General features: G+C 58.0%; 56 protein-coding genes and 1 tRNA gene (1 of these 57 cut by a window edge). 34 read left to right on the plus strand and 23 right to left on the minus strand.

What is annotated here, in order from left to right; all coding sequences use genetic code 11:
- Positions 1–426: 426 nt before the first annotated feature.
- A tRNA-Thr gene (locus TRL7639_RS19810) sits at positions 427–502 on the plus strand.
- Between the two features lie 401 nt (positions 503–903).
- Here the strand turns inward: TRL7639_RS19810 and TRL7639_RS19815 are convergent.
- From TRL7639_RS19815 to TRL7639_RS19825, 3 genes are read right to left on the minus strand one after another with little or no spacing between them, the layout of a single operon-like run.
- Entirely contained in the window at positions 904–2,397 is a 1,494-nt protein-coding gene (locus tag TRL7639_RS19815; protein ID WP_085797636.1) for a heme biosynthesis protein HemY, read from the minus strand.
- Between the two features lie 10 nt (positions 2,398–2,407).
- Positions 2,408–3,817, minus strand: coding sequence for a COG4223 family protein (locus TRL7639_RS19820; protein ID WP_085797637.1), 1,410 nt, complete (start codon positions 3,815–3,817; stop codon positions 2,408–2,410).
- Between the two features lie 46 nt (positions 3,818–3,863).
- A complete protein-coding gene (locus tag TRL7639_RS19825) occupies positions 3,864–4,589 on the minus strand; it encodes a uroporphyrinogen-III synthase (RefSeq protein WP_235820466.1) in 726 nt (241 codons plus the stop codon).
- 87 nt (positions 4,590–4,676) lie between these two features.
- On the opposite strand from TRL7639_RS19825, the gene tsaD reads away from it, so the two are divergent.
- The 5 genes from tsaD to TRL7639_RS19850 are packed head-to-tail and all read left to right on the plus strand — an operon-like array spanning position 4,677 to position 7,858.
- Positions 4,677–5,774 carry a tRNA (adenosine(37)-N6)-threonylcarbamoyltransferase complex transferase subunit TsaD gene (gene tsaD / locus TRL7639_RS19830; RefSeq protein ID WP_085797825.1) on the plus strand — a complete coding sequence of 366 codons (1,098 nt, stop codon included), beginning with the start codon at positions 4,677–4,679 and terminating at the stop codon, positions 5,772–5,774.
- Positions 5,771–6,733, plus strand: a complete 963-nt coding sequence (locus tag TRL7639_RS19835) for an NAD(P)H-dependent glycerol-3-phosphate dehydrogenase (protein WP_085797638.1) — start codon at positions 5,771–5,773, stop codon at positions 6,731–6,733. Before tsaD ends, TRL7639_RS19835 begins: the two co-directional genes overlap by 4 nt.
- A gap of 1 nt (position 6,734) precedes the next feature.
- Positions 6,735–7,001 carry a YciI family protein gene (locus TRL7639_RS19840; RefSeq protein ID WP_085797639.1) on the plus strand — a complete coding sequence of 89 codons (267 nt, stop codon included), beginning with the start codon at positions 6,735–6,737 and terminating at the stop codon, positions 6,999–7,001.
- Positions 7,001–7,423 (plus strand): EVE domain-containing protein, encoded by a 423-nt coding sequence (locus TRL7639_RS19845; RefSeq protein WP_085797640.1) that lies wholly within the window; start codon positions 7,001–7,003, stop codon positions 7,421–7,423. Before TRL7639_RS19840 ends, TRL7639_RS19845 begins: the two co-directional genes overlap by 1 nt.
- Positions 7,424–7,462: 39 nt before the next feature.
- Entirely contained in the window at positions 7,463–7,858 is a 396-nt protein-coding gene (locus tag TRL7639_RS19850) for a DUF1761 domain-containing protein (RefSeq protein ID WP_085797641.1), read from the plus strand.
- A gap of 218 nt (positions 7,859–8,076) precedes the next feature.
- Here TRL7639_RS19850 and TRL7639_RS19855 read toward each other — a convergent pair whose 3' ends face one another.
- A complete protein-coding gene (locus TRL7639_RS19855; protein ID WP_085797642.1) occupies positions 8,077–8,418 on the minus strand; it encodes a DUF2853 family protein in 342 nt (113 codons plus the stop codon).
- Positions 8,419–8,606: 188 nt separating this feature from the next.
- On the opposite strand from TRL7639_RS19855, the gene TRL7639_RS19860 reads away from it, so the two are divergent.
- The gene (locus TRL7639_RS19860) at positions 8,607–9,257 is read left to right on the plus strand and encodes a DUF899 family protein (protein WP_085797643.1); all 651 of its coding nucleotides are present in this window, start codon (positions 8,607–8,609) and stop codon (positions 9,255–9,257) included.
- A gap of 160 nt (positions 9,258–9,417) precedes the next feature.
- On the opposite strand, the gene ahcY is transcribed toward TRL7639_RS19860, so the two are convergent.
- A complete protein-coding gene (gene ahcY / locus TRL7639_RS19865; protein WP_085797827.1) occupies positions 9,418–10,806 on the minus strand; it encodes an adenosylhomocysteinase in 1,389 nt (462 codons plus the stop codon).
- A gap of 145 nt (positions 10,807–10,951) precedes the next feature.
- A complete protein-coding gene (locus TRL7639_RS19870) occupies positions 10,952–11,266 on the minus strand; it encodes a hypothetical protein (RefSeq protein ID WP_085797644.1) in 315 nt (104 codons plus the stop codon).
- Between the two features lie 207 nt (positions 11,267–11,473).
- Here TRL7639_RS19870 and TRL7639_RS19875 point away from each other — a divergent pair, with 207 nt between their 5' ends.
- Positions 11,474–12,070, plus strand: a complete 597-nt coding sequence (locus tag TRL7639_RS19875) for an HD domain-containing protein (RefSeq protein ID WP_085797828.1) — start codon at positions 11,474–11,476, stop codon at positions 12,068–12,070.
- On the opposite strand, the gene TRL7639_RS19880 is transcribed toward TRL7639_RS19875, so the two are convergent.
- The 3 genes from TRL7639_RS19880 to TRL7639_RS19890 all read right to left on the minus strand — a co-directional run bounded on the left by TRL7639_RS19880 (position 12,058) and on the right by TRL7639_RS19890 (position 14,532).
- Entirely contained in the window at positions 12,058–13,260 is a 1,203-nt protein-coding gene (locus TRL7639_RS19880; protein WP_085797645.1) for a glycosyltransferase family 61 protein, read from the minus strand. The genes TRL7639_RS19875 and TRL7639_RS19880 overlap by 13 nt on opposite strands.
- A gap of 10 nt (positions 13,261–13,270) precedes the next feature.
- The gene (locus tag TRL7639_RS19885; protein WP_085797646.1) at positions 13,271–13,825 is read right to left on the minus strand and encodes an ActR/PrrA/RegA family redox response regulator transcription factor; all 555 of its coding nucleotides are present in this window, start codon (positions 13,823–13,825) and stop codon (positions 13,271–13,273) included.
- An 86-nt stretch (positions 13,826–13,911) separates the two neighbouring features.
- Entirely contained in the window at positions 13,912–14,532 is a 621-nt protein-coding gene (locus TRL7639_RS19890; protein ID WP_085797829.1) for an SCO family protein, read from the minus strand.
- Between the two features lie 92 nt (positions 14,533–14,624).
- On the opposite strand from TRL7639_RS19890, the gene regB reads away from it, so the two are divergent.
- The 10 genes from regB (at position 14,625) to TRL7639_RS19940 (ending at position 27,417) form a co-directional block, all read left to right on the plus strand.
- Entirely contained in the window at positions 14,625–16,022 is a 1,398-nt protein-coding gene (gene regB / locus TRL7639_RS19895) for a sensor histidine kinase RegB (protein ID WP_085797647.1), read from the plus strand.
- A gap of 83 nt (positions 16,023–16,105) precedes the next feature.
- Positions 16,106–17,611, plus strand: coding sequence for a PAS-domain containing protein (locus TRL7639_RS19900; protein WP_235820468.1), 1,506 nt, complete (start codon positions 16,106–16,108; stop codon positions 17,609–17,611).
- A 41-nt stretch (positions 17,612–17,652) separates the two neighbouring features.
- Positions 17,653–18,126 carry a tRNA (adenosine(37)-N6)-threonylcarbamoyltransferase complex ATPase subunit type 1 TsaE gene (gene tsaE, locus TRL7639_RS19905; protein ID WP_085797648.1) on the plus strand — a complete coding sequence of 158 codons (474 nt, stop codon included), beginning with the start codon at positions 17,653–17,655 and terminating at the stop codon, positions 18,124–18,126.
- Positions 18,123–19,127 (plus strand): aminoglycoside phosphotransferase family protein, encoded by a 1,005-nt coding sequence (locus TRL7639_RS19910; protein ID WP_085797649.1) that lies wholly within the window; start codon positions 18,123–18,125, stop codon positions 19,125–19,127. Before tsaE ends, TRL7639_RS19910 begins: the two co-directional genes overlap by 4 nt.
- Positions 19,124–19,810, plus strand: a complete 687-nt coding sequence (locus TRL7639_RS19915) for a nucleotidyltransferase family protein (protein WP_085797650.1) — start codon at positions 19,124–19,126, stop codon at positions 19,808–19,810. The genes TRL7639_RS19910 and TRL7639_RS19915 overlap by 4 nt, the downstream gene beginning before the upstream one ends.
- Positions 19,803–22,742, plus strand: coding sequence for a double-strand break repair protein AddB (gene addB, locus TRL7639_RS19920; protein ID WP_085797651.1), 2,940 nt, complete (start codon positions 19,803–19,805; stop codon positions 22,740–22,742). The genes TRL7639_RS19915 and addB overlap by 8 nt, the downstream gene beginning before the upstream one ends.
- Entirely contained in the window at positions 22,739–26,098 is a 3,360-nt protein-coding gene (gene addA, locus TRL7639_RS19925; protein WP_085797652.1) for a double-strand break repair helicase AddA, read from the plus strand. Before addB ends, addA begins: the two co-directional genes overlap by 4 nt.
- A 60-nt stretch (positions 26,099–26,158) precedes the next feature.
- The gene (gene trxA / locus TRL7639_RS19930; RefSeq protein WP_085797653.1) at positions 26,159–26,479 is read left to right on the plus strand and encodes a thioredoxin; all 321 of its coding nucleotides are present in this window, start codon (positions 26,159–26,161) and stop codon (positions 26,477–26,479) included.
- A gap of 222 nt (positions 26,480–26,701) precedes the next feature.
- Positions 26,702–27,052 (plus strand): Lin0512 family protein, encoded by a 351-nt coding sequence (locus TRL7639_RS19935; protein ID WP_085797654.1) that lies wholly within the window; start codon positions 26,702–26,704, stop codon positions 27,050–27,052.
- On the plus strand, positions 27,049–27,417 hold the full coding sequence (locus TRL7639_RS19940; RefSeq protein ID WP_085797655.1) for a Lin0512 family protein: 369 nt from the start codon (positions 27,049–27,051) through the stop codon (positions 27,415–27,417). Before TRL7639_RS19935 ends, TRL7639_RS19940 begins: the two co-directional genes overlap by 4 nt.
- Before the next feature lie 60 nt (positions 27,418–27,477).
- Here the strand turns inward: TRL7639_RS19940 and TRL7639_RS19945 are convergent, their stop codons facing one another.
- Positions 27,478–27,672: a DUF1127 domain-containing protein gene (locus TRL7639_RS19945; RefSeq protein ID WP_085797656.1), complete on the minus strand. Its 195-nt coding sequence runs from the start codon at positions 27,670–27,672 to the stop codon at positions 27,478–27,480.
- A gap of 249 nt (positions 27,673–27,921) precedes the next feature.
- Between TRL7639_RS19945 and hslV the strand changes: the two genes are divergently transcribed.
- A complete protein-coding gene (hslV, locus tag TRL7639_RS19950) occupies positions 27,922–28,479 on the plus strand; it encodes an ATP-dependent protease subunit HslV (RefSeq protein WP_085797657.1) in 558 nt (185 codons plus the stop codon).
- A 57-nt stretch (positions 28,480–28,536) separates the two neighbouring features.
- On the opposite strand, the gene TRL7639_RS19955 is transcribed toward hslV, so the two are convergent.
- Entirely contained in the window at positions 28,537–28,929 is a 393-nt protein-coding gene (locus TRL7639_RS19955) for a DM13 domain-containing protein (protein WP_235820469.1), read from the minus strand.
- A gap of 203 nt (positions 28,930–29,132) precedes the next feature.
- Between TRL7639_RS19955 and hslU the strand changes: the two genes are divergently transcribed.
- From hslU to TRL7639_RS19970, 3 genes are read left to right on the plus strand one after another with little or no spacing between them, the layout of a single operon-like run.
- The gene (gene hslU, locus TRL7639_RS19960) at positions 29,133–30,440 is read left to right on the plus strand and encodes an ATP-dependent protease ATPase subunit HslU (RefSeq protein ID WP_085797659.1); all 1,308 of its coding nucleotides are present in this window, start codon (positions 29,133–29,135) and stop codon (positions 30,438–30,440) included.
- Positions 30,441–30,493: 53 nt separating this feature from the next.
- Positions 30,494–31,615 (plus strand): alpha/beta hydrolase, encoded by a 1,122-nt coding sequence (locus TRL7639_RS19965; RefSeq protein ID WP_085797660.1) that lies wholly within the window; start codon positions 30,494–30,496, stop codon positions 31,613–31,615.
- The gene (locus TRL7639_RS19970; protein ID WP_085797661.1) at positions 31,612–32,832 is read left to right on the plus strand and encodes an MFS transporter; all 1,221 of its coding nucleotides are present in this window, start codon (positions 31,612–31,614) and stop codon (positions 32,830–32,832) included. Before TRL7639_RS19965 ends, TRL7639_RS19970 begins: the two co-directional genes overlap by 4 nt.
- On the opposite strand, the gene TRL7639_RS19975 is transcribed toward TRL7639_RS19970, so the two are convergent.
- From TRL7639_RS19975 to TRL7639_RS19985, 3 genes are read right to left on the minus strand one after another with little or no spacing between them, the layout of a single operon-like run.
- Positions 32,829–33,416 carry a Smr/MutS family protein gene (locus tag TRL7639_RS19975; protein WP_085797662.1) on the minus strand — a complete coding sequence of 196 codons (588 nt, stop codon included), beginning with the start codon at positions 33,414–33,416 and terminating at the stop codon, positions 32,829–32,831. The genes TRL7639_RS19970 and TRL7639_RS19975 overlap by 4 nt on opposite strands.
- Complete coding sequence (gene mltA, locus TRL7639_RS19980; RefSeq protein ID WP_085797663.1) at positions 33,416–34,468, minus strand: murein transglycosylase A; 1,053 nt, start codon at positions 34,466–34,468, stop codon at positions 33,416–33,418. Before mltA ends, TRL7639_RS19975 begins: the two co-directional genes overlap by 1 nt.
- Positions 34,465–35,121 (minus strand): Tim44/TimA family putative adaptor protein, encoded by a 657-nt coding sequence (locus TRL7639_RS19985; RefSeq protein WP_085797664.1) that lies wholly within the window; start codon positions 35,119–35,121, stop codon positions 34,465–34,467. The genes mltA and TRL7639_RS19985 overlap by 4 nt, the downstream gene beginning before the upstream one ends.
- Before the next feature lie 108 nt (positions 35,122–35,229).
- Between TRL7639_RS19985 and TRL7639_RS19990 the strand changes: the two genes are divergently transcribed.
- Positions 35,230–35,763 (plus strand): FxsA family protein, encoded by a 534-nt coding sequence (locus TRL7639_RS19990; protein ID WP_085797665.1) that lies wholly within the window; start codon positions 35,230–35,232, stop codon positions 35,761–35,763.
- Between the two features lie 56 nt (positions 35,764–35,819).
- Positions 35,820–36,323, plus strand: a complete 504-nt coding sequence (gene secB / locus TRL7639_RS19995; protein ID WP_085797666.1) for a protein-export chaperone SecB — start codon at positions 35,820–35,822, stop codon at positions 36,321–36,323.
- A 28-nt stretch (positions 36,324–36,351) separates the two neighbouring features.
- Here secB and dnaQ read toward each other — a convergent pair whose 3' ends face one another.
- The 4 genes from dnaQ to TRL7639_RS20015 are packed head-to-tail and all read right to left on the minus strand — an operon-like array spanning position 36,352 to position 39,089.
- Positions 36,352–37,077, minus strand: coding sequence for a DNA polymerase III subunit epsilon (gene dnaQ / locus TRL7639_RS20000; protein ID WP_085797667.1), 726 nt, complete (start codon positions 37,075–37,077; stop codon positions 36,352–36,354).
- Positions 37,070–37,663, minus strand: coding sequence for a dephospho-CoA kinase (coaE, locus tag TRL7639_RS20005; protein ID WP_085797668.1), 594 nt, complete (start codon positions 37,661–37,663; stop codon positions 37,070–37,072). The genes dnaQ and coaE overlap by 8 nt, the downstream gene beginning before the upstream one ends.
- Positions 37,660–38,493 (minus strand): shikimate dehydrogenase, encoded by an 834-nt coding sequence (locus tag TRL7639_RS20010; RefSeq protein ID WP_085797669.1) that lies wholly within the window; start codon positions 38,491–38,493, stop codon positions 37,660–37,662. Before TRL7639_RS20010 ends, coaE begins: the two co-directional genes overlap by 4 nt.
- Positions 38,490–39,089 carry a Maf family protein gene (locus TRL7639_RS20015; protein ID WP_085797670.1) on the minus strand — a complete coding sequence of 200 codons (600 nt, stop codon included), beginning with the start codon at positions 39,087–39,089 and terminating at the stop codon, positions 38,490–38,492. Before TRL7639_RS20015 ends, TRL7639_RS20010 begins: the two co-directional genes overlap by 4 nt.
- A 407-nt stretch (positions 39,090–39,496) precedes the next feature.
- Here TRL7639_RS20015 and TRL7639_RS20020 point away from each other — a divergent pair, with 407 nt between their 5' ends.
- The 7 genes from TRL7639_RS20020 (at position 39,497) to TRL7639_RS20050 (ending at position 46,869) form a co-directional block, all read left to right on the plus strand.
- Positions 39,497–39,946 (plus strand): CopD family protein, encoded by a 450-nt coding sequence (locus tag TRL7639_RS20020; protein ID WP_370809095.1) that lies wholly within the window; start codon positions 39,497–39,499, stop codon positions 39,944–39,946.
- A 121-nt stretch (positions 39,947–40,067) separates the two neighbouring features.
- Positions 40,068–41,339, plus strand: coding sequence for a transcription termination factor Rho (rho, locus tag TRL7639_RS20025; RefSeq protein WP_085797672.1), 1,272 nt, complete (start codon positions 40,068–40,070; stop codon positions 41,337–41,339).
- Between the two features lie 28 nt (positions 41,340–41,367).
- Entirely contained in the window at positions 41,368–42,657 is a 1,290-nt protein-coding gene (mnmE, locus tag TRL7639_RS20030; RefSeq protein WP_085797673.1) for a tRNA uridine-5-carboxymethylaminomethyl(34) synthesis GTPase MnmE, read from the plus strand.
- A gap of 12 nt (positions 42,658–42,669) precedes the next feature.
- Positions 42,670–44,538, plus strand: coding sequence for a tRNA uridine-5-carboxymethylaminomethyl(34) synthesis enzyme MnmG (gene mnmG, locus TRL7639_RS20035; RefSeq protein ID WP_085797831.1), 1,869 nt, complete (start codon positions 42,670–42,672; stop codon positions 44,536–44,538).
- The gene (gene rsmG / locus TRL7639_RS20040) at positions 44,535–45,173 is read left to right on the plus strand and encodes a 16S rRNA (guanine(527)-N(7))-methyltransferase RsmG (protein WP_085797674.1); all 639 of its coding nucleotides are present in this window, start codon (positions 44,535–44,537) and stop codon (positions 45,171–45,173) included. The genes mnmG and rsmG overlap by 4 nt, the downstream gene beginning before the upstream one ends.
- The gene (locus TRL7639_RS20045; protein WP_085797675.1) at positions 45,151–45,960 is read left to right on the plus strand and encodes a ParA family protein; all 810 of its coding nucleotides are present in this window, start codon (positions 45,151–45,153) and stop codon (positions 45,958–45,960) included. Before rsmG ends, TRL7639_RS20045 begins: the two co-directional genes overlap by 23 nt.
- A 15-nt stretch (positions 45,961–45,975) precedes the next feature.
- Entirely contained in the window at positions 45,976–46,869 is an 894-nt protein-coding gene (locus TRL7639_RS20050) for a ParB/RepB/Spo0J family partition protein (RefSeq protein ID WP_085797676.1), read from the plus strand.
- Here the strand turns inward: TRL7639_RS20050 and TRL7639_RS20055 are convergent.
- From TRL7639_RS20055 to rph, 4 genes are read right to left on the minus strand one after another with little or no spacing between them, the layout of a single operon-like run.
- Entirely contained in the window at positions 46,859–47,212 is a 354-nt protein-coding gene (locus tag TRL7639_RS20055; RefSeq protein ID WP_085797677.1) for a YbaN family protein, read from the minus strand. The genes TRL7639_RS20050 and TRL7639_RS20055 overlap by 11 nt on opposite strands.
- 4 nt (positions 47,213–47,216) lie before the next feature.
- Positions 47,217–48,374: a radical SAM family heme chaperone HemW gene (hemW, locus tag TRL7639_RS20060; RefSeq protein ID WP_085797678.1), complete on the minus strand. Its 1,158-nt coding sequence runs from the start codon at positions 48,372–48,374 to the stop codon at positions 47,217–47,219.
- On the minus strand, positions 48,364–48,978 hold the full coding sequence (rdgB, locus tag TRL7639_RS20065; protein ID WP_085797679.1) for an RdgB/HAM1 family non-canonical purine NTP pyrophosphatase: 615 nt from the start codon (positions 48,976–48,978) through the stop codon (positions 48,364–48,366). The genes hemW and rdgB overlap by 11 nt, the downstream gene beginning before the upstream one ends.
- Positions 48,975–49,688, minus strand: a complete 714-nt coding sequence (gene rph, locus TRL7639_RS20070; RefSeq protein ID WP_085797680.1) for a ribonuclease PH — start codon at positions 49,686–49,688, stop codon at positions 48,975–48,977. Before rph ends, rdgB begins: the two co-directional genes overlap by 4 nt.
- Positions 49,689–49,799: 111 nt before the next feature.
- Here rph and hrcA point away from each other — a divergent pair, with 111 nt between their 5' ends.
- A complete protein-coding gene (gene hrcA, locus TRL7639_RS20075; protein WP_085797681.1) occupies positions 49,800–50,864 on the plus strand; it encodes a heat-inducible transcriptional repressor HrcA in 1,065 nt (354 codons plus the stop codon).
- A gap of 10 nt (positions 50,865–50,874) precedes the next feature.
- On the plus strand, positions 50,875–51,438 hold the full coding sequence (locus TRL7639_RS20080; RefSeq protein WP_085797682.1) for a nucleotide exchange factor GrpE: 564 nt from the start codon (positions 50,875–50,877) through the stop codon (positions 51,436–51,438).
- A 33-nt stretch (positions 51,439–51,471) separates the two neighbouring features.
- Here TRL7639_RS20080 and mutS read toward each other — a convergent pair whose 3' ends face one another.
- Positions 51,472–54,090: a DNA mismatch repair protein MutS gene (mutS, locus tag TRL7639_RS20085; protein ID WP_207559703.1), complete on the minus strand. Its 2,619-nt coding sequence runs from the start codon at positions 54,088–54,090 to the stop codon at positions 51,472–51,474.
- A 160-nt stretch (positions 54,091–54,250) separates the two neighbouring features.
- On the opposite strand from mutS, the gene TRL7639_RS20090 reads away from it, so the two are divergent.
- Positions 54,251–55,780, plus strand: the 5' portion of a protein-coding gene (locus TRL7639_RS20090; protein ID WP_085797684.1) for an NADP-dependent malic enzyme. It continues 726 nt past the right edge of the window; the window shows 1,530 of its 2,256 coding nt (coding positions 1–1,530); its start codon is at positions 54,251–54,253; its stop codon lies beyond the right edge, outside the window.

The raw sequence follows: 55,780 nt of genomic DNA on the forward strand, positions 1-55,780 counted from the left end.
CCGTAGCGCCTCAGCGCCGCCGGTGAAGGGGGTTCTAGTCCTAACTCCAAACACCCGCAACCCAAAAATTCACAAAAATCACAAAAACATCAAAAAACTTGAAAACATAAACAAATTCAACATGTTAGCTCGACAATGAGCACTTACATCATCTCATTCCACGGTAAACTGTGAACGCTACCGTTTGCCGAACCAGTCAACACAAATGACCAAAAATCTACATCTAGTGAGAGATAACCACAAAGCCACAAGCCTTCGCCGGAATCCGCCCACGAGTCGCCCTCACTACAACTTGGAACTTGGCTGTTGATTCACACGGATCGTGATTTCGGCTCGAGTTTCATGATCGAAACCTTTGACCAATTGACGACGGATCAAAGATGTTGGAAAAAGTCGGCCCAGTATCACTGCAAGTCGCATTGTACTGCCTCAATAGCTCAGCTGGTAGAGCAGGTCCTTCGTAAGGACAAGGTCGGGGGTTCGAGTCCCTCTTGAGGCACCACCCCCCAAACCCGACCTTTGCAGCGAACTCTTCGAAATTTTGTGGTTTCACTCCGCCTCGCAAAATCCCTTTCGCTTCTGTTTTGCGATCAAGACCCGACTGGCCAGTACTACAATCAAGGCAATAGCCGTGAAGCAGCCGAACAAGCAGACCGCCGAGTTGGCGACACGGCTTATGTCATCGGTTTCGTTGAACCCGATGAAGTCTCCCAATCAGGATTGCAGCCGCCGTTCCAAACACGACCAAGAACATTTGCACGGTGGACAATGCTGATGGCGCCATGTCGCGCTCAGACTGAAATTGCACAGGTGTCATAGATTTTTGCATCAAAGACTGCGAGCAAACAAAAACGCCCACCTGCGTGGCTGCAGATGGGCGTCTCAATAGCGATGTTATGTAGCTCAGGACTGGCGTGCTGGATCTTCCACGGTGTTCTCTTCGGCCACCACTTCGATTAGATCCTCTTCTTCGACTGTCTCAGCCGTGTCTTCGTCCACGGCCCGGGGCTTGTCTTCGATCGCACCCACGATCAATGGCAGCATATGCGCACCGGTTGCGGTCGAAACCTCTGCCTTGGGGCTCGCCTTCCAGGACAGTGTGTCAAAGCTGCCGCAGTTCGAGCAGACCGGTGTCCATTCCGCGTGGATGTCATGGCAGTTGTCGCAGACCCATTGCGGACCACGAGGTGCCGACAGCGCTTTGGCCAGCCACCCCTGAACCACGGTGTCCGAAGCACCCTCACCTCGTTCGATGGCCGCCATCAGGGTATAAGCCCGGGCGTCAGCGTCGTCCTGCTCGATCAGATCACCCAAAGCACGACGCGCCTCGGGGAAATCCTCGGCAACGATGTGCAACTCGGCCATCATCAGACGGGTTTCCATGTGCTGCGGATGAACCTTTGCCAGCACGGCAAAACGTTTGACACGCTCGTCGGCTGTCTCATCCGGAGCCGCATCGGCAAAAGCGTGGGCCAGATCGGGGTGCGGCTGCGCATCCCAGGCCTTTTTGAGCAGACGCCCTGCGTTCTTGGGTTTGCCCTTAGCGATATGCGCCCGAGCTGCCATGGCCGCCGCTGGCACCAGATCAGGCGACAGTTTGTTCGCTTCGATCGCGCGTTCTTGCGCTTCGACCGAGTTGGTGTCGGACAGGATATCTTTGGCCTCGGACAGGGCCAGCACCGCATCACGGCGCTTGTACACGTCACGCGGCAAGCTACCGGATTTCAGTTTGGCAGTCAGAGTCGAACGCGCACCGGTCCAGTCCTGCGATTTGGTTTGCAAACCCAGCAGGATGTCTTGCGTCTCTTCGTGGCGGGGCTTGATCGCCAATGCCTTTTCCGCCAGCTTCAACGCGGTCTCGTCATCGCCTTCGGACAGCTTCTGTTTCAGCACACCGCGCACCCCAACAAAGCGGGTGGCGTTGTCGCCGATCAACTTCTTATAGGTCTCGGCCGCCTTTTTGGTGTCGCCGGTCATTTCGGCCGCTTGTGCCACCAGCAGGTTGGTCAGCTCGGGCTTTTGCAACAGTTTCTCGGCTTTGGCCGCCTTGGACAAGGCCAGGCGTCCCTCGCCCGAGGCCAGCGCCATCAGGCCATCAGCCAGCGCCTGATAGCCGCGCTTTTCACGTCCCCGGTCGAAATAACGCGACAGGGCGGTTTCATCGCCATTGAGGAACTTGAGCGTCGCAATCAGTAGGGTCAGCAGCTTGAAGAACAGCCAGACCGCGCCGACCAGCACCATGAACCCGATCACTGACTGTAGCGGGCCAAGCGTATATTCGGTTCCGGCCACAGTGATCTGCACGCCGCCCGATGTCTCCATCAAAAAGCCCGCGCCCAGCGCCAACAGGCCAATGATCGCAACAAAAACAAGTATCTTGAGCAGGGACCAAAGCATGGCAGATCCTTCAGTTCGAGTTAAGGCTTTGCGCAAGCGCATCTGCGGCTGCAATGGCGGCCTGACGGGTACGAGCGACACTGACCCAATCGGCCAATGCGGCCTGTGCCGCTTCTGGCAGGGCCGAAATTTCATCAAGCGCTTGGGTCAAGTTTCCCGAAACCAGCGCAGCCTCGGTCCGTGACAACACGGCGTCCGGATCGCCGCCTTCACGCGGTTCGACCGAACGAGCGCCAAGTTGGCGTTGGAAGAAAGCGCCGATGCCTTCGGTTCCACCCTCGTCCGTCTTGCGCGCAACAGCCAGAGTTTCACGCGCGGCAGGGGGGAACCCTTCGCGCAGCGTTGCAACGGTCACAACACCTTCAGCTGCCGATGCGGTCAGCGCATCCGGGACGGCAATACCACCAGCGGTCAGCTCTGCCACCAGCCCATCGAACGGGGCACCGGTGTCCAACTGGCTGCGCAAGCGCGCGGCAGCGGCACGGTTGGCCGAAAGCTGTGCGTTTGCGGCGGCTTGTTCCTCCAGCGCGCGGGCCTCGGCCTCCATCGCGCGGGCCTTGTCGATCAAACCTTCGACCTCGGTGCGCTGCGCGACGATGGTCTCCTGCAGCTTGGCCAACTCGCGTTCATAAGCAGCAACCGCCTCGGACGAGGCCCCTTCGGAGAGCGGGCGTTTCTCGACAGCGGTCAGGCGGTCATCCAATTCGCCAAGGCCATCGATCTGTCCTTTGAGGGCCGATATCTCACTTGCCAGCGGAGCCACGGTGCCGGACAGTTGTTCCACCTGTTGATTGATCCCGGACACATCCGGCAGCTCGATCCCCGCGACAGAGGCCTTGAGTTCGGCCAAGGACTTGGCTTGGCTGTCAATCTGAGCGGTCAGCTTTTCGATCACTTCGCCATTGTCAGCGGCACGCATCGACGGCGGCAGCAGCGGATCAACAATTTGCGTCTTGGCCGCGACAAACCCCAACATTGCGGCGACAACACCGCCTATCAGGGCCGGACCAAAGCCACCGCGTTTCTCAATGGTTCGTTCGACGACCCGTTCAGGTTCCGAGGGCACTTCGGCACCTGCGGTCTCGGTCTCGGTCTCGGTCTCGGTCTCGGTCTCGGTCTCGGTCTCGGTCTCGGTCTCGGTCTCGGTCTCGGTCTCGGTCTCGGTCTCGGTCTCGGTCTCGGTCTCGGTCTCGGTCTCGGAAGACGGGGTCTCTTCTACGGGCTCTCCGTCAACACCGTCATCCGACGCGTCGGACGTTTCGGCATTCGCCGTTTGCTCAACCGGTTCTTCTGTTTCCGATGTGGTTGCTTGGTCAGACGTGTCCACGTCTTCGGTTGCTGGGCCTTCGGTTTCTGGCTCATCCGTCTTGGGGTTGGCGCCTGTTTCCAGATCTGAAACTTTCTTATCGGCCACCGTCATTCCCCTTTGATTCTCAAATTGTTTAACCGCGAGACGCGTCTGAACACTAATGCGCGTCTGGTCCGCCCTCAACCCGCAACGCTTGCTTCACAAGCTTTTCAACCGCTGTCACCATCGCGTCGGAATCGGGACGTTTCGCGACCCGAACTGCCTGAGCGGTCAAGGAAATAAGGGGTTTCGCAACAGCGTCGCTCATCGCAGCCAGCAACAGTGGTGCAACGGGTTGGACAAGGTCGGCAAATTGTCGCGCGGTCCGAGGTGAGAAAATCGGCGCAATGACAGGTGCGGAACCGCCAAGGGCACTGACTGCTTCGTCGGTGAGCGGCAGAAGATCCTGACAATAAACAACCCGCTCGCGCGTAGTTAGACCCAACTGCGTCAATGTCTGCGCCACGTCGCCGACGCCGCTTTGACCGCGTAGGTGCAGCAGCGGCCCATCCGGGCGCTGCCGCAGCAGCCCGGCAATCAGTGCTTCAGCGCTTTCGCCCGCCATTGACGCCGACCACCCCTGCCGCCTGGCCGCAACTGTGGTGGCCTGTCCGACACAAAAGCATGGCAAATTGCGGGCTGTCATGATCCGGGCCGCAGCCGCCACCCCGTTCGAGGATGTGAATATCAACCCCCGCGTATCCCCAACATCCACATCCTCTCCAACCAGGCGAATATCCAACAGAGGGGAATAGACTGGTTCTATCACCTCCTGAACGGGCTGGGACAGTTGGGCCACAAACCGCTCGGACGCGGCCCGAGGGCGTGTCATCAAAAGATACACTGGCTGTGTCGCCTCCTGCCTCGGGATTGTTTGCAGAGCTGCGGGGTGATACCCCGCCACGAGGTTATGATGCAACGGTTGGGGCCGATGGAGCAAACACTTACCATCCTTGGGCTGGAAAGCAGCTGCGACGACACGGCTGCCGCGATTGTTCGGCAAACGGGCGATGGGGCGGCGGAAATCCTGTCGTCGGTCGTGCACGGTCAGACCGAGCTTCACAGCGCCTTCGGCGGCGTCGTGCCCGAGATTGCGGCCCGCGCCCATGCCGAAAAGCTGGATGTCTGCGTGATGCAAGCGCTAGAGCAATCTTGCCTGTCGCTGACCGATGTAGATGCCATCGCCGTGACCGCCGGGCCCGGACTGATCGGCGGCGTGATGTCGGGTGTCATGTGCGCCAAAGGGCTGAGTGCTGCGACAGGCAAGCCGTTGGTGGGCGTCAACCATCTGGCGGGTCACGCGCTGACCCCACGTCTGACGGATGGTGTGGCCTTTCCCTATCTGATGCTGCTGGTTTCGGGAGGTCACTGCCAATACCTGGTTTCCCATGGCCCCGAAGAGTTCACCCGCCTGGGCGGCACCATTGACGACGCACCGGGCGAAGCGTTCGACAAGACCGCCCGCCTGTTGGGTCTGCCGCAACCCGGCGGCCCCTCGGTCGAGGCCGAAGCGCGCAATGGCGATCCCAAACGGTTCCGCTTTCCCCGTCCCTTACTGGATCGACCCGATTGCGATCTGTCATTCTCAGGCCTCAAGACCGCGCTAATGCGGATGCGGGATCAGGTGGCCGGGGAAAAGGGTGGCCTGTCCCGTCAGGATCGCGCTGACTTGTGTGCCGGATTCCAGCAGGCGGTCGTCGACACTTTGGCCGAAAAGACCCGCCGCGCGCTCAAACTCTATCTGGAACACGACCCCGCGCAGCCAACCGTGGCCGTTGCCGGAGGCGTTGCTGCCAACACCGCGATCCGTACGGCACTGCAAGAGGTTTGCGCCGACGCGGGCGCCGAATTCCTTGCCCCACCGCTCGCGCTGTGCACCGACAACGCCGCGATGATCGCCTATGCAGGAATGGAGCGGTTCAAGCTTGGAAAGACCGATGGCATGGATTTGATGGCCCGCCCACGCTGGCCGCTGGACCAATCCGCACCCGCAATGCTGGGCAGCGGCAAAAAAGGGGCCAAGGCATGAGCGTTGCTGTTCTTGGGTCCGGCGCCTTTGGCACGGCCCTGGCCATTTCACTGGCCGGAAAACAGCCTGTCACCCTGTGGTCGCGCAACCCCGTTCATGCGCAGGCCATGACTGAGGCGCGGGAAAACACGGCCCGCCTGCCCGGGTATCCGTTGCCCGAGGCGATTCTGGTCACGTCGGACCTTGAACAGGCCACCCAAGCCGACACCCTGCTGTTAGCCGTTCCGATGCAAAAACTGCGCGCAATCCTGGCCGAACACAGTGCCCTGTTCGACGGGCATGTTCTGGTTGCCTGCTGCAAGGGGATCGAGCTGACAACCGGCCTTGGCCCGGTGCAAGTGATGAACGAAACGGTGCCATCCGCCAAGGCCGCCCTGCTGACGGGTCCCAGCTTTGCCCAGGACATTGCCGCTGGTCTGCCCACCGCACTGACGCTTGCTTGCAGTGACCCGAACTTATGCACCAAACTGCAAGAGCAACTGACCACTGCCAATCTACGCCTCTACCGCACCACCGATACAGCAGGCGCTGAACTGGGTGGCGCATTGAAGAACGTCATGGCCATCGCGTGCGGCGCGGTCATTGGTGCGGGCATGGGCGACAGTGCGCGCGCCGCCCTGATGACGCGCGGCTATGCCGAGATGCAGAGGATGGCATTGGCCTGTGGTGCCAAGCCGGAAACACTTGCCGGGTTGTCAGGTTTTGGGGATCTGACACTCACCTGCTCGTCCGAGCTGTCGCGCAACTACCGTCTGGGGTTATCCATCGGCCGGGGCGAGGGGTTCGATCCCTCGGTCACGGTCGAAGGGGCCGCCACCGCTCGGGCCGTGGATTCCAAGGCGCGCGACATGAACCTCGACATGCCCATTACCCACACAGTCGTCGGTTTGCTTGATCACAGCTTGACGATTGCCCAAGCCACCGCTCAACTGCTCGCCAGACCATTGAAAGAGGAATGACATGCTGATTGCCCTGATCGCCAAAGACAAAGCAGGCGCCCTGCAAACGCGGCTCGACAACCGTCCGGCCCATGTGGACTACCTTAAATCCACCGGCGTTGTGTCCCAGGCCGGGCCGCTGCTGGATGGCGAGGACATGATCGGCTCGCTGGTGATCTTGGACGTCGAAGACATGGCCGCTGCGCAAGACTGGGCCGACAATGACCCTTATGCCAAGGCCGGTCTATTCGAATCCGTCGAACTGATTCCATGGAAAAAGGTGATCTGATGGCGTTCTGGCTGTTCAAATCCGAACCCTCGACCTGGAGCTGGGATGACCAGGTCGCCAAGGGTGAGGTGGGCGAAGAATGGGATGGCGTCCGAAACTACCAGGCGCGCAATTTCATGCGCGAGATGAAGCTGGGCGATCGCGGTTTCTTCTACCACTCGCAAAAGGAAAAGTCGGTGGTTGGCATTGTCGAAGTATGCGCCGAAGCGCACCCTGACAGCACCACCGAGGACGACCGTTGGGAATGCGTGGACATCAAGGCAGTTCGCGCCATTGAAGCACCTGTTTCCCTGGATCAGATCAAGGCCGACGGACGGTTGGATGACATGGTGCTGGTCAAGAACTCGCGCCTGTCGGTACAGCCTGTCACCGAAAGTGAATGGCAGGTGATCTGCGGCTTGGGGCAGACAAAGCCGGATTGATCCGGCAGTGTGATCCTGCATCACGCAGGAGACCACCACATGGACCCACTGAGTATTTTTGCTGCTGCCCTCGCCGCCTTTATTCTTGGATCGGTGTGGTACATGGCGTTTGCGGATCGCTGGAAAGTTGCCGCCCGCCTGCCCTTGAACGCCGAGGGGGATCCCCAAAGCGGCATGTCTCTAAAGGTGTTTGGGTCCAGCTTTGTTCTGTTGCTGATAGTGGCGGCAGCGCTGCAATTTTTGTTCCTGCACACTGGCGTGATATCGATGACCCAAGGGGCCGCCACCGGAGCTGGAGTCGGTTTGCTGTTCATTACGCCCTGGATCGGAATCAACAACCTTTATGCCATCCGCTCACCCATCCTGACCTTGATCGACGGCGGATATGCCACGCTCGCCTGCTCGCTCATGGGCGTCGTACTAACATTGCTATGAAAAAACGGGGAGAGTTCCGACGATACAGAACCCTCCCCCACCCCGCGTGCTCCCAAGTCACCACACGCGTATGAAATCCGAGGTCCTGACCGTCCTGGTCTGGATGTATTCTTTATGGCCCAAGCCGTGGCTTCGTTCAAATGCAAAGCCTTGAAGATACGTCTAAAATGCGAAACGCCCGCAAGTTGCGGGCGTTCACAAACAGTCAGGTCGACGGATCAGCCGTAGACCGACTCTTTGCCAAAATGCTTGGTCAGCATGTAATAGACAACCGCGCGATATTTGTTGCGCTCGGATTTGCCATAGGTTTCGATCACTTTGTTGATCGCTTCCATCAGTTCGGGCCCATCAGCCAAACCCAGTTTCTTGATCAGAAAGTTGTTCTTGACCGTTTCCAGCTCGCTTTCCTGAGTGGCTGCAACTGTCGACGCATCCGCATCGTAAATCGCCGGACCGCATCCGATGGTGACTTTGGTCAGTAGGTCCATGTCGGCATCCATGCCGCATTTGTTTTTCAGATCGTCGGCGTATTGAGCGATCAGATCGTCGCGTTTGCCCATGTGTGTTCTCCCAAAAGTGTGAGTGCCAAACGGTGATGTGATCACCGCAAAAGAGCCTAGACGGGGAATATTGCGACACAAAGGGAAATTTTGCCCGGTTTCTTCCCCCCAAACAGAGGATACCCGCCAAAAGCTTGCATTTCTCCCCTCCATTATTTAACAATATTGTTAATCAAGGAAGGAAAGCCATGACAGTCCATTTCCCAAACGAAAGCCCGGAATACCGCGCCGCGCGAGCCGATTTGCTGCAAGCCGAAATCGACTTGCGCCAACAGATCGAAACCGTCGCCGCCAAGCGTCGCGCGCTGCCCAAAGGGGGCGCCGTTCCCACCGACTATGGTTTTTCAGATCTGCTGGGCGGGCGCCGGTCGATGTCTTCGCTGTTCGGCGATCACGACACATTGGCGATCTATTCCCTGATGTATGGGCCAAATGCGACGTCGCCCTGCCCCATGTGTTCGGCCTTTCTTGACGGGTTGACCGGGCAGATCGGCCATATCCAAAAGCGCATGTCCATCGCGGTGATTGCCCAGAACAGCCCTCAACGTCTGAGCGAACTGCAGGATCAGATGAGCTGGCAGGCGCTACCGCTCTTTTCGGCGCAGGATACCAGCTATCAAACCGACTACCTTGGTCAAAGCCCGGATGGCGACCAGTTGCCAATGATCAACATCTTTGTCCGGAATGATGATGACATTCGGCATTTCTGGGGGTCCGAGATGTTCTATGCGCCCAGTGATTGGCACCCCCGCCATGTCGACGCTCTCTGGCCGCTTTGGAATCTGCTGGACCTGACCCCATCAGGGCGCGGCACCCACATGCCCAGCTTGTCTGCGTGACCGCGCCGTGACCCGCAGGGGCGCGGCGCCCGGCCCAAGGGGATTGGTACTGCCAATGGCAGTGCCCATCCGCGCGGGAGCCCCCCCGACTCCATAACGCCTATCCAACGAAAAATGCCGCCAGATTTCTCTGACGGCATTTCGAAAACTTGAGCGGCACTTAGTAGCGGTAGTGCTCGGGCTTGTAAGGGCCTTCGGGCTTGACGCCGATGTAGGCGGCCTGCTCGTTGTCCATCTTGGTCAGCTTCACGCCGATGCGATCCAGGTGCAGACGTGCAACCTTTTCGTCCAGATGCTTGGGCAGGATGTAGACATCGTTCTCGTACTCGTCACCCTTGGTGAACAGCTCGATCTGAGCCAGCACCTGGTTGGTGAACGACGCCGACATCACAAACGACGGGTGGCCTGTGGCGTTACCCAGGTTCAGCAGACGACCCTCGGACAACAGGATCAGACGGCTGCCCGAAGGCATCTCGATCATGTCCACCTGTTCCTTGATGTTGGTCCACTTGTGGTTCTTCAGGGCAGCGACCTGAATTTCGTTGTCGAAGTGGCCGATGTTGCCGACGATGGCCATGTCCTTCATCTCGCGCATGTGCTCGATGCGGATCACGTCCTTGTTGCCGGTGGTGGTGATGAACACGTCAGCAGTGGCAACTTCGTCTTCCAGCAGGGTGACTTCGAAACCGTCCATCGCGGCCTGCAGGGCACAGATCGGGTCGACTTCGGTCACCTTCACACGAGCGCCAGCACCTGCCAGCGATGCGGCCGAGCCTTTGCCCACGTCGCCATAACCACAAACCACAGCAACCTTGCCGGCCAGCATGGTGTCGGTGGCGCGGCGGATACCGTCAACCAGCGATTCTTTACAACCGTATTTGTTGTCAAACTTCGACTTGGTAACGCTGTCGTTCACGTTGATCGCCGGGAAGGGCAGGTGACCCTCTTTCACCAGCTGATACAGCCGGTTAACACCGGTGGTGGTTTCCTCGGACACGCCTTTGATCTGGTCGCGCATCTTGGTGAACCAGCCGGGGCTTGCCGCCATACGCTTGGCGATCTGCGCCTTGATCACTTCTTCCTCTTCCGAGGTCGGCACGGCGATGATGTCCTCGCCCGCTTCGGCACGTGCGCCCAGCAGGATGTACAGCGTCGCGTCGCCGCCATCGTCCAGGATCATGTTCGGGCCATCTTCAAACAGGAAGGATTTGTCCAAGTAGTCCCAGTGCTCTTCCAGGGTCTGGCCCTTGATTGCAAAGACCGGGATGTCAGCCGCCGCAATCGCAGCCGCCGCATGGTCTTGGGTCGAGAAGATATTGCACGATGCCCAACGCACGTCCGCACCCAAAGCAACCAGCGTTTCAATCAAAACGGCGGTCTGAATGGTCATGTGCAGCGAACCAACAATGCGCGCGCCAGTCAGCGGCTTGCTTTCGCCGTATTCCGCACGCAGGGACATCAGGCCCGGCATTTCGGTTTCAGCGATGTTCAGTTCCTTGCGGCCAAACTCGGCCAGCGAAATGTCCTTGACGATATAGTCCCCGGCCATCAGATGCTCCATTCCGGTTAGATCATTTTGCCTGCCACTAACATTCATCAATCAAAGTGGCAACGCACATGACCCTTCACACCGGAATGGGTGGAGCCAGTGGGGCTTTTTTGGTTAGAAAACCTGCAATCTGGCTGTTTTCAGCTCAGCTGCTCGTGCCGTCGACCGTGACTTTGGGCACGGCCTGGAAGAAATCGGTTCCCGCGGCGATGATGCAGCTGGTTCCGTTGGCATGGGTCAACAGCACGGTATAGGTACCCGTTTCGCTGGATGACCAGATCTCCATGACAGACTGCGCACCGTTCACCTTTTGCAAGCCACCAACCGTAAGCGTTTCCGAATACTTCTTGGTCAATTGCTCGACAAGGGCGTCGCGCATCCCGCAGGAGGCAGCAATAGCAGGCGGGGCCGTAGCGGCCATGCCAAAGGCAAGGGCAAATCCCAACAGACGCTTGAACATAACAAGCTCCTTTCAGTAAAGGTTTCAGTCTGAGAGGGGCGCGCCGGGAGGAAGAAACACGCCCCCCTCAGCACTTGATATCGTGATCATGCCGTCCCATTACAACTTACGGGACCTCAACTCGGCGTTGGCAGCATGTGATCAGATAAGATCAGGCTGCGCCTGAATTGTGGCGAAAAAATGGCGCAGAAACAGGGGCGTGGCAGCATGGCAACACAACCAAGAGCGTGGCAACGGATGCTATCCGGGCGCAGGCTGGATTTGCTGGACCCAACCCCCGTTGATGTCGAGATCGAAGACATTGCCCACGGATTGGCCTTTGTTGCACGTTGGAACGGTCAAACCATTGGAGACTTTGCATATTCCGTGGCTGAACATTCTCTGTTGGTCGAAGAGCTCTTTGGTCGGATCGCCCCTAGGGCACCCATCAAATGGCGGCTGGCCGCCCTGCTGCATGATGCCCCCGAATATGTGATCGGTGACATGATTTCACCGGTGAAAGCTGCCGTAGGATCCGGCTATGGCGAATTGGATGATCGGTTGACGGCCGCAATTCACATCCGCTTTGGCCTACCTGCTGCGATCCCCTCTTCTGTCAAACGTCAGATCAAAAAAGCCGACCGCATCAGCGCATGGATGGAAGCGACACAGATCGCCGGGTTTTCCGAGGCTGAGGCCAGCAAGTTCTTTGGCCGTCCGGACACAACATTGATCGACGGGCTGCGTATTGCTCTGCGCGCCCCGATTGACGTGCGAAAGGATTTCACCAACCGGCACGCCGAACTGATGTCTCAGCTGGATTGAGTTGCCTCGCGCGCGGCTCGGCGGGCGCGTCGTTCTTGACGGACACGCCGAATACGGCGTTGGGCATATTCAGGCGATTCCACAAATTCACCGGAATCCCCAAGACCCTTGTCCAGAAAGAGCTGCTTGCGCTGCTTGTCGGTCAAAGGTTCCCATTCAACGTTGGGATCGATGAATCCACCCTCGCCCAAAGCCCGCCCGATCAGTTTGTGATTGAGTTCGCCAAATGACTGCCGATTGGACTTGCCCTTGGTCGAGCGTACCCATTCGGTGTGCAACGCATCGATTATTATTGGCTCTGAGCCAGTGAAGTGCTTCACATTTTCGGCCAGCAGATTGTTGGCCCCCGCTTTGCGGCGCAGGATCATCGCCACATTCTGATCCGGTCGACCCACCATGGCATAGAGATGCAGAGCCGAACCGTCTGCCGCAACCACATGCTTGGCCGCCTTGTACCGTGCCAATTGGGTTTTCAGATCGTATTTCTCGGGATGGAAAATGTCATATCCCTGCTTGATCAGCAGATCTTCCAGACGTTCTTCGCCCAGCAGGCCACCTTTGCCTATGCCCAGAGCAGAGCGCGAAATATAAATCTTGCTCGCCCCATCGGGTTCAACGTTGCTGGCGAACCGGCTGTGAACAGCATCTCGGAACCTTTGCGTGCCCTGCGTGATCTTTCCCAACCCAAAGCCCTGCCCCGGAACAATAAGCTCTTCAACTTCAAGCGGTTCCGTTGTCACACGAATAGGCAATTCCGGTGCCATCAAATCCACGAAATCGCGGTGAAACCCGCGCACTGAATCACCCACCTTGGGGCGTTTGGGCATGAACAGAATGCCGTCAATTGGTTCATCGATATGTTCCAAGGCCCACAATCGGGCCGAGCTTTCCACCAGGAAGTGGCCGAAATGCGCCCACAGCACACCACCCCAAAGCCAACGACCTGACAGCTTCGTCGGTTTCTTTTTTGGCATATCGGGTTGAGTGGTCAGAGGCCGGAACTTGCGCCACAACGCACCTTCAGGACAGTATTCGCCATCGCTGCTCAAAACCCCGGCAGGTTGAACAAAAGCGCTTTCTTCCGGCGGTACAACTACAGCATCCGACAGGGTCACGATCCGTTCGGACCAGCCCCCCTCGGGCAGTGGCTGGACGGTGGGATTATTGGGATCCAGCTCTTCTTCCGACATGGGAAACCTTTTACCGTGGACTACGTTTGGCCAAAATACGCTGCAATGTGCGCCGGTGCATGTTTAACCGACGAGCCGTTTCACTGACGTTACGATCACACAACTCATAGACCCGCTGGATATGCTCCCACCGAACGCGGTCCGCGCTCATCGGGTTTTCCGGCGGCGGCGGCAATTCGTCAGGCTGCGCCAAAAGCGCGTTGGTGATGTCGGTGGCATCGGCGGGTTTCGACAAATAGTCGGTCGCACCGATCTTGACCGCAGCCACGGCCGTCGCAATCGCGCCATAGCCGGTCAGCACAACAACGCGGCTATCGGGGCGTTTTTCACGCAAAACCTCGACCACATCCAGGCCGTTCCCGTCCTCAAGCCGCAGGTCGACGACCGCATATGCAGGGGGACGCGCAGTTGCTATGGCGCTGCCGGCTGCAACGGACGAGGCGGTTTCAATCTCGAACCCGCGTTTTTCCATGGCTTTGGCAAGGCGGCGCAGAAATGGTTCGTCATCGTCCACCAACAACAGGGATTTATCCGGTCCGATTTCAAGCTGCTGCGTATCTGCCATGCTCTGCACTTTCCGTTGGTCTTGTTATGTCTTGCCTAGGCTGAATATGACCCTGACCCGTGGAAAGGTCAAACACACATGCCTCATTAAGCGGCATCCAGGAAACAGCCCACCTTGTCGGCCATGCTTTCCGGTGTCTCATCACGTTTGAAAAACTCGACAAATCCAACCTCGGGCAAAACCAGATAGGTAAAGGTCGAATGGTCGACCAAATAGTATTCGTCGCTCTTGTCTTGGGCTTTGTAGTAGGTCTTGTAGGCCTTGCTGGCCGCCTTGACCTGCTCGGGCGAGCCGGTCAAACCGATCATCTTTTCGTGCAGGTTAAAGGCAAAATCACCCACCACCTCGGGTGTGTCGCGGTCCGGGTCGATCGAGATGAACACAGGTGTCACGCTCTGGCCACGCTCGGTCAACACGTCGATCGCTTCGGCATTTCGGGACACATCCAGCGGGCAGACATCGGGGCAGAACGTATAGCCAAAGTAAATCAAGGTTGGTTCCGTGATCACATCCTTGTCCGTCACGGTTTCGCCTTTGGCATCAAGCAGCTCGAACGGCCCGCCGATGGCGCCTGCGCCGCCCGCAACCTGAGTCGAACGGCATTGCGCAAACTGATCGCCCGAGCGCCCCCCCAGTGTCAGCAGCCAGACACCCCCAAGGATGATGGCAAGAACAACGGCGGCAAGAATGGCATACAGGCGGGTCATGGTCGCAAACCTTGTGACACAGGGGATGTTGATCGTTTCGGCGCGGACACCTATCAAGATATCCAGCCGTTGCAACAGGACATAATCGACCGATGACAGAATCCAATATGGGCCTCTGGCGCGGGCAACAGCGCAGCAGCTGGATCCGCCTGCGGACCTTGATCGTTCTGCGATGGGTCGCCATCGTCGGGCAGATTGCCGCGATCACCGTGGCGCAGCGCATGTATGACCTGCAGCTTGAGCTGGGGCTGTGTTACCTAGCGATTGGTGTATCGGTCGTGGGAAACCTGGTGGCAATCTTTGTCTTCCCCGAGAATAAGCGCCTGTCAGAGTTTGAAAACTTCCTGATGGTGCTGTTCGATCTGCTTCAGCTGGCGTTTCTGCTTTATCTGACTGGCGGGCTGCACAATCCCTTTGCATTGCTACTTTTGGGGCCGGTGACAATCTCGGCCAACGTCATGGGTTTGCGCTCGACCCTGATCATCGGCGGTACGGCAATCGTACTTGTCACATTGCTAGCAGAATTTCACTTGCCGCTAAGAACCGACATGGGCTTTCTGATGCGGGTGCCTGACATTTTCGTGTTCGGCAACTGGATCGCCATCATCATCGCAATTGTTTTTCTTGGCGCCTATTCCTATCGCATCAGCGCCGAAGTCGTGTCGATGTCCGAGGCCCTCTCGGCCACCCACATGGCGCTGGCCCGGGAGCAGAAACTTACCGACCTTGGGGGCGTCGTAGCCGCCGCCGCGCATGAGTTGGGCACGCCACTGGCCACCATCAAACTGACCAGCGCAGAACTGATCGAAGAGCTGGATGACCGCCCTGATCTGCGCGAAGATGCCGCCCTGATCCGCGAACAAGCCGACCGTTGCCGCGACATCCTGCGGGACATGGGACGCGCCGGCAAAGACGACCTGCACCTGCGGCAAGCGCCGCTTAGCACCGTCATCCACGAAGCTGCAGAGCCGCACATGGGCCGTGGCAAAATCGTTCATTTCGAAGAGGGTCCCGGCGAAGGCGGCGACGTCCAGCAGCCCGCCATCCTTCGCAAGCCCGAAATCATCCACGGCATGCGCAACCTTATCCAGAACGCGGTGGATTTCTCGCGCGCCAATGTTTGGGTGGAATCCGAATGGACCGAAGATCAGATCGTGGTGCGAATTGCTGACGATGGGCGCGGCTATTCACCTCATATGATCGGTCGGATAGGCGATCCTTTCATGCGCCGCCGCCGGTCTGATGCCGAGAAAAAGTCACGTCCCGAATACGAAGGCATGGGTCTTGGCCTTTTCATCGCCAAGACGCTCCTTGAACGCAGCGGCGCATCGCTGAGTTTTGCCAATGGTTCGGACCCCTACCAGACTTTGACCGATCACCCCGATCATCGCGGGGCTGTTGTCAAAGTCAGTTGGCCACGCGCGCAGATCGATGCACAACACGGCAAGAATGCCGTGCCCATCGGCTTCAACGAACAGTTCAAGATCTGATCTGCGGGATTGGTTAAATCCGCGTTAACCTTTGTGAAGCATGGTTTGTGTCACTAACCGATGTGAATCAAGGGACGCGAGGTATGATTTCTGAATGGGTTTTGATGGGTGTGGTCTGCCTTGTGTCGGCTTCCATGGTCTTGTTGTGGCTAACGCCGCGCCAAGCAAAGCCTCCTCTCTCTCAGGTCACATCTCTGGACAAACTCAGCAACGACCCGATCTTTCTGTTCGAAGGAACCGAATTGGTGGGTCTGTCTGACGCAGGCGAGCGCGAAGGGGTCGAGATTGCCGATTGGCCTGGGTTACGCGCTCATCTTGCAGGTCGCTTCCCGAACTTTCCAGAATCCCCAGATCAAATCCAACAAGCTGGTGAACTCGTCGTCCCGCCCGTGGATGTCAGTGCACGCCAAGATGTCCATTGCGAGTGGATCGATGGTGTGACGCGTGTGCATCTGCGCCAAATGGACGAGCCCGCCCCAAAGCGACTTGAACTTGATCCGGTTCGTGCCGCAACCGAAAGTGCGCCCTATCCGGTGTGGTGTGTGGATTCACAAGGCGCGGTTTGCTGGCACAATGAGGCCTATTCCCGATTGGCGCGCAAAGTGCGTGGACAAGATACCCGCGATCTGAGCCCCCTATTTGATTTGACCGACACAACTGGGCCCAACGGACACCGCAGACGCATTTCGATCTCGCCCGAAGGCAGCGACCAGAAGCTTTGGTTCGACCTTTCCGTGGTTGAGCGGGATGAAAACAAGCTGTGCTATGCCACTGACATAAACGCTGTTGTTGATGCCGAAGTGGCCCAGCGGAACTTTGTTCAGACGCTCGCCAAGACCTTTGCCCAACTGTCTATCGGGCTTGCGATTTTTGACCGCAACCGACAGTTGGCCCTGTTCAATCCGGCGCTGATCGATCTGACAGCCCTACCAGCCGATTTTCTAAGCGGCCGCCCCAGCGTCATGAGCTTTTTCGACCGCCTCAGGAACCAGAACATGATGCCCGAGCCAAAGAGCTACGGTGGGTGGCGGCAACAAATGAACGACCTTGTCGAGGCTGCCGCAGACGGTAGGTACCAAGAAACCTGGTCGCTGCCATCCGGGTCGGTTTACTCTGTCAGTGGCAGACCTCATCCCGATGGGGCCGTGGCCTTTTTGTTCGAAGACATCACAGCCGAAATCACGTTGACCCGCCGATTCCGCTCCGAGTTGGAACTGGGCCAGTCCATCCTGGATCAGCTCGAAGACGCAATTGCGGTTTTTGCCTCGGACGGGGCTTTGGCCTTTTCAAACGTCGCCTATCATCAGCTTTGGCAGGTCGATCCCGAGGCAAGCTTTGCTACCGTCTCGGTTTTGGATGCAACTCGTATCTGGCAAAACGAATGCAGCGCCACACCGGTTTGGGGAGAGATACGCGATTTTGTGGCCCGACGCGAAAACCGTTCGCAATGGCGCGAGCAGGTGCACTTGCGGTCTGGTCAAACCCTCATCTGTACCATCAGCCCGATCCAGAACGGCGGAACGATGATCCGATTTACCTCTCAGTCACATGTTTCCCAGACCCCGAAATTGAGCGCTGCGCAAAGCTGATCCACCTTGCAGCCGCCGACCGTCGCGGCCATTGTGGCGCCATGACCCGTCTGCCTCTTTCCATCGACCTGATCACGCCGGAAAAGACGGCCGAATTGGCCGAGTTTCTTGCTTTGCACCTGCGTCCGGGTGATTGCATTCTGCTGTTTGGAGAGATTGGCAGCGGCAAGACATTCTTTGCCCGCAACCTGATCCAATCCCTGCTCGACCACCCCGAAGATGTCCCCTCACCTACGTTCACGCTGGTGCAGGTCTATGAAACATCCGTCGGGGAAATCTGGCATTCGGACCTGTATCGCCTGACATCGATCGACGAAGTCGAGGAATTGGGCCTGATCGAAGCGTTTGAGACATCCATCTGCCTTATTGAATGGCCCGAAAAACTGGATGATCTAGCGCCACAAGATGCCCTTTCGCTACATTTCACGGCCGATCCCGAACACGACACGCGACGGGCTCTCACCCTCAACTGGAACGATCCCAAATGGGACACACGCCTGGACCCTCTGAAATGACCAATCGAGCTGTCGTCAGCGAAGCCATCATCGCAAGAACCAAATGGGCGGGCGTCACCCCTGCACCGCTTGCCGGAGACGCATCGAACCGGATTTATCACCGGTTGACCGACCCCGCATCGAAAGACACTGCCGTCCTGATGGACGCCGACCCAGAAAAGGGCGAAGACGTCCGACCCTTTGTTCGCGTCGCCAACTACTTGCGCGACCTAGGCCTTAGCGCGCCCGAGATCTTGGCCGAAGACGAGGATTTTGGATTTCTGTTGCTCGAGGATCTGGGAGACGGCCTGTTTGCCCGTGTGATGGCCGATCAACCCGAATTGGAGCGGCCCCTGTACGAGGCCGCGACCGATGTGCTGATCCACCTGCACAAATCGCCCGTGCTGGATCTGGACAGCTACGGCCCGCGCATGATGACCCAGCGCGCAACAATGGCGTTCTCGCACTATGCGACCGGGATAACCGGCGCCGATCAGACCGACGTTCAAGACCGGTTCAGCAAACTGTTCCAGGACGTCCTTCTGGACACAACCGGCGGACCAAAGGTTGTCGTCTTGCGCGACTATCACGCCGAAAATCTGATTTGGCTACCTGATCGCTTGGGGCTGGCGCGTGTTGGGCTACTCGATTTTCAAGACGCCATGCTGGGTCATCCGGCCTATGATCTGATGTCGATGCTGCAAGATATCCGCCGCACCGTTCCTGCGGGGATCGAGATGACAATGATCAACCGCTACCTGCAAGCGACCGGCGTGGACGAACACGCGTTTCGCCAAGCCTATGCCGTGCTGAGCGTACAGCGCAACTTGCGCATCCTGGGCGTCTTTGCCCGCCTCGCCGTTGAGCGCGGCAAGCCGTCGTATGTTGATCTGATGCCCGCCACATGGGACCATCTGGTGCGCGGCCTCAATCACCCAGCCCTGGCATCGGTGTCGGACCTGATCCTGAAAACGCTGCCCAAGCCGACCCCGGCCAACCTGCAAAAGTTGAAGGACAGATGACCCGATCACCCCACGCTGCCATGCTCTTTGCCGCGGGTTTCGGCACGCGGATGAAGCATCTGACAAAGGATCGCCCCAAGCCGATGATCCCGGTGGCAGGGCGCCCACTGATCGACCACACCATCGACCTGGCGCGCGATGCAGGTGTCGAGACACTGGTGGCAAACCTGCATTACCTGCCCGAACTGCTGGCGGACCACCTATCCCCCCAAGGCGTGAAACTATCGTGGGAGCTGCCAGACATCCTGGAAACCGGGGGTGGGTTGAAGGCCGCGTTGCCCATGTTAGGGAATGATCCGGTCATCACCATGAACACCGATGCCATCTGGTCCGGGCCAAACCCGGTAAGCCTGCTGTTGCAGGCCTGGAACCCGGACAGGATGGATGCGTTGCTGATGTGCGTGCCGACCTCACAAACCCTGGGCCATTCCGGGGGTGGAGACTTCGCGCTTGACGCGGACGGCAGGCTGTCTCGCGGTGGGTCGCTGACCTATGGCGGGATTCAGATCCTGAAAACCGATCTGCTGGACAGCATCGAGCAGCGCGTCTTTTCGCTCAACTTGCTGTGGGATCGGATGCATGAGCAGGGCCGCCTGTGCGGGCTAAGTTTCCCGGGCCGGTGGTGCGACGTGGGTCACCCCAACGGGATCGCCTTGGCCGAAAGCCTGATCAACGATGTTTGAGCCCAGCGCAAAACCCCACGTCTTTGCCGAAGCCCCGGGTGTCGATTTTCCGGCCGCCTTGGTCGAAGGCTTGCATGCTCGGGCAAAAGCACATCCGCCCGAAGCCCTGGCGCGGGTGCAATTGGTGGTCAACACCCGCCGAATGGCACGTCGCATCCGCGATCTGTTTGATGCGGGTCCTCCGTGTCTGCTGCCACAGATCTCGATGATCACCGACCTGGGTGAGACGCAGGATCTATCACGCTTGCCACCTGCCGTCCCGCCCCTGCGCAGACGGCTGGAGCTGACACAGCTGATTTCGCGCCTGTTGGATCAACAACCCGATCTGGCCGCGCGGTCTTCGCTCTATGATCTGTCAGACAGCCTGGCCGATCTGATTGATGAAATGCAGGGTGAAGGTGTGTCACCGCAGACCATCCGAGACCTCGATGTCAGCGACCTCTCAGGCCATTGGGCGCGCACCCAGCAGTTCATCGCCATCGCCGATCAATTCATCGGCTCGGACGAACTGGACGTGCAGGCGCGCCAACGTAAGGTCGTCGAAAACCTGATCGGACACTGGCAAGTTGCACCGCCCCGGCACCCCATCATTCTTGCAGGCTCCACCGGATCGCGCGGCACGACGCTGATGTTGATGGAGGCGATCGCCCGCCTGCCCCAAGGCGCGTTGATCCTGCCGGGATACGACTTTGCCCAACCCACCTCGGTCTGGTCCGGCCTGGACGATGCGCTGTTGTCCGAGGATCATCCACAATACCGGTTCCGCAAGCTGATGCGCGGGCTGGACCTTTCGCCGGACGCTGTCGAACCTTGGACAGGGTGGGAGCCCCCGTCCCCGGCCCGCAACCGGCTGGTTTCGCTGGCCCTGCGCCCTGCGCCCGTCACCGACGCCTGGATGACCGAAGGTGCACATCTGACTGACCTGCCTGACGCAACCAAGGGGTTCACATTGGTCGAGGCCCCCTCGCCCCGGTCTGAGGCTTTGGCCATTGCCCTGCGCCTGCGCCAAGCGGCCGAAGATGGGCAGACCGCGGCGCTGATCACCCCGGACCGGATGTTGACGCGTCAGGTCAGCGCGGCGCTGGACCGGTGGTCGATCATTCCCGACGACAGTGCCGGTCTGCCATTGCAGCTGTCCCCCCCCGGACGTTTCCTGCGCCATGTCGCCGGCCTGTTCGTGCGTCGACTGGATGGCGAGGCGTTATTGACCCTACTCAAACACCCGCTGTGCCACATGGGCGGTGCGCGGGGCGATCACCTGCGCCAGACGCGCGATCTGGAACTCGACTTGCGGCGCCACGGCCCCCCGTTTCCGGACGTCGAAGGGTTCGAAGCCTTTGCGTCGCGCCGTTTGGCCGGTCAGGTTGAGATCCCACCTGCCTGGCTGGACTGGCTGGGCGATTGCTTTGTCGACCAACAAGTCAGCGGCGAGCTGTCCCTGACACAATGGGTCGAGCGCCTGCGCAACCTGGCCGAGGCTATCTCTATCGGCAGCGCACGGGACTGCGACGACATTCTGTGGGACAAGAACAACGGCCAAAAAGCGCTTGAGGTGTTCAGCAAGCTCGAAGCCGAGGCCGAGCATGGCGGCGACATGACTGCCCGCGATTTCGCCGATTTGATCGGTGCCATCCTGGCAGATGAAGAGGTCCGCGACCGCGACGCGCCGCATGATCACATCATGATCTGGGGCACGCTCGAGGCGCGGGTGCATGGTGCCGATCTGTTGATCCTGGGCGGCCTGAACGAAGGCAGCTGGCCCGAAGCGGCCAAGCCAGACCCCTGGCTCAACCGTCAGATGCGGGATGCAGCAGGGCTGCTGCTGCCAGAGCGGCGCATTGGCCTGTCTGCGCATGATTTCCAGCAAGCGGTCTGCGCCGAAGAGGTCTGGCTGACTCGCGCCACACGCTCGGATGATGCAGAAACAGTTGCCTCACGGTGGGTGAACCGTCTGACAAACCTGCTCAGCGGTCTACCGGATCAAGGTGGCCCCGAGGTTCTGAAGGAAATGAAAGCGCGCGGCCAGCTGTGGCTGGATCGCGCCGATGTGCTGGAAGAGGCCCCGGCCATTCCCGCCGCCAACCGCCCCTCGCCGCGCCCGCCGGTGACCGCCCGCCCGCGCCGCATGTCGGTGACCGAGATCAAGCGCCTGATCCGCGACCCTTACGCGATCTATGCCAAACACGTGCTGCGCCTGAAACGGCTGGACCCGCTGGTGCAAGCCCCCGATGCGCTGCTGCGCGGGATCGTGGTACACGAGGTGCTGGAAAAATTCGTCGCAGGTACACTGGAACACCCCGAAACCCTGACGCGCGAGGCGTTTCTGGCCCAAGCCCGCACCCTGCTGGACGAGCTGGTCGCCTGGCCCACCGCCCGCAAGCTTTGGCTCGCACGGATAGAACGGATGGCCGATGCGTTTCTGGTCAGCGAAGAGCAGCGCCGCGCCATCGCCAACCCCATCGCGTTTGAGGCCAAGCTGAAACAGCGCCTTGATCCGCTGGATTTCGAACTGGTGGGCCGCGCCGACCGGATTGATCAGAACGCGCGCGGCGACCTGTACATTTATGATTACAAAACCGGCGCCCCGCCGACGGCTGCGCAGCAATCGAAGTTCGACAAACAGCTGCTGATCGAAGCGGCGATGGCCGAAGAAGGCGGGCTTGAGGGGAAGGACCCGATGCAGGTTGCCGCCGCCGTCTTCATCGGTGTGGGCGGCTCGTTCAAAGAGGTGCCCGCGCCGCTGGACAAGGAACCACCCGCCAAGGTCTGGGCCGAACTGCGCGAGCTGATTGAGGCATACTTTGACCAGGAACAGGGTTACACCGCGCGCCGCATGCTACACCGCGATACGGACATTGGCGATTACGACCACCTGTCCCGCTTTGGCGAATGGGACCGCACGACCGAGGCCACGCCCGAGGATCTGACATGAGCCAGCGCAACGAAGCCACCCAGAAACAGGTGACGGCAGCACAGCCCAACGCCTCGACCTGGCTGTCGGCCAACGCGGGCTCGGGCAAGACGCGCGTTCTGACCGACCGTGTGGCGCGGCTGCTGCTGAGCGACGTGCAGCCGCAGCACATCCTGTGCCTGACCTACACCAAGGCCGCCGCGTCCGAGATGCAGAACCGGCTGTTCAAACGCCTGGGCGAATGGGCGATGTTGCCGGACGAAAAGCTCTATTCCCAACTGAACGACCTTGGTGTCGATGGCGTCGTGAATACTGACCGGCTGTCTCATGCGCGCACGCTCTTTGCCCGCGCGATTGAAACTCCCGGTGGATTGAAAATCCAGACGATCCACTCGTTCTGTGCCTCGCTCCTGCGGCGTTTCCCGCTCGAGGCCGGGGTGAGCCCGCAGTTCTCGGAAATGGAGGATCGGTCCGCCGCCCTGTTACGCGAAGAGATCGTCGAGGCGCTGGCCGAGGGAGATCAAGCGCATCTGGTAGACGACATTGCACGTTATGTGACGGATACGGGCTTTGACGGGCTGACACAGGCGATCACACAAAAACGCGATGCGTTTACAGGCGCGGTTGATTGGGCTGCGCTGATGGGCTGTTTCGAATTGCCTGCCGACTTTGACGAACAGGCCCTTTTGGATCGCGTCTATCTGGGCGGTGAGCTGGAGTTGATCTCGGCCATCCGTCCCTTGTTGACCGACAGCGGCGGCAACAATGCCAAGGCGGCGGCCAAACTGGCCGGATTCACCGATCGAACTCTGGCCACCTTGCCCATACTGGAAAGCGTGCTGCTCACTGGTGCTGGGGCCAAAGAGCCATTCACAGCCAAGTTAAACGGCTTCCCCACCAAAGCCCTGCGCGAAGGTGCAATGGCGGCGCAAATGCCACAGCTTGAGGCGCTGATGCGCCGGGTCGAAGACGCCCGCGAGCAGCGATTGGCACTTGTGGCGGCGCGTAAATCGCTGGCGTTACATCGGTTTGCCAGCGTCTTTTTACCGGAGTACGAACGCCGCAAGCAGCTGCGCGGGTGGCTCGATTTTGACGATCTGATCCTGAAAGCGCGTCAGCTGCTGAACGATCCCTCAGTGGCGGCTTGGGTACTTTATCGTCTGGACGGCGGCATCGACCATATCCTGGTGGACGAGGCGCAGGATACCAGCCCCGCGCAATGGGACGTGATTGAAAAGCTGGCGCAGGAATTCACCAGTGGTGAGGGCGCGCGATCGGATGTTGAACGCACGATCTTTGTGGTCGGCGACAAGAAACAGTCGATCTATTCCTTTCAGGGCGCAGACCCCGAAGCGTTTGACCGGATGCAGCAGGAATTTGGGCACAGACTTGAAGAGGCCGACTCTCACTTGGTGAGTTTGACGCTGGAATACTCCTTCCGATCCTCTGCCGCGGTACTGGGGCTGGTCGATCAGGTTTTCGATGGCAAAGTCGAGGCCGGTTTTCATGACGAGGCCAAGCACAAGGCGTTCAAAGCCGCCCTGCCCGGCCGCGTCGACATCTGGCCGGTGGTCGAAAAGGTCGACGATGACGACGACCGCCCCTGGACCGATCCCGTCGACCGGCCCAGCGCGCAGCATCACACAGTGATCCTGGCCGAACAGGTTGCCCGCGCCATCAAGCGGATGATTGATGAGGGTGAGACGATTCCCGAAGACGGCTCTGGACCAGGGAAATTTGTGCGCAGGCGGGTTAAACCAGGGGATTTCATGATCCTGGTGCAGCGGCGGTCTGACCTTTTTGCCGAGATCATCCGCGCCTGTAAGGCCGCTGGCCTGCCCATCGCAGGCGCCGACCGGCTCAAAGTGGGTGCGGAACTGGCGGTCAAGGATCTGGCCGCCCTGCTCAGCTTTCTCGCCACGCCCGAGGATGATCTGTCACTGGCCACAGTTTTGAAATCACCCCTATTGGGATGGAGCGAGCAACAGCTATTTGATTTGGCTCACCGCAGGACGGACAAGTACCTGTGGCCCGCGCTGCGCAACCGTGCCGAAGAGTTTCCCGAGACGCTTGCCGTTCTCAATGACCTGCGCGGCATGACCGATTTTCTACGGCCCTATGACCTGATCGAACGCATCCTGACGCGGCACGGCGGTCGGCAAAAGCTGCTGGGGCGACTAGGCGCCGAGGCCGAAGATGGGATCAACGCGCTGCTCAGCCAGGCCCTGGCTTATGAGCGGACGGATATTCCCAGCCTCACAGGCTTCCTGGTGTGGATGCAGACCGACGACCTTGAGATCAAACGCCAGATGGGTGGCGTGGGTAACATGATCCGGGTGATGACGGTGCACGGCTCCAAAGGGCTGGAATCGCCCATTGTGATCCTGCCCGACACGGGTGCGCGGCGTGCCCCCACGGATGACGAGATCATGATGGCGGGCGACATGCCGTTGTGGAAGGTGTCACGCGATGTCTCGCCGGGTGCTATTGCGCAGGCACGAACCGAGGCGCAAGCGCGGCAGATGAACGAGCGGCTGCGCTTGCTTTATGTTGCGCTGACGCGCGCCGAAAAGTGGCTGATCGTTGCAGCTGCGGGAGATTTGGATAAATCCGGCGACAGTTGGTACCAGATGGTCGAAAGCGCGATGCGCGAAAAGGGTGCCGAGGCAATCCCCAATACCACAATTCAGCGGTTGCAGCATGGCGATTGGTCCGGCCTGGCCCTGCGCGAAGAGCAAGCGCCTGAGAAAACCACTGTCACCCTGCCCGACCATTTCAGAAGCCGCGCCCCTGCCCCGGTTCCGTCACCGGCGACGATCAGCCCGTCGGATCTGGGTGGAGCCAAGGCCTTGGCTGGTGACATGGGTCTGGATGAGGAAACCGCCAAGCTACGAGGCACACGAATCCATACGCTTTTGGAGCATCTGCCGGGAATCGCACCCACAGCCTGGCGACAAGTTGGCGCGCAACTGCTGCCCGATTTGACCAGCGCGGAGTTTGACGATGTGTTCAACGAGGCGCAGCGCGTTTTTATCGCCGATGACCTGACCCATGTCTTTGCCAGGGATACCTTGGCCGAGGTTCCGATCTCGGCCACACTGGGAGAGGCCCGGATGCATGGTATCATCGACCGGCTGATCGTGACGGACGGCCATGTTCAGGCCATTGATTTCAAAACAAATGCCACGGTGCCCGAGATTGCCGAGGGCTGCCCCAGCGGGCTGCTGCGGCAGATGGGGGCCTATGCTCAGGCGCTGGCGCAGATCTATCCGGGGCGTGAAATCCGCACTGCGATCTTGTGGACACGGACCGCTACGTTGATGCCGCTGCCACACGATCTTGTGACAGATGCATTACGAAACACCCAGATATCTTGACGCCCCCTATGGGCGCACTTACGTTCTGATCCCAAGCGCATTCCATTCAGGAGACAGAATATGTCCACCGTAGCCGTCACCGACGCAACCTTCGACGCCGAAGTCAAAAACTCGGACATCCCCGTAGTGGTGGATTTCTGGGCCGAATGGTGCGGTCCGTGCAAACAGATCGGCCCCGCTCTGGAAGAGCTGGCCGCGCAATACGACGGCAAGGTGAAAATCGCCAAGGTCGACGTCGACAACAACCCGAACTCGGCCGCTGCAATGGGCGTGCGTGGCATCCCTGCGCTGTTCATCTTCAAAGACGGTCAGGTTGTGTCGAATCGCGCCGGCGCTGCCCCCAAAGCGGCGCTGGAAAGCTGGATCAACGACTCGATCTAAGCGGTTGCACAGAATTCTTGGATCAAGGCGCTCCGTCACGGGGCGCCTTTTTCTTTGGTGGTTGTCGGATGGGGGCGCTGCCCCCGTCGCTGCGCTCCTCCCCCGCCGTACTTTTGCCAAGAAGAAACATGGGGGGTCTGGTGCCACGGGCGTGTGTCATTTGGACCTTTCGCCTGATCCGAAAACAGGCAAAGTGGCATCAGGTATTTGACAGGAGGCAACATGGCCAAGACACGGGTTCTGGTGGAATTTGGCATGGGCAGCTCGCTCAGGCGCGAGGATTACACCGAAGCGGCGCTCAGGGCGTTGAAAGACGCACTGTGGCACAACTCGGTCAACATGGCCGAGCTGTTCGATTTTCCCAAAGAGGCGATGATCATTGACGCCGAGATTGGGGTGCAGAAGCCTGATCAGGTGGATGTCGACGCGCTGCTCAGCATCTTTCCCTACGGCCAGCCCAGCATCACGGTGGTCGAGGGTGGACTGGACATCGAAAAGCCGCACACGGACGGGCGCACAATCATGGCCAATGCGGCGATTGTCGTGTCCTTTGACATGGAGCCAGCCCAATGACCGAGAAACGTATCATCCTGGAAATGGGCATGGGCAACGACCTTTATGGTCAGGACTATACCAAGGCCGCGCGCCGCGCCGTTCAGGACGCGCTGCATCACTCGTCGATCACGTTGTTTTCCAAGCTGGGCGTCGATCACACCGAAATGCGGGTGCAGGTGACGATTGGTGTGCAGGACCCGGATGCGGTGGATTGCGATCTGGTGGCGGCCGATCTGCCGCGCGGTCGGGCCGAGGTGCGCGCGGTCAAAGGTGGATTGGATGTTTCGGATGCCGAAGCGGGAACGCGACACGTCGTGGCCACAGCTGCGGTCGAGGCCTGGGTGCCCGACATGGCAGGTAAATGGGTGCAGAGCCCCAAATAGAAACAAAAAAGCCGCCCCCGAGGGATGGGGCGGCTCTTTTTCGTCAAAGACGGCTCAAGATCAGATGTTTGCGATCTCGGCGCGGCTCAGGCCGATGTCGCTCAGCATTTCGTCCGACAGGTTGGACAGAGCTTTGCGTGTTTTGCGGGCCTCGTTCCATTCGGTGATGGACTCTTTGACGGACACGAATGCGTTGACCACACGGAGAGTTGCGACTGCTCCGAAAGGCACGGTGTTGGTGGCTACGTTTGCCATGATGCGCTTCCTTTATTTGAAACCAGCCGACCCTGCGTCGGTTGTGAGCCTCATGTAGTACCGCCAAGTGAGTCCCACAATTGTTGAGTCAACAGCCCCGATTTGCGCCCAATGCATAGCGAAACAGCACAAAATCGGGGTGAAAACCGCATTTTTGAGCAAAAAAGGAAATGCGACCAATGCGATGCCCCGTTGCCTCTGCTCCCCGCGCGGCCCATATAGATCGCAACTCACAAGCTGGAGGCACCCATGGCAGACGATCAATTCCCCGGTTGGCACGGCACAACCATCATCGGCGTGAAAAAGGGCGGTGAGGTCGTGATCGCGGGCGACGGGCAGGTGAGCCTGGGACAGACCGTCATCAAGGGCACGGCGCGTAAGGTGCGCCGCCTGTCGCCGGGCGGGTGCGATGTGGTCTGTGGCTTTGCCGGATCAACGGCGGACGCTTTCACCCTGCTGGAGCGCCTGGAAACCAAGCTGGAAGCAACTCCGGGTCAGTTGGCGCGCGCGAGCGTTGAGCTGGCCAAAGATTGGCGCACCGACAAATACCTGCAAAAGCTTGAAGCGATGCTGATCGTAACCGACGGCACGGACATGTTCGTGATCACCGGGGCAGGGGACGTGCTGGAACCCGAACACAACGTCGCCGCCATCGGATCTGGCGGCAATTTCGCACTGGCAGCAGCGCGCGGCATGATGGACACCGACAAGGATGCCGAAGCAGTAGCGCGAGATGCCATGGCGATTGCGGCGGACATCTGTGTTTATACCAACGGTAAGCTGACCGTCGAAAAAATCGGGGGCTGAGCAAAAGCTCAACCCCCTGTGGGCTTCGTCGTGAGTGGCGGCGCCCGATGGTGCGATTTAGTTGATCTTAGCAACACCCAGTGGCACGCCTGCAACTTCGCACCAGATGTAGACCTCGTTGTATTTGGACGCGTCCAGAGTGGGCGGCACAGCGTATTGCTGTTTGCCGGTCAGGTGCAGCAGCGCGCCCAGTTTGGTGTCGGGGTCGTACTTGCCGTCCTTACCAAAAGCGACGCGCGGATCAGGGCCGCCATCCAACGAGAAGTCTTTGCCCAGCTCGACAATGTAGCGATCGCCATCCTTGACCACTTTGACACCGCCCGACGTGACGTGATTGCTGAGACCGGTAAACGTGCCCTTGGCGCCACCGGCCAGTGCGGCTCCGGTGCTTGCAACGGTCAATGCCATGCCAGATGCGGCTGCGGCCAGGAACAAAGAACGACGGTTCATCATGAGTGGGGACCTCCCTTGGAATTCTTAGGCTTGATTGCCTTGCGCTGACATTTGAGCAATCGGCGCGCGTTTGTAAGGGGGTCTCACGCGCCCCTGATCAGGCGTGTTTCGCGCGTGTTTCAGCGTGAGGAGCGCGTGATCATCTTGTGTTTTCCGCGCCCATGCTTAGGTTCCCCGATAACCCAACGGATAGAGTGACCATGACCGACCTGACCCCGCGCGAGATTGTTTCTGAACTGGACCGTTTCATCATCGGCCAGAAGGATGCCAAACGGGCCGTCGCCGTGGCGTTGCGCAACCGCTGGCGGCGCAAGCAGCTGTCTGATGACCTGCGGGACGAGGTGTATCCCAAGAATATCCTGATGATCGGCCCCACCGGTGTCGGCAAGACCGAGATCAGCCGCCGCCTGGCGAAACTGGCCCGCGCGCCCTTCATCAAGGTCGAAGCGACAAAGTTCACCGAGGTGGGCTATGTCGGTCGCGACGTGGAACAGATCGTGCGCGATCTGGTGGATGCTGCCATCGCACAGACGCGTGAGTACATGCGTGAAGACGTCAAGGCCCGCGCCCACAAAGCGGCTGAGGATCGTGTGATCGAGGCGATTGCCGGCACCGATGCCCGCGAAGCCACGCGCGACATGTTCCGCAAGAAGCTCAAATCGGGCGAATTGGACGACACCGAGATTGAACTGGAACTGTCCGACACAACAAACCCGATGTCGATGTTCGAAATTCCGGGTCAGCCCGGCGGCAACATGGGCATGATGAACCTGGGCGATATGTTCGGCAAAGCCTTTGGTGGTCGCACGACCCGCAAAAAGTTGACCGTTTCCGAAAGCTATGAGGTGCTGATCGGGGAAGAGGCCGACAAGCTGCTGGATGATGAAACCGTTACCCGCATTGCGTTGGAAGCCGTTGAGCAGAACGGGATCGTGTTCCTGGACGAGATCGACAAGGTCTGCGCCCGCACAGACGCGCGCGGCGGCGACGTCAGCCGCGAAGGCGTGCAGCGCGATCTGCTGCCCCTGATCGAAGGCACCACCGTGTCGACCAAACATGGCCCCGTTAAAACCGACCACATCCTGTTCATCGCGTCCGGCGCGTTCCACATCGCCAAACCGTCGGATCTGCTGCCCGAGCTTCAGGGCCGACTGCCAATCCGCGTTGAACTGCGCCCGCTGACCGAAGAGGATTTCGTGCGCATCCTGACCGAAACTGACAACGCGCTGACCCGCCAGTACACCGCCTTGATGGGCACCGAAGAAGTCGCTGTCACCTTTACCGACGATGGCATTGCCGCGTTGGCCAAGATTGCTGCGGACGTGAACCAGTCGGTTGAAAACATCGGCGCGCGTCGTCTTTACACCATCATGGAACGCGTGTTCGAGGAACTGTCGTTCACCGCGCCTGACCGGTCAGGGGACGCCGTGACCGTGGACGCAGGTTTTGTACAGGAAAACGTGGGCGCTCTGGCGCAATCGACGGATGTCAGCCGCTACGTTCTCTAGACGCCGACAGAAAATCCGCTAGCGTGGTTACGTTCGCTAAAGGAGCATCCAGCGTGCGGATTATCTGGTTTCTGTTTTTTGGGCTGCTTCTCGCAACCTGCACCGATCGCAGCTATTCCCCGGTTGTGCCCAGCGCGTTGGACGTGGGCACGCCCAAAACCGTGTTTGCCGCAACCTCGCGCGTGAAAGAAGCAGATGGCAGTTTTGCCCATCGCCGGTCCGAAAACCTGAGCCTGTTGGAATTGACCGTGTCGATCCCACCGTCCCACACGCCGGGGTCGCTTGACTTTGCCTATGCCAATCCGAACCCACACAAAGAATTCACGCTGGCCGGGCGCGAAGAGTTCGTCAGTCTTGACGCCTTTTCCCAACGTCTGAACCAAGAGATCCGGAAAGAGGGCGTGCCGTCGCGCGATGTCACCATCTTTGTGCATGGCTATAACTCGACCCAGACCGAAACCGCGTTCCGCGCCGCGCAGTTGTCACACGACATTCAGTTGCCCGGCGCCATGGTGATTTACTCCTGGCCAAGCCGCGGCAAACCCTTTGGTTATGCCTACGACTATGACAGCGTGCTTTTTGGGCGTGACGGGCTGGAACGCGTAATCCGCAAGATCAAGGCCACAGGGGTGAACAACATCTTTATCGTGGCGCATTCCATCGGGTCCGTCCTGACGATGGAGATGCTGCGTCAAGCCGACATTCGTGAACCTGGCTGGGCCGACCGAAACCTGAGCGGCGTTGTCCTGCTGTCCCCGGACATCGACGTGGATCTGTTCAAGTCACAGATGGGCAGCCTGAGAAAGGTGCCGCAACCCTTCGTTGTGGTGGTTTCGGAAAAGGATAAAGCGCTGAACATTTCAGGCCGTCTGCGCGGCAACTCGGATGCGCAGCGGTTGGGTAACATCTCATCCATCGAGGCGGTAGCGGACCTGCCGATTAACATCGTCGACACCACGGCCTTTGCCGGTGATGCGCAATCCTCGCACCTTGTGGCCGGGACATCGCCGACACTGATCGCGATGCTGCAATCCATTCGCGCAATGGACGATTCTTTTGAAGCTGATCCAAGCAATTTGGATTTCTTCCTGCCGCAGGGCGCAGATTCCACACCTGACCACGCACGCGAGATTGTCTTGAACAAGGGTGGATTCACCGGAGACTACGACCGGTGAAACTCCAATCTGCGCTGGAGTTTCTGACACAGAATGCCCGGTGGTTGACCGCTGGTGGTGTGCTGACGTTTTTGTCGAGCTTTGGTCAGACCTTTTTCATCTCGGTCTTTGCCGGCGAAATCCGCGAGACGTTTGACCTGAGCCATGGGGAATGGGGTGGCCTTTATTCCCTTGGTACGATGGTATCAGCTGTCGTGATGGTCTGGGCCGGCGCTGCAACTGATTTCTTTCGTGTACGCCTGTTGGGTCCCCTCATTCTGGCTGGGCTGGTTGTTGCCTGTCTCGTGATGGGACTGAACACTTGGGTCTGGGCCTTGCCGATCAGCGTTTTTCTATTGCGGTTCTTTGGGCAGGGGATGAGCAGCCATATGGCCATGGTGGCCATGGCGCGCTGGTTCACCGCGACACGGGGACGGGCGCTGTCCATTGCTACATTGGGTTTCGCAGTGGGAGAGGCGCTGCTGCCGCTGGCCTTTGTCACCGCAATGCTTAGCGTGCATTGGCAAACCTTGTGGATCCTCAGCGCCGGCATTTGCGCCATGGGCATTCCGGTCTTGATCCTGTTGCTGCGGCACGAGCGGACACCGCAAAGCCTGGCAAAGAGCAATGCAAGCACCGGGATGGAGGGGCGCCATTGGACGCGGGCAGAGGCGCTGCGGCACCCGTTGTTCTGGACGCTGATGCCTGCGATCCTGGGGCCGTCCGCCTTTGTGACAGCTCTGTTTTTTCATCAGGTGCACTTGGCCGAGATCAAAGGCTGGTCGCATATCCAGCTGGTGTCGTTGTTCCCGGTCTATACGGCTGCCGGTATCGTTGCGATGCTCACCACCGGCTGGGCATTGGACAGGTTCGGCACCGCACGATTGATGCCATTCTACATGCTGCCCTTCGTTGTCGGATTCTTGTCATTCGCTTTGGGCAATTCGCTGCCTTTGGCTTTGATCGGGTTTGTGTTCCTCGGCCTCACCAGCGGTGCAATCGCCACCCTGATCCCGGCCTTTTGGGCCGATTTCTATGGCACCGCGCACATTGGCGCGATCAAGGCGCTGGCCACGGCGGTCATGGTTTTGGGGTCAGCCATCGGTCCGGCCATCACGGGCGCACTGATCGACGTTGGTATCGGGTTCGAGACTCAGCTTATCGGGGTTGTGGTCTATTTCATCATGGTCAGTGCGCTGACCACATGGGGCGTCAGGCGCGCAGCCCAAACACTTTAACGCAACCTGCGCAGATAGACGTAATACGCCCCATAGCCACCATGAGACAGATGCGCCGGCGTCACCTGCATCACCGCCTTGGACAGCGGCGGCAAAGACAGCCACTGCGGAACCTGATTGCGCAGCACACCGCGCGGGGTTGGAATGGGGCCAGGTTCATCGCGGTCTTTACCCTTGCCCGTGATCACCAGAACCAAACGCTTGCCGGATGCCTGCGACGACAGGATGAAACGCGTCAGCGCAGGGTGGGCGGTGTCCACGCGCATGCCGTGCAAGTCGATCCGGCCTTCGGGCTTCAGCTTACCACGTTTCATTCGGCCATACGCCTTGTTGTCCATCTGTACGGGCATCTTGGACAGGTGTTGCGTGATAGATGGTTTCAGGCTGTTGCGTGCAGGTTTCGCGCCGGCTTTTTGACCCACCGAAAACTTGGTCAGGGGTTCTATCGGGTCCTTGGTCGGTTTCGGTTTGGGAAGCGAAGTTGCATGGCCTTCCTCGACCCGCGCCGGGTTCAGGCGATCCGCCTTTTCAACAACCTTGTTCCAAAGGTCGACTTCTTCTTCTGACAATCTGCGTCGGGCCATCAGAACCCATCCGGCAACAAGGCATAGGCCTGCTGAATGGGCAACAACACCAGCATCCGTCCCGGATCACGTAGACGGCCGGCGGCCTGACCGGCCGCGTCTCCGGTGCCAAAAAAGATATCGGCCCGCTGCGCGCCTTTGATGGCTGATCCGGTATCCTGAGCGATCATCAGGCGGCGCATCTTCCCCGCGCCATCCTTTTCCACCCAGACCGGAGCACCAAGCGGCGTAAAGGCAGGATCAACCGCAATCGAGCGCATTGCCGTCACCGAACGGTTCATCGCACCGAGAGGACCATCAGCCGAGGATACACGCCGTACCTCGCGAAAAAACACATAACTGGGGTTGTGCAACAACAGCTCGACGCCGGCGGTTGGGTTACGGCGTACCCAGTTCTTGATCACCTGCGCGCTCACTTGGTGGGCGCTGTAGACGCCACGGCGCACCAGTTCGACCCCGATGGACCGATAGGAATGCCCGTTGGCGCCGCCATATCCCACCCGAACCGTCGATCCGTTGGTCAGGCGGATACGCCCGGACCCCTGGATCTGCAAAAAGAACAGCTCGACCGGGTCATCGACCCAGGCAATTTCCAACCCACGGTTGTCCATCACGCCGCTTGTCAGGATCTCACGCCGGCTGAGCCAGGGGTTCGATGCCTTTGCTTCGGGCGGCATTTTATAGACCGGATAACGGAACCGGCTGGTCGGGACACGAGACCCTTCAAGCTCGGGCTCGAAATACCCTGTGAACATCGCGTCTTTGCCGTCCTGGATCAGGACTGGACGAAAGAAAAGCTCGAAAAACGACCGCGCTGTTTCCCGCGAATGGGTCTGTGCCACGGCACACAGCGACGACCAATCTGGATCGTCGAAGTCGGCACACGTGTTGAGGAATGTGTCAAAGGCCGCAGCGTGATCATCTGCGGCCCATCCATCCAGATCGTCAAAAGAGGCAACGGTGTACGTGATGTCAGACCCGTTGCCCGAAGCAGAACCTGCTGCGGTCATAACGGCACACGCCAGAAACACCGACCGCAGCGCTGCAATCATGCGTCCGTGGCGACAAGCAGCCAGTTCGGATCGTCGGTGCCCATGGTGCGGGCAAAGGTCCACGTATCCTTTTGGCGTTTGACGGTGTTTGCGTTGCCTTCGATGATGTCTCCACCACGGTCACGCACGACCGAGGTCAGCTCGCCGACAAAGCGCATGGTGATCTCGGCCAGTTGGCTGTCCTTGTCAAACTTGGCATCCACCAGGGTGGTTTCGCGAACCCCGATAAACTCGGCCTCGATCTTCAGACCTTGATCTTCGCGGTCAGAAACAACGCTTACGAAGGTTTCGAACACATCTTCGGCCAGGAACGGCTGGATGTCGTTCAGATCGCCGCGCTCGAATCCCATGACGATCATCTCATAGGCGCCGCGTGAACCCTGGACAAAATCGGTGACTGAAAATCCGGGTTCGATCCGCTTCATCGCGGTCAATTCCTGCGCCTGCGGGCTGTCTTCGGCAACGTGATCGGTGATGTCCCGATCCGGGCCACCCTCGATCACTTCAAAGTCGCGGGCCGTGCGACCATTGGGCTGTTGTGGCACGGGGGGCTTTTCGAAACCTTCACGCGTACCCAGAACACTGCGCAAGCGCAGAATGAGAAAAATGGCGATGCCGGCCAATACCAAAAGCTGGATCAAGGGTGAGTTCATTTCTTCCTCGTTTCAGGCAAGAGGCTTTGTAAGCAAGGCCTCAGGCCACTATGTAGGGGACAGGGCGGTGCAAGTCCACCGTTCTGCCCTAAGGAAAGGATAACCTAAATGTACCTGTTTCTGGCCTTTTTGCTGGTTCCGATCATCGAAATAGCCTTGTTCATCCAAGTTGGCGGCCTGATTGGGCTTTGGCCAACCCTTGCAATTGTTGTGCTGACAGCGGTGTTGGGCACCTGGTTGGTGCGGACACAAGGTCGCATGGCGATGGGACAGTTGCAGCAGGCCTTTTCCACCCTGGATGACCCGACCGAGCCTTTGGCCCATGGTGCGATGATCCTGTTTTCCGGCGCATTGCTCCTGACGCCCGGTTTTTTTACCGACGCCGTCGGCTTTGCCTTGCTGGTACCCGGCGTCCGGGTGGCGGTGTTCCGCTATCTTCGGTCCAAGGTGACGGTATCGAGCTTTCAGATGGGCGGCGACCCCCGGTTTCAGAACATGCACTCTGGCTTTGATCCCAGACAGGGCACACGCCATCCCGGTGGACCCGGCGACATCATCGACGGCGAATACGAAGAGGTCGGCAAACCGCGTGACCCCAACGCCCCACCGTCAGGTTGGGTCGAAGGACCGGACCGCCATTGAGGTGATAGGGGCAAGCTGCTAAGCAGTGTCGAATTTGATTTTCACGGAGCAAATCCATGGCCGAAAACGGCGCCGCCGAAGGCAACCAACAGCAGCAACCCCCCCAAGTTCAGATGCGCGTTCTGGGACAGTTCATCCGCGACCTGTCGTTCGAAAACGTAATGGCGCAAAAAGGCGCGTCGGGTGACGTACAGCCGGACGTCAACGTTCAGGTGAACCTGGACGCCAAGAAACGTTCGACCGATCACCAATACGAAGTTGCGATCAAGCTGAACATCGAATCCAAGGCGAAAGAACTGGGTGAAACCCTGTTCGTGTTCGAGATCGATTACTGCGGCATCTTCCACGTCGAAGGCGTGGCCGAGGATCAGCTGCATCCGTTCCTGCTGATCGAATGCCCGCGCATGTTGTTCCCATTCCTGCGCCGCATCGTCAGCGATGTGACCCGCGATGGTGGCTATCCGCCGCTGAATCTGGACAACATCGATTTTGTTGCGCTCTATCGCAACGAGCTGGCGCGCCTGCAGGCCGCGCAGCAAGAACAACAGGCTGACGCCTGATTTCGGAAAACGCGCTTGGGGCCGGCCCTCAGGCGCGTTTCCACATCGCATCTTCCCCCAAATTATCGACAAAGGCCAGATGGGCTTCTTGCTCTTGGGCCGTGAGGCGTGAGGGCAGGGGATTGGGCCGCGCGGTCGGGCGCCAGTCATCAGCGACAGCGCCACCAGCACCGCCTTGAACCTGCGACAGGCCAAAGTCGGGCTGCTTGCCACCGATCAGCTCCAGATACACCTCAGCCAGGATTTCACTATCCAGCAAAGCGCCGTGCAGCGTCCGGTTTGTGTTGTCGATGCCAAATCGGCGGCACAACGCATCCAGTGACGCCGGCGAGCCAGGAAATTTCTTGCGTGCGATGGCTAGCGTGTCGAGCGCTTGCTCCCATGGGATTTCCGGCAGACCCATCCATCGCAGTTCGGCATTCAGGAATTTGATGTCAAAGGCGGCGTTGTGGATCACCAGCTTGGAATCACCAATAAAGTCGCGAAAGGCCTGACCCACCTTGGCAAAAACGGGCTTATCTCGCAGCGTCACCGCGCCCGGGCCAGGCTGTTGAGGGGATTCCAGCAGGTCGGGACCAATCCCATGCACGCCAAACGCCTCAAGTGGCATAGAGCGTTCGGGGTTGATGTATTGATGATAGGTCTCGCCCGTGGCCACGTGGTTCCACAGCTCGACGGCACCGATTTCAACAATCCGGTCGCCGCTTTCGGGATCAAACCCGGTGGTTTCCGTATCAAGAACGATTTCACGCATCGTTTAATCCTGCTCTGATCTGCTCCACAACAGCCTGCACCTGTTGACGCGCGTGGTCCAGCGTATCGGTCACGATCACAAAATCGGATCGCTCACATTTCTCGTCATTCGGCATCTGCTTGGCGCGGATTTGTTCGAATTGCTCCAAGCTCATCGTGCCGCGGGCCAAAACGCGCTCTTGTTGAATATCAGCCGAAACCGAAACACAGGCCACCGCGTCCATCGCCGCGTTACCGCCGGTTTCAAACATCAACGGCACATCGAACACCAGAATGTCGGCATCTGTTTCAGCCTTGAACTGCTCGCGATCCTGGCCAACCAGCGGATGCACGATCTGTTCGATCTCTTTCAACGCGCTCGGGTCGGCTTGAATGACCCCACGCAGCGCATCGCGACTGACGGCACCATCAACAATTGCATCCGGAAAGGCAGCTTGCATCGGGGCGACCGCAGCACCGCCGGGCGCATAAAGTCGATGAACAGCCGCATCCGCATCCCAAACGGCGCAGCCCATTTCAGCAAACAGCTTGGCCGTTGTGCTTTTTCCCATACCGATAGAGCCGGTGAGCCCCAGCAGAAAGCTCATCGCAGGGCCGCCGCGCGGGTGGCGCTGTCGACCGTGGGCCGTTCCCCGAACCAACGCTCAAAGCCAGGTACGGCTTGATGGAGCAACATACCAAGACCATCGACTGTGGTGCATCCGGCTTCTTCGGCAGTGAGCAACAGTTTGGTCTTAAGAGGTGCATAGACCAGATCTGTCACAACGGCAGACGGCTTCAATCCATCCATCGGCACGCGCAGTTCGGAATTGCCAACCATACCAAGCGAGGTCGTGTTCACCACCAGATCTGCATCTTCAACCACATTGCCGGCTTGGACCCAATCGATCACCTGCACCCGCTTGCCGAAATCATCGCGCAGCTTTTCCGCGCGAAGGCGGGTGCGGTTCGACAGGAAGATTTCCGGAACGCCGGCCTCGAGCAGGGCTGATATCACGGCTCGAGCAGCTCCGCCGGCCCCAAGCACCAAAGCCGGGCCGGATTTCGGATCCCAATCAGGCGCACCACTATGTAGGTTTTCCATGAACCCATAGCCATCGGTATTGTCAGCGTGGATCTTGCCATCTTCGCGGAAGATCAGCGTGTTCGCCGCACCGATCAGCGTCGCCCGATCCGTGATCTGATCAGCAATTGCCATCACCGCCTCTTTGTGAGGGACGGTCACGTTGACGCCCACAAAGCCGGCCTTGGGCAGCGTACGCAGAACCGTTTCCAGATCCTGTGGCGCAACGTCCATCGGGATGTAGTGCCCGGCGATGCCATAAGTCTTGAGCCAGTGCCCGTGCAATCTGGGGGATTTGGAATGCGCAATCGGGTGTCCGATCACCCCAGCCAAAGGAATACGTGTGTTCGTCATTGTTCGATCACCCCCCGCAACGTCAGGAAATTGAGCAGCTCTAACAGGGGCATACCCAAAACGTTAAAATAGTCCCCGTCAATGGTTGTGAACAAACGTACACCCTCTTCTTCGAGTTTGTAGGCCCCAACCGCATGGCGAATGCTGTCCCAGTTCCGATCAACATAAGAGCGCAGATAGGTGTCCGAACTCGCCCGCATCCGTAAACGCACCTGACCCACGTGACGCCAGATCGGTTCGCCGTTTTCATAGATCACAGCCGCTGACAACAGCATGTGACGTTGACCGCGCATCGCCTTGAGCTGATCAAACGCTTGATCCGGCGAGGCCGGCTTGGACAGAAGCTGTCCCTGAAAGTCCAAAACCTGGTCACAGCCCAGAACCAACGCACCTGGTGTTTTCAGACTGATCTTGCGCGCCTTGAGCTCGGCCAGGGCATCAGCGATGTCGCGGGGCGGGGCCTCTTCCGCGATCAGTGCATTTTTAACAGTATCTTCATCAACACGGGGCACATTAACTTCAAAAGGGACACCTGCGTTGCGCAGCAGCTGCGCCCGGATGGTTGAGCCAGAGGCGAGGACGATGGGGACAGTCATGTGGATAACCCCTTGGGCAAGTCTTTGAGCGATTTCGGATGGTTTGTATGACTTTCCGCTTGCCACGCAACCCCCGGAGTATTGCGAAAAACATCTCTGAGTCGTTCGAGTTGTATCCTTTCGGGACAAGGATAACTTGAATCCCGTGGATAACCCGATCACCCCAAGTTACCCGCAAGCTTATCCCCAGGATCTCCAAGTTTGACTTGGATCAAGGTATTGTTTTTAAACTGATTTTATTGAATGTGGGGAAACCACGCATGGACACCTGCCATCTTTCCCACATGGGGAAAACTGACAGGATAGATGAGTTATCCACGAAAATCGGGCTACCTACAAAAATCATCATCCTTTTTTCTTTCTTTCTTTTTTATTAGGTATCCCGGAACCCGAGCCGCGAGATATCCATGACCGATTTCCTGTTCACGATTTACCCATGGGTCAAATCCCTGCACATCATGGCAGTCATCTCGTGGATGGCGGGGCTGTTCTATCTCCCCCGCCTGTTCGTGCATCATGTCGAGCAAGCTAAGAAAGTTCGGGGAGCACCTGAAATCTTTCTGATGATGCAAGAGAAGCTTTTGCGGATCATCATGCGACCGGCAATGATCGTGACCTGGGTCTGCGGTCTGATCATGGTCTTTACACCGGGTATCGTCGACTGGTCGTGGATCTGGCCCTGGACCAAAGGTGCATCGGTTCTGGCGATGACCTGGTTCCATCATTGGCTGCTCAAGCAACATCGCAGCTTGGAAGAGGGGACCAATACCCTCTCAGGGCGCACATACCGCCTCATGAATGAGGTTCCGACCGTTTTGATGGTCATCATCGTGCTGTCGGTCATTTTGAAATTCTGACGGCAGTTTGACTCCACTGTCACGCACCCCTATGTAGGGGACAACTGACCCGTCCGGGTTACGTGTCTTCCGTACTTATATCTGTCCATGCCGCGCAATCGCGGTCAAAGGGTGTTTGATCATGTCTGCTGAATCCCTGTCGCTTGCCTATCTCAAGGCCAAGAGCCCCAAAGACCTGTTGTCGATGGCCGAAGAGCTTGAGATCGAAAACGCATCGACCATGCGCAAAGGCGAAATGATGTTCCAGATCCTGCGCGAACGCGCGGACGAGGGATGGGAGATTTCAGGCGATGGCGTGCTCGAGGTGCTGCAAGACGGTTTTGGCTTCCTGCGTTCTCCGGAAGCGAACTATCTGCCGGGCCCTGATGACATCTATGTCTCGCCTGACATGATCCGCCAGTACAGCCTGCGCACCGGGGACACCATCGACGGGGTGATCAAGGCGCCGCTGGACAACGAACGTTATTTTGCGCTGACCAATGTCACCAAGATCAACTTTGAAGACCCTGAGAAGGCCAAGCACAAGATCGCGTTCGACAACCTGACGCCTCTGTACCCGGATGAGCGTCTGAAGATGGAAGTCGAGGATCCCACCATCAAGGATCGCTCAGCCCGTGTCATCGACCTGGTGGCGCCGATTGGTAAGGGTCAGCGTTCGCTCATCGTGGCGCCGCCGCGGACCGGTAAAACCGTGATCCTGCAGAACATCGCCAACTCGATCGAAAAAAACCACCCCGAGTGCTACTTGATCGTCCTGCTGATCGACGAACGTCCCGAAGAAGTGACCGACATGCAGCGCTCGGTGAAGGGCGAGGTCGTCTCCTCTACCTTTGATGAACCTGCAACTCGCCACGTGGCCGTGTCCGAGATGGTGATCGAAAAGGCCAAGCGTCTGGTCGAGCATAAACGAGATGTTGTTATCCTACTTGATTCGATAACAAGACTTGGTAGGGCCTTCAACACTGTTGTGCCTTCATCGGGTAAAGTGCTTACCGGTGGTGTCGATGCCAACGCATTGCAGCGTCCGAAACGCTTCTTTGGGGCCGCCCGGAACATCGAAGAGGGTGGTTCGCTGACCATCATCGCGACCGCACTGATCGATACGGGCTCTCGTATGGACGAAGTCATCTTTGAAGAATTCAAAGGTACAGGTAACTCAGAGATCGTTCTAGATCGTAAGATTGCGGACAAACGCGTGTTCCCGGCGATCGACATCCTTAAGTCCGGTACCCGAAAAGAGGACCTTCTGGTCGACAAGCTGGACCTTCAGAAGACATTTGTCCTGCGCCGTATCCTGAACCCGATGGGTACAACGGACGCGATCGAGTTCTTGTTGTCGAAGTTGAAACAAACCAAGACAAACGGCGAATTCTTCGACTCGATGAACACCTGACACCGGTCTGAACAGCGAGGCCACTGGAATGGATACGATCTTTGCCTTGGCCAGCGCCCCCGGCAAAGCCGGCGTTTCCGTGATCCGTATCTCGGGTCACGGTGCCTATGTAGCTGCACAATCCCTGTCGACCAAACCATTACCAGTTCGCGGTATGAGCCTGAGAATCCTACGAGATTCCACAGGTGATCGGTTGGACGAAGCATTGGTTCTGACGTTCCAGGGCCCGGCCAGTTTCACCGGTGAAGACGTCGTTGAACTGCATGTGCACGGCAGTATGGCAGTGGTCAATTCTGTCATAGTGGCCTTGTCTGAATTGCCCAACGTGCGGTTGGCAGAACCGGGCGAGTTTACCAGAAGAGCTCTGGAGAACGGCAAGATGGATTTGGCTCAGGTCGAAGGCTTGGCCGATCTGATCGATGCCGAAACCGAAGCGCAGCGTCGACAGGCACAAACTGTGCTTAAAGGAGAGTTGGGGCAGCTTGCCGAACGCTGGCGCCGCGACTTGATTCGAGCGGCATCATTGCTTGAGGCTGTTATCGACTTTGCGGACGAAGAGGTGCCCACTGATGTGACACCCGAGGTGAATGACCTTCTTGATGCTGTGGCATCCGATTTGTCCCAGCAAATTTCAGGCGTGCAAATCGCCGAACGAATTCGCACGGGGTTCGAAGTGGCCATCATCGGTAAACCAAACGTCGGAAAATCCACGTTGTTGAATGCGCTGGCAGGTCGCGACGCCGCGATCACGTCAGAGTATGCAGGCACGACACGTGATGTTATCGAGGTGCGTATGGATTTAGCCGGGTTGCCAGTGACCTTGTTAGATACTGCGGGTATTCGTGAAACCGACGATGTAGTTGAAAATATGGGCATTGCCCTGGCGCGCAAGCGAGCCATGGCTGCGGATCTTCGCGTTTTTCTGTTGGAAAACCAGGATGATGCACCTGAGTTTGAACCTGATGAACAAGATATTGTTGTCCTGGCAAAAGGCGATCTGCACTCGGCCTCTATTGCTTCCGTCTCGGGAAAAAGTGGCAAGGGTGTGGATCAACTTGTTTCTCAGGTATCTGAGCGTCTTCTGAACCGCAGTGCAAGTGCTGGGATCGCCACTCGTGAACGGCACAAAGAAGCTATGACACGTGCACATCTCGCGCTGATCGAAGTGAGGAGAGTTCTCGAGTTTGGCGAAGATCAGTATGATATTGGAGCCGAGGAAATTCGAACGGCGATCCGAGCTCTTGAATCCTTGGTTGGTCGTATTGATGTTGAAAACTTGCTGGACGAGATCTTTGCCAGCTTTTGCCTTGGTAAGTAAGGAGTGTTTCACGTGAAACATTTTGACTTTGACGTGGTGGTGATTGGAGCAGGGCACGCGGGGGCTGAAGCTGCGCATGCATCTGCCCGGATGGGCGCACGCACGGCTTTGGTAACACTGGCTGAAACTGACATCGGTGTGATGTCGTGCAATCCAGCAATTGGCGGATTGGGAAAGGGTCACCTGGTTCGCGAAATTGACGCGCTGGACGGCGTCATGGGCCGTGTGGCAGACTTTGCAGGCATTCAATTTCGCCTACTGAATCGGCGAAAGGGACCAGCAGTTCAAGGACCACGAGCCCAGGCTGATCGCGAGATCTATCGGCGTGAAATGTTGGCAGCTACCCACGCACAAGAAAACTTGGACCTCGTTTTCGGCGAAGTTGTAGATATTCAGACAGACGGACAACGGGCGACAGGAGTAGAACTTTCAGATGGAAGCCAAATCACAGCGCATTCCGTCATACTGACATCAGGTACATTCCTGCGCGGGGTCGTCCATATAGGGGATGTCTCTCATCCCGGTGGTCGAATGGGAGATCGTCCATCAATAAAGTTGGCTGAGCGAATTCAAGACCTCGGCCTTGAGCTTGGACGATTGAAAACCGGTACGCCACCTAGATTGGATGGCCGCACAATCAATTGGGAGGGCTTGGACAGACAAGAAGGTGATGATGATCCAACCTTCTTCTCTTTTCTGTCGACCGCGGTGTCTGCACCCCAAATTTCATGTGCGATCACTCATACCAATGAAAGAACGCACGATATTATTCGAGAGAACCTAGAGCGATCTGCAATGTATGGGGGGCATATCGACGGCATTGGTCCACGGTACTGCCCATCAATTGAAGACAAAATTGTCCGATTTGCTGAAAAGACATCTCACCAGATCTTTCTGGAACCCGAAGGCGTGACAAGCCACACTGTGTACCCGAACGGGATATCGACCTCTTTGCCGAAAGATGTACAGGTCGACTATGTCCGTTCAATTCTTGGGCTTGAAAAGGCCGAGATTCTACAGCTCGGGTATGCGATTGAATATGACTACGTGGATCCGAGATCGCTGAACTCGCAACTGATGTTAAAGTCGATGCAAAATCTCTATCTGGCAGGGCAAATCAACGGTACCACAGGGTATGAAGAGGCAGCCGCACAAGGATTGGTGGCTGGGTTGAATGCGGCTCTTGCAGCTCGACACGAAGAACCGATCCACTTCAGCAGATCTAACAGCTATATCGGCGTTATGATCGACGACTTGACGACACGTGGTGTTGCAGAGCCCTATCGCATGTTTACATCTCGGGCTGAGTTTCGGCTGTCTTTGCGGGCAGACAACGCAGATCAACGCTTGACGGGTCTTGGACTCGAAATTGGGTGCGTTTCAGAAGAGCGAAAACGTCAATTCGTTGAAAAGATGGACGCTCTGCACGAAGCAACTATTGCGTTGAATTCAAGCGAATTCACCCCGAAACAGCTGACTGAATCTGGAATTTCTGTCAATCAAGATGGCAATAAAAGGACAGGGATGGCGGTCTTGGCTTTTCCCGATGTCAAGTTTGCTGACCTTCAAAACCTAATTCCTGAGTTGTCCCAGGTCGATGTTTCTATACAGAGACAAATAGAACGAGATGCCTTGTATGCGAACTACATTGCTCGCCAGAAGAATGACGTCGAAACACTAAGGAAGGAAGAGGATCTTCAGATTCCCGCTGATTTTTCCTACGATGTGTTAGAGGGGTTGTCCAATGAGCTTAAACAAAAGCTCAAGAGACATCAGCCCGGGAATTTGGCTCAAGCGGGTCGAATTGAAGGCATGACCCCAGCAGCTATGGCTCTGTTGTTCGCGCGACTGAAACGAATGCGGCGAGTGAAATCGGCATGAAGAAGGATGCCTTTGAGAGAGCGACCGGACTGAATGTTTCACGTGAAACATTTAAACGCCTGGAAACCTATGTAGCTCTGGTGAAGAAGTGGAATCCCGCGATCAATGTGGTGTCTCGCAAGAGCTTGGATGATATCTGGCCTAGGCATATCGTGGATTCTGTTCAGTTGTTCACTTGCATAGAAACTTCAAAATCTTGGTTGGATCTAGGGAGTGGCGGCGGCTTCCCTGGCGCTGTGATCTCTATTCTTGCCAATGAGTTTTCTGCGGATACGTCAGTTACTCTGGTGGAAAGCGATCAGAGGAAATCCGCTTTTCTAAGGAATGTTTCACGTGAAACATCGTCTGACTTTAGGGTAATTAGTAAGCGAATCGAGCAAGTTGAACCGCAACATGCAGATGTGATTTCAGCGAGGGCGCTCACAAATCTGAGTGGACTGATGGCGTTTTGCGAACGTCACCTCAACCCAGCGGGTGTGGCGATTTTTCCCAAGGGCGCAACTTGGAAAAAAGAGGTCAGTGAGGCGCAAAGAGATTGGCAATTTGAGGTGGATACGATTACTAGTATCACTGAACCCCAGGCCGTAATCCTTAAAATCAAGGGAATCGAGCGTGCACGATCTGTCCCGTCCTGATGGACCAAAAATCATTGCGGTTGCCAATCAAAAGGGCGGAGTTGGGAAGACTACAACAACAATCAATTTGGCCGCAGCTTTGGTCGAACGCGGTATGCGTGTTCTTGTCGTTGATCTTGATCCTCAGGGAAATGCGTCGACAGGGCTGGGTATCGAAAGATCTGATCGCACCCAAACCAGCTATGATCTTCTGGTTGATGACGCTGCACCCGAAGAAGTCATCCATAGTACCGACTTCGATGGTCTTTCGATAATTCCAGCAACCGTTGATCTAAGCTCGGCTGACATTGAACTGGTTTCCAATGAAAAAAGGAGTTTTTTGCTCCACGATGCCCTGCGTCAAACTGCGATGGACGCCTTTGGCTGGGACTATATTCTTGTTGATTGCCCGCCGTCTTTGAACCTGCTGACTGTCAATGCGATGGTAGCAGCACACTCTGTCCTGGTCCCGCTGCAAAGTGAATTCTTTGCTCTGGAAGGTTTGTCCCAATTGATGTTGACGATCCGCGAAGTGCGGCAAACTGCAAATCCTCAGCTGCGAATAGAGGGGATTGTTCTGACGATGTTTGATCGGCGAAACAACTTGTCGCAGCAAGTAGAGGCTGATGCCAGGGACAATTTGGGTGATCTAGTCTTCGAAACCAAGATCCCCAGAAACGTTCGGGTCAGCGAAGCGCCTTCTTACGCACTTCCAGTTTTGAGCTATGATCCGAACTCATTGGGTGCTCAAGCCTATCGTGAGTTGGCGGGGGAGCTCATGGTAAAAGACAATAAGATTTCCGCGTAAAGGGGAGAAGCAGAAATGGCTACAAACAAGGGAAAACCCCGGGGGTTGGGACGCGGGCTATCAGCGCTTATGGCTGATGTAACACCGGAGGAGGATATCAGCACAAGCACGCCGCGCCGGGCCGATATCACGGTTCCAATTGAAAAGCTGCAAGCAAACCCTGATCAGCCACGTCGCACATTCAAGCAGGACGACTTGGATGATTTGGCCGCATCAATCAAGGAAAAGGGCATTCTTCAGCCTTTGATTGTTCGGTCGCTTGAAGGCGGCAACTACGAGATTGTTGCGGGTGAGCGGCGGTGGCGTGCGGCACAGTTGGCGCAGCTCCATGATGTACCGGTTTTGGTGCGCGAGCTGGACGATACCGAAGTTCTGGAAATTGCAATTATCGAGAACATCCAGCGTGCTGACTTGAACGCCGTGGAAGAGGCGGCAGGATTTCGGCAGTTGATGGATCGCTTTGGTCATACTCAGGAAAAACTGGCTGAGGCTTTGGGTAAGAGCCGCAGCTATATTGCGAACCTTCTGCGTCTTTTGGCTTTGCCCGAAGATGTTCAGCAGATGGTTGTTGATGGATTGCTGTCTGCTGGTCACGCGCGTGCTCTGATTACCTCAGAGAATCCGTCCGAGTTGGCCAAGATTGTTATACGTGACGGTTTGTCTGTCCGTGCGACAGAAGCTTTGGTGAAACGTCAGCAGCAAAAGGATGCGCCTACAGCTGCCCCAAAAGCGCGTAGCTCAGGTTCGGAAAAGGATGCTGATACGCGTGCGCTGGAAAAAGACCTGTCCGCCATCTTGGCAATGAAGGTTGCGATCAATCACAAGGCCGGCACGGAAGCAGGGCAGGTGGTCTTGACGTATGAGAACCTGGATCAGCTCGACGATTTGTGCGCCAAACTTAGCCGCTAGGACGGGTCCAGATGAAAATCAGGACCGCGCCGAGTGTGACCGCCTGAATGATCAGGATGTGGGTTGCCAACCCAAATGCCAGTGACAAACCAAAGACAGCCGCAACTGACAGGGTTGCGGCTTTTTTCGCGGCCGGGCGAATGGCGCCGTTTGTGTTCCAGTCGATGATCATTGGGCCAAAGACTTGATGCGACAGCAGCCAATCATGAAGGCGCTCGGAAGATCGGGCAAAACAAAAGGCGGCTAGCAGAAGGAAGGGAACTGTTGGGAGCAGGGGAAGAACCACGCCAATCATGGCAAGCGCCACGCAAAGGCTCCCTAGAATAACCCAAACCACACGCATACTGTTAATCCACCAATAATTCCCGAATGACGGCGTTCAAAACAGCGCGTCCTTCTTTGGTTGCCTTTAGCGTAGAGCCCACATGTTCGATCATTCCAATATCTTTCAGATAGTCCAGACGATCTTGCGGAACAGGCGTTGAGGAGAGAGCCTGAAATCGATCCATATCTATTCCCTGAACCAATCTAAGCCCCATCATCAGGTATTCATTAGCCTGATCTTGTGTGCCTAGCGATGTTCTTACCGATTCACCGGTGGCATTGCTCACCTGATTGAGCCACATGGACGGGTTCAAATGTGATTCAGTTGCGAATTTTTCGCCATCTATCGTCAGACGCCCATGTGATCCCGGGCCAATGCCGACATAGTCGCCATACCGCCAGTAGACTTGGTTGTGCTGAGATTCTGCTCCGGGTTTGGCATGGTTTGAAATCTCATACGCCGGTAGTCCGGCAGCTTCGCAGATCTCTTGCGTGGCCATATACATGTCGGCCGAGGTGTCGTCTTCGGGCAGGCCGCGCAGTTTCCCAACGGCATATCGATCGCCAAAGGCTGTGCCTTGTTCGATCGTAAGCTGATAAAGTGACAGGTGATCTATGGCCATGGACAGCGCCTGTTTCAATTCGGCCTGCCAGTCCGCCAGGGTTTGATGCTGGCGGGCATAGATCAGATCAAAACTGACCCGATCAAAGCAATTTCGGGCGACGTCAAAGGCCTTTTGCGCCTCGGCCACCGTATGGATACGACCCAGACGTCGTAGGTCCTCGTTGTTCAGCGCCTGAATACCCATCGAGACCCGGTTGACGCCAGCATCACGATAGCCGGCAAAGCGGCCGGCCTCGACCGACCCCGGATTGGCCTCGAGCGTGATTTCCATGTCGTTTGCGGCATGCCAATGTCCACGCGCGGCCTGTATGACGGCGTCAACTGTTTCAGGGGCCATCAAAGATGGGGTGCCGCCGCCAAAGAAGACTGTATTCAGAACCCGCCCCGGCGTTTGAGCAGCGTAGCGCTCGAGCTCCAGCAGATAGGCGTCAACCCAGGCGGATTGGTCTATTTTCCGGCTGACGTGGCTGTTGAAGTCGCAATAGGGGCATTTGGCCTCGCAAAACGGCCAGTGGACATACAGGCCAAAGCCCCCGTTTTGCCAATCATCCGCCAAAACAGCCCTTTACGAACTTTTGCACCGCAAGCGCGCGGTGGCTGATCTTGTTCTTTTCCCAGCGATCCATCTCGGCAAAGGTGATGTCATGTCCTTCGGGGACAAACATCGGGTCATACCCAAAACCCTGATCGCCGCGCATGGGCCAGGTCAGGTGACCGGGTGCGACGCCTTCGAACACCTCGTCATGCCCGTCAGGCCAAGCCACCACCAGCGTGCTGCGAAATTGGGCAAGACGGGGATGGGCGGCGTTGATCGCCTCAAGCTCGTTGTGCGCACGGGTCATGGCCATGACAAAGTCGCGGCCATTGCCGGTTTCAGCCCAATCGGCGGTATAGACACCGGGGGCCCCGTTCAAAGCATCGATGGTGATTCCGCTGTCATCCGAAAGACAAGGCAGGCCGGTGGCCTTGGCCGCGGCGTGCGCTTTGATCCGGGCGTTGCCGACAAAGGTGTCTTCGGTCTCTTCCGGTTCGGGCAGATCCATCTCGGCGGCGCCCACAACCTTGACCCCAAAGGGCGTGAGGAGATGTTCCATCTCCTCCAACTTGCCCTTGTTGTGGGTGGCAAAAACCAGCGTATCGCCATCGAATGCACGGGTCATGCGGTGGCGGCCTTTTGCATCGCGGCCAGTTCACCTACACCTTTTTCAGCCAGATCCATCAGCTGATCCATTTGCGCGCGGCTGAACACTGAACCCTCGGCGCTCATCTGCACTTCGATCAGCTTGCCCGAACCGGTCATGATAAAGTTGCCGTCAACGCCGGCTTCAGAGTCTTCGGGGTAGTCCAGATCCAGCACCGGCTGGCCGGCGTAGATGCCGCAGGACACGGCGGCGACCGGATCAACCAACGGATCGGAAATCACGTCGCCGGCTTTCATCAGCTTGTTGACCGCCAAACGCAGCGCAACCCAGCCGCCAGTGATCGACGCACAGCGGGTGCCGCCGTCGGCCTGGATCACGTCACAATCGACGGTGATCTGGCGCTCGCCCAAAGCAACGCGGTCAACGCCGGCGCGTAGGGCACGGCCGATCAGGCGCTGGATCTCAACCGTGCGGCCACCTTGTTTGCCGCTGGCAGCCTCGCGGCGCATCCGGGTATTGGTTGCGCGGGGAAGCATCCCATATTCTGCTGTAACCCAACCCAGGCCGGATCCTTTGATAAAGGGAGGCACGCGGTCTTCGATGGTGGCGGTGCACAACACGTGCGTGTCGCCCATCTTGATCAGGCAAGAGCCTTCGGCATGTTTGGTAAAGCCGGTCTCGATGGAAACGGCGCGCATTTGGTTCAGATCACGTCCAGAGGGTCGCATTGGAAATCCTTTGTTTGCTGGCTTGGGGATAACTCTGGTCAGCGCAGGGGGCAACCCCGATTGACCTTTGCCGCTGGTGGGATTTAATGACGTCAAAGCCGGAGAAGCCCAATGAGTGATGCGAGCAAAATTCTGGATGAGATGAACGACCGCTCGCGCGAAGTGTTCCGGTTGATTGTCGAGGGTTATCTGGACAGTGGCGATCCGGTGGGCAGCCGGACCTTGACCCGTACGCTCAGCGAAAAGGTCAGCGCCGCGACGATCCGCAACGTGATGCAGGATCTGGAGTTTCTGGGACTCCTCGACAGCCCCCATGTCAGTGCCGGCCGGGTGCCGACGCAAATGGGGTTGCGGATGTTCGTTGATGGGTTGCTTGAGGTCGGTGATCTGAACGCGGCGGATCGCAAAAAGATCGACGCGACGGTGGACAGTAACTCGGCCGATGTCAGCGGGTTGCTGGATCGTGTTGGATCAGTGTTGTCAGGGGTGACACAAGGTGCATCCTTGGTGCTGACACCCAAGCACGAGGCCGAGATCAAGCATATCGAGTTTGTGTCGCTGGCCCATGATCGCGCGTTGGTGGTTCTGGTCTTTGCTGATGGGCACGTGGAAAACCGCCTGTTTACGCCGCCGCCAGGTCAAACGCCCAGTTCGATGCGAGAGGCAGCGAATTTCCTGAATTCTCTGATCGAGGGGCGGACCCTCAGCGAAGTGAGCACTGTTATCCAATCGCAGATCACCGCTCGCAAACAAGAGATCGACGTGCTGGCCCGCGAGATGGTCGAAGGCGGCCTGGCCGTCTGGGACGCCGAGGGGCAGGATTCAGCGCGTTTGATCGTGCGGGGGCGGGCGAATCTGTTGGCGGACACAGGGCAAGAAGAAGAGCTGGAGCGGATCAGATCCCTGTTTGACGACCTGGAACGCAAGCGGGACATCGCTGAATTTCTGGAACTGACCGAAGACGGCGACGGTGTGCGCATTTTTATCGGGTCTGAGAACAAACTTTTTTCACTTTCGGGCTCCTCTTTGGTGGTGTCTCCATATATGAACGCTGATCGAAAGATCATCGGTGCGGTTGGGGTGATTGGCCCGACGCGCCTGAATTACGGTCGGATCGTGCCCATCGTTGACTATACCGCGCAGTTGGTCGGCAAGCTCGTATCGGACCGGAGTTAGAGGTAGAAAGATGGCAGAGCCAAAGAACGAAGATTTTCTGGATGACATCGCAACGGCCGAAGCCGAAGAGCTGGCCGAAGAATTGGCGGAAATCAGTGGCGAAGCAGCCGAACTCGACGAGCTGCGCGCTGAACGGGATGAATACAAAGACAAGTTCATGCGCGCGCTGGCGGATGCGGAAAACGCCCGCAAGCGTGGCGACAAAGCCCGTCGTGATGCCGAGAACTATGGTGGTTCGAAACTGGCCCGTGACATGCTGCCCGTTTATGACAACCTCAAGCGCGGTCTTGAGGCAGCAACGGATGAGCAGCGAGAGGTTTCGGCGGCCCTGATCGAAGGTGTCGAACTGACCATGCGCGCGTTGCTGGATGTGTTTGGCAAGCACGGTATTCAAATCGTGTCACCCGAGGTTGGTGATCGCTTTGACCCGCAGATGCACGAAGCGATGTTTGAGGCCCCCGTGCCCGGTACCCGAGCTGGCGACATCATTCAGGTGTCTGCCGAAGGCTTCATGCTGCACGACCGACTGCTGCGCCCGGCGCAGGTTGGCGTAAGCTCGACGCCCGCTGGTTAAGGGCTCGCATATTTTGAGAAAAGGAAGGGGCGGTCAGGATTTGGCCGCCTCTTTCAGTTTATAGATCAGATCCAACGCTTCACGCGGGCTCAGCTCGTCAGGGTGGATCTCATCGAGCATGCCGTCTACGGCAGAGGCCTTGACGGCTGGCGGCGGTGGGGGCGGCGCAGCGGAAAAGAGCGGCAAATCGTCGATCAGCGCCTTTTGCTTGCCGCCTTCGCGCTCGTTCTGTTCCAGTTGATCCAGAACCACACGGGCCCGTTCAACCACGGATGGAGGAAGGCCGGCCAGCTGAGCAACCTGAACACCGTAAGACCGGTCAGCGGCGCCTTTGCGCACTTCGTGCAAGAAGATCACTTCGCCTTCCCACTCTTTGACTGCGACGGTGGCGTTTTCGACACCTTTCAGACTACCGGCAAGGGCGGTAAGCTCATGATAATGCGTGGCAAACAGGGCGCGGCAACTGTTGGTGGCGTGCAGATGCTCCAACGTCGCCCAGGCAATCGACAGGCCGTCATATGTTGCGGTGCCACGGCCGATTTCGTCCAGGATGACCAAGGCGCGCTCGTCGGCCTGATTGAGAATCGCGGCGGTTTCCACCATCTCGACCATGAAGGTCGAGCGCCCGCGTGCCAGATCGTCCGAGGCGCCGACGCGGCTGAACAATTGGCTCACTAGCCCGATCTCGGCCTGTTCGGCGGGGACATAACTGCCCATTTGGGCGAGCAAGGCAATCAGGGCGTTCTGGCGCAGGAAGGTTGATTTACCAGCCATGTTGGGGCCGGTCAAAAGCCAGACCGCCGCGCCGCCATTTGCGGTCAGATCGCAATCGTTTGCGATGAAAGCGTCGCCTGATTGCTGTTGAAGCGCTCGCTCAACAACCGGATGACGGCCCCCGGTTATGTTAAATGACCGGGTGTTGTCGACATGGGGTCGGCACCAATTTTCGCCCCGCGCCAGATCCGCCAGAGATGTGGCAAGATCAAGCTCTGCCAGACCACGTGCCGCTTGGTTGAGCAGAGCGGCTTGGGCCAAGATTTCTTCAGAAAGCCTTTGATAGAGCCTCTTTTCAATCTCAAGCGCCAGATTTCCAGCGTTCAGAATGCGGGTTTCGATCTCGCTGAGTTCGACAGTGGTGAACCGAACCTGATTAGCCGTGGTTTGGCGGTGGATGTAAGTTTCAGAGAATGGCGCGCTGAGCATCTTGTCAGCGTGCGTCGCTGTGGTTTCGATGAAATAGCCCAGCACGTTGTTGTGCTTGATCTTGAGCGAAGTGATGCCGGTGTGCTCGGCGTATTTTTGTTGAAAGCCGGCGATGACCGAACGCCCTTCGTCGCGCAGGGTGCGGGCCTCGTCCAGTTCTGTGTCAAACCCCGGTGCGATGAAGCCGCCATCACGGGCGAGCAGGGGCGGTTCGGCAACCAGCGAGGAGTCGAGCAACCCCAACAGGTCATCAAAGCCGCGCAGGTTGGCAGTGGCTTGGACCATCAAATTAGGTAAGTCGATGCCATCGGTCGAGGCAGCGATATCTTCGGCCTGGATCAACCCATTGCGGATTGCGGCCAGATCACGCGGGCCGCCACGATCAAGCGCAAGCCGGGACAGGGCACGGTCCAAATCCGGCGTCTTGCGCAGGCTGTCGCGCAGCTGTTCCGCCAGCGAAGATTGCTCGACACAGAAATCCAGCGCAGCGAGGCGGGCGTGAATGGTGTCGAGCTTGCGTGAGGGGCTGGAAATCCTCTGCTCCAGAAGACGGCCACCGCCCGGTGTCACCGTGCGGTCGATGACGGACAAGAGCGAGCCGAATTTGTCGCCATTCAGAGAGCGGGTCAGTTCCAGATTGCGCCGTGTCGCCGCATCGATCTGCATCACCCGGTCTTCGCTGTCCTGTTCGGGGGGCAACAGCAGCGGCAGTTTGCCTTTTTGGGTGATCTCAAGATAATCGACCAGCGCGCCCATGGCCGACAGCTCGGGCCGCGAGAATTTGCCAAACCCATCCAGCGAGCCGACCTTGAACAGCTCTTGTAGGCGCTTTTCAGCGCCGGTGCTGTCAAAACTGGCTTTGCCCATTGGCGTCAGCGGAATTTTGAAATCATCCGCTAGCGGACGCAGGTTTTGAAACACAGGCTCGTCCACAACCAGCAGCTCGGACGGAGCAAGGCGCGCCAGTTCCGGCCCCAACCGTTGCTTTGATACGGTCATGACGTGGAACGCACCGGTCGAGATGTCAGCCCAGGCGAGCGCCGCGCTGTCGCGTACCTCGGCATAGGCCACCAAAAAGTTGTGGCGACGCGCCTCGAGCAAGGCATCTTCGGTCAAGGTGCCAGGGGTCACCAGGCGCACAACATCGCGCCGAACCACCGATTTAGAGCCTCTTTTCTTGGCCTCGGCCGGACTTTCCATCTGTTCACAGACGGCGACGCGGAACCCTTTGCGGATCAGCGTCAGCAGATACCCTTCGGCTGCGTGAACCGGCACGCCGCACATCGGGATGTCGTCGCCGTTGTGTTTGCCACGTTTGGTCAGCGCAATATCAAGCGCCTGTGCCGCGTCGACAGCGTCGTCAAAGAACATCTCGTAAAAATCACCCATGCGGTAAAACAGCAGGGCATCGGCGTGGGCCTCTTTGATTTCGAGGTATTGCGCCATCATGGGTGTGACAGTGGACACGGGTACTTTCTCCGACTGGACCGAGCGAGACCTTACAAATCCGTCCAGTCCGGCGAAAGCCGAAAACGCATTGTCGTTGAGACTGCGTGCTGCCTGCGCTATGAGGCAAAAAGCCCGAACTGTAAAAAGAACGACCGATCCGATGCCTAAAGCGAAAATTACCGATCAAGAGGCGCTGGCCTTTCACCTGGACCCCACCCCCGGCAAGTGGGAGGTGCAGGCCACGGTCCCGATGACCACACAGCGCGATCTGTCGCTGGCCTATTCCCCAGGGGTTGCCGTTCCTTGCGAGGCCATCGCGGCAAACCCCGAAACAGCCTATGATTACACCAACAAGGGCAACCTTGTGGCGGTGATTTCGAATGGTACGGCGGTTCTGGGTTTGGGGAACTTGGGCGCGCTGGGCTCGAAACCGGTGATGGAGGGCAAATCGGTCCTTTTCAAACGGTTTGCTGACGTGAACTCGATCGATATCGAGCTGGACACCGAGGACACCGAGGCGTTCATCAACGCAGTCAGGCTGATGGGGCCGACCTTTGGCGGTATCAACCTCGAAGATATCAAGGCGCCGGAATGCTTCATAATCGAGCAGCGCCTGAAAGAAGAGATGGACATCCCGGTTTTCCACGACGACCAGCACGGCACGGCCGTGATCTGTGCGGCGGGTTTGCTAAATGCGCTGCACATCTCGGGCAAGAAAATCGAAGACGTTAAAATCGTTCTGAACGGTGCCGGTGCTGCCGGTATCGCATGTATCGAGCTGCTCAAGTCGATGGGCGCGCGGCACGAAAACTGTATCGTCTGCGACACCAAGGGTGTGATCTATCAGGGCCGGACCGAGGGGATGAACCAGTGGAAGTCGGCTCACGCCGTCACCACTGAGTTGCGGACCCTGGAAGAGGCGATGAAAGGCGCAGACGTATTTCTGGGTGTGTCCGTCAAGGGCGCGGTCACACAGGACATGGTGGCGGCAATGGCCGACAACCCTGTGATCTTTGCCATGGCAAACCCCGATCCCGAGATCACGCCAGAAGAGGCGCACGAGGTGCGTGTAGATGCCATCGTGGCGACGGGTCGGTCGGATTATCCGAACCAGGTCAACAACGTGCTGGGTTTCCCCTATCTGTTCCGCGGCGCGCTGGATATCCACGCCCGCGCCATCAATGACGAGATGAAGATCGCCTGTGCCCATGCGCTTGCGCAACTCGCGCGCGAGGATGTGCCGGATGAGGTGGCGATGGCTTATGGTAAGTCGCTGACCTTTGGCCGCGACTACATCATCCCGACGCCGTTTGACCCACGTCTGATCTATCGCATCCCGCCGGCTGTGGCCCGGGCCGGCATGGACACCGGCGCAGCGCGTCGCCCGATCATAGACATGGACGCGTATGAGCTGAGCCTGAAATCTCGGATGGACCCAACTGCGAGCATCCTGCGCGGCCTGAACGCCCGTGCACGCCAAGCACAAAGCCGGATGATCTTTGCCGAAGGTGACGACCCCCGCGTGCTGCGGGCAGCGGTGATGTATCAGCGATCGGGCTTTGGCAAGGCGTTGGTTGTTGGTCGTCAGGATGATGTCAAAGAAAAGCTCGAGGCTGCTGGGTTGGGTGACGCAGTGCGCGAGCTGGAGGTGGTGAACGCCGCCAACACCATGCATCTCGATACCTACAAG

This window comes from Falsiruegeria litorea R37 (genome assembly GCF_900172225.1).
GTDB lineage: Bacteria > Pseudomonadota > Alphaproteobacteria > Rhodobacterales > Rhodobacteraceae > Falsiruegeria > Falsiruegeria litorea.

Bases quoted from the DNA above. Each gene is read 5' to 3' on its own strand.
- TRL7639_RS19815 (WP_085797636.1), bottom strand. From the start codon at position 2,397: ATGCTTTGGTCCCTGCTCAAGATACTTGTTTTTGTTGCGATCATTGGC.
- TRL7639_RS19820 (WP_085797637.1), bottom strand. From the start codon at position 3,817: ATGACGGTGGCCGATAAGAAAGTTTCAGATCTGGAAACAGGCGCCAAC.
- tsaD (WP_085797825.1), top strand. From the start codon at position 4,677: ATGGAGCAAACACTTACCATCCTTGGGCTGGAAAGCAGCTGCGACGAC.
- TRL7639_RS19835 (WP_085797638.1), top strand. From the start codon at position 5,771: ATGAGCGTTGCTGTTCTTGGGTCCGGCGCCTTTGGCACGGCCCTGGCC.
- TRL7639_RS19840 (WP_085797639.1), top strand. From the start codon at position 6,735: ATGCTGATTGCCCTGATCGCCAAAGACAAAGCAGGCGCCCTGCAAACG.
- TRL7639_RS19845 (WP_085797640.1), top strand. From the start codon at position 7,001: ATGGCGTTCTGGCTGTTCAAATCCGAACCCTCGACCTGGAGCTGGGAT.
- TRL7639_RS19850 (WP_085797641.1), top strand. From the start codon at position 7,463: ATGGACCCACTGAGTATTTTTGCTGCTGCCCTCGCCGCCTTTATTCTT.
- TRL7639_RS19855 (WP_085797642.1), bottom strand. From the start codon at position 8,418: ATGGGCAAACGCGACGATCTGATCGCTCAATACGCCGACGATCTGAAA.
- TRL7639_RS19860 (WP_085797643.1), top strand. From the start codon at position 8,607: ATGACAGTCCATTTCCCAAACGAAAGCCCGGAATACCGCGCCGCGCGA.
- ahcY (WP_085797827.1), bottom strand. From the start codon at position 10,806: ATGGCCGGGGACTATATCGTCAAGGACATTTCGCTGGCCGAGTTTGGC.
- TRL7639_RS19870 (WP_085797644.1), bottom strand. From the start codon at position 11,266: ATGTTCAAGCGTCTGTTGGGATTTGCCCTTGCCTTTGGCATGGCCGCT.
- TRL7639_RS19875 (WP_085797828.1), top strand. From the start codon at position 11,474: ATGGCAACACAACCAAGAGCGTGGCAACGGATGCTATCCGGGCGCAGG.
- TRL7639_RS19880 (WP_085797645.1), bottom strand. From the start codon at position 13,260: ATGTCGGAAGAAGAGCTGGATCCCAATAATCCCACCGTCCAGCCACTG.
- TRL7639_RS19885 (WP_085797646.1), bottom strand. From the start codon at position 13,825: ATGGCAGATACGCAGCAGCTTGAAATCGGACCGGATAAATCCCTGTTG.
- TRL7639_RS19890 (WP_085797829.1), bottom strand. From the start codon at position 14,532: ATGACCCGCCTGTATGCCATTCTTGCCGCCGTTGTTCTTGCCATCATC.
- regB (WP_085797647.1), top strand. From the start codon at position 14,625: ATGACAGAATCCAATATGGGCCTCTGGCGCGGGCAACAGCGCAGCAGC.
- TRL7639_RS19900 (WP_235820468.1), top strand. From the start codon at position 16,106: ATGATTTCTGAATGGGTTTTGATGGGTGTGGTCTGCCTTGTGTCGGCT.
- tsaE (WP_085797648.1), top strand. From the start codon at position 17,653: ATGACCCGTCTGCCTCTTTCCATCGACCTGATCACGCCGGAAAAGACG.
- TRL7639_RS19910 (WP_085797649.1), top strand. From the start codon at position 18,123: ATGACCAATCGAGCTGTCGTCAGCGAAGCCATCATCGCAAGAACCAAA.
- TRL7639_RS19915 (WP_085797650.1), top strand. From the start codon at position 19,124: ATGACCCGATCACCCCACGCTGCCATGCTCTTTGCCGCGGGTTTCGGC.
- addB (WP_085797651.1), top strand. From the start codon at position 19,803: ATGTTTGAGCCCAGCGCAAAACCCCACGTCTTTGCCGAAGCCCCGGGT.
- addA (WP_085797652.1), top strand. From the start codon at position 22,739: ATGAGCCAGCGCAACGAAGCCACCCAGAAACAGGTGACGGCAGCACAG.
- trxA (WP_085797653.1), top strand. From the start codon at position 26,159: ATGTCCACCGTAGCCGTCACCGACGCAACCTTCGACGCCGAAGTCAAA.
- TRL7639_RS19935 (WP_085797654.1), top strand. From the start codon at position 26,702: ATGGCCAAGACACGGGTTCTGGTGGAATTTGGCATGGGCAGCTCGCTC.
- TRL7639_RS19940 (WP_085797655.1), top strand. From the start codon at position 27,049: ATGACCGAGAAACGTATCATCCTGGAAATGGGCATGGGCAACGACCTT.
- TRL7639_RS19945 (WP_085797656.1), bottom strand. From the start codon at position 27,672: ATGGCAAACGTAGCCACCAACACCGTGCCTTTCGGAGCAGTCGCAACT.
- hslV (WP_085797657.1), top strand. From the start codon at position 27,922: ATGGCAGACGATCAATTCCCCGGTTGGCACGGCACAACCATCATCGGC.
- TRL7639_RS19955 (WP_235820469.1), bottom strand. From the start codon at position 28,929: ATGAACCGTCGTTCTTTGTTCCTGGCCGCAGCCGCATCTGGCATGGCA.
- hslU (WP_085797659.1), top strand. From the start codon at position 29,133: ATGACCGACCTGACCCCGCGCGAGATTGTTTCTGAACTGGACCGTTTC.
- TRL7639_RS19975 (WP_085797662.1), bottom strand. From the start codon at position 33,416: ATGGCCCGACGCAGATTGTCAGAAGAAGAAGTCGACCTTTGGAACAAG.
- mltA (WP_085797663.1), bottom strand. From the start codon at position 34,468: ATGATTGCAGCGCTGCGGTCGGTGTTTCTGGCGTGTGCCGTTATGACC.
- TRL7639_RS19985 (WP_085797664.1), bottom strand. From the start codon at position 35,121: ATGAACTCACCCTTGATCCAGCTTTTGGTATTGGCCGGCATCGCCATT.
- TRL7639_RS19990 (WP_085797665.1), top strand. From the start codon at position 35,230: ATGTACCTGTTTCTGGCCTTTTTGCTGGTTCCGATCATCGAAATAGCC.
- secB (WP_085797666.1), top strand. From the start codon at position 35,820: ATGGCCGAAAACGGCGCCGCCGAAGGCAACCAACAGCAGCAACCCCCC.
- dnaQ (WP_085797667.1), bottom strand. From the start codon at position 37,077: ATGCGTGAAATCGTTCTTGATACGGAAACCACCGGGTTTGATCCCGAA.
- coaE (WP_085797668.1), bottom strand. From the start codon at position 37,663: ATGAGCTTTCTGCTGGGGCTCACCGGCTCTATCGGTATGGGAAAAAGC.
- TRL7639_RS20010 (WP_085797669.1), bottom strand. From the start codon at position 38,493: ATGACGAACACACGTATTCCTTTGGCTGGGGTGATCGGACACCCGATT.
- TRL7639_RS20015 (WP_085797670.1), bottom strand. From the start codon at position 39,089: ATGACTGTCCCCATCGTCCTCGCCTCTGGCTCAACCATCCGGGCGCAG.
- TRL7639_RS20020 (WP_370809095.1), top strand. From the start codon at position 39,497: ATGACCGATTTCCTGTTCACGATTTACCCATGGGTCAAATCCCTGCAC.
- rho (WP_085797672.1), top strand. From the start codon at position 40,068: ATGTCTGCTGAATCCCTGTCGCTTGCCTATCTCAAGGCCAAGAGCCCC.
- mnmE (WP_085797673.1), top strand. From the start codon at position 41,368: ATGGATACGATCTTTGCCTTGGCCAGCGCCCCCGGCAAAGCCGGCGTT.
- rsmG (WP_085797674.1), top strand. From the start codon at position 44,535: ATGAAGAAGGATGCCTTTGAGAGAGCGACCGGACTGAATGTTTCACGT.
- TRL7639_RS20050 (WP_085797676.1), top strand. From the start codon at position 45,976: ATGGCTACAAACAAGGGAAAACCCCGGGGGTTGGGACGCGGGCTATCA.
- TRL7639_RS20055 (WP_085797677.1), bottom strand. From the start codon at position 47,212: ATGCGTGTGGTTTGGGTTATTCTAGGGAGCCTTTGCGTGGCGCTTGCC.
- rdgB (WP_085797679.1), bottom strand. From the start codon at position 48,978: ATGACCCGTGCATTCGATGGCGATACGCTGGTTTTTGCCACCCACAAC.
- rph (WP_085797680.1), bottom strand. From the start codon at position 49,688: ATGCGACCCTCTGGACGTGATCTGAACCAAATGCGCGCCGTTTCCATC.
- hrcA (WP_085797681.1), top strand. From the start codon at position 49,800: ATGAGTGATGCGAGCAAAATTCTGGATGAGATGAACGACCGCTCGCGC.
- TRL7639_RS20080 (WP_085797682.1), top strand. From the start codon at position 50,875: ATGGCAGAGCCAAAGAACGAAGATTTTCTGGATGACATCGCAACGGCC.
- mutS (WP_207559703.1), bottom strand. From the start codon at position 54,090: ATGATGGCGCAATACCTCGAAATCAAAGAGGCCCACGCCGATGCCCTG.